The organism is Parafrigoribacterium humi, from assembly GCF_040227205.1.
In the GTDB taxonomy this organism is placed as follows: Bacteria; Actinomycetota; Actinomycetes; order Actinomycetales; family Microbacteriaceae; genus Parafrigoribacterium_A; species Parafrigoribacterium_A humi.
Genome location: NZ_JBELOA010000002.1, coordinates 108,661 through 165,301, shown reverse-complemented (window position 1 = coordinate 165,301; position 56,641 = coordinate 108,661). Strand labels below are relative to the sequence as shown.

54 protein-coding genes and 3 tRNA genes (2 of these 57 running past the window's edge) are annotated in these 56,641 nt (G+C 66.8%); 27 read left to right on the top strand and 30 right to left on the bottom strand.

The window, feature by feature from the left end; all coding sequences use genetic code 11:
* Both ABUA28_RS05100 and ABUA28_RS05095 read left to right on the top strand, forming a co-directional pair.
* Positions 1-1,335, top strand: the 3' portion of a protein-coding gene (locus ABUA28_RS05100) for an SDR family NAD(P)-dependent oxidoreductase (protein WP_349902868.1). 153 nt of this gene lie to the left of the window's left edge; the window shows 1,335 of its 1,488 coding nt (coding positions 154-1,488); its start codon lies beyond the left edge, outside the window; the stop codon is at positions 1,333-1,335.
* A 25-nt stretch (positions 1,336-1,360) separates the two neighbouring features.
* Positions 1,361-2,146, top strand: coding sequence for a class I SAM-dependent methyltransferase (locus tag ABUA28_RS05095; RefSeq protein WP_349902867.1), 786 nt, complete (start codon positions 1,361-1,363; stop codon positions 2,144-2,146).
* A 17-nt stretch (positions 2,147-2,163) separates the two neighbouring features.
* Here ABUA28_RS05095 and ABUA28_RS05090 read toward each other — a convergent pair whose 3' ends face one another.
* Entirely contained in the window at positions 2,164-4,449 is a 2,286-nt protein-coding gene (locus ABUA28_RS05090) for an LLM class flavin-dependent oxidoreductase (protein WP_349902866.1), read from the bottom strand.
* An 88-nt stretch (positions 4,450-4,537) separates the two neighbouring features.
* On the opposite strand from ABUA28_RS05090, the gene ABUA28_RS05085 reads away from it, so the two are divergent.
* Genes ABUA28_RS05085 through ABUA28_RS05075 form a run of 3 tightly spaced genes read left to right on the top strand, consistent with a single transcriptional unit; the run spans position 4,538 to position 6,742 of the window.
* A complete protein-coding gene (locus ABUA28_RS05085; protein ID WP_349902865.1) occupies positions 4,538-5,050 on the top strand; it encodes a MarR family winged helix-turn-helix transcriptional regulator in 513 nt (170 codons plus the stop codon).
* 12 nt (positions 5,051-5,062) lie between these two features.
* Positions 5,063-5,557, top strand: coding sequence for a cation:proton antiporter regulatory subunit (locus ABUA28_RS05080; RefSeq protein WP_349902864.1), 495 nt, complete (start codon positions 5,063-5,065; stop codon positions 5,555-5,557).
* A 12-nt stretch (positions 5,558-5,569) separates the two neighbouring features.
* A complete protein-coding gene (locus tag ABUA28_RS05075; RefSeq protein WP_349902863.1) occupies positions 5,570-6,742 on the top strand; it encodes a cation:proton antiporter in 1,173 nt (390 codons plus the stop codon).
* Here the strand turns inward: ABUA28_RS05075 and ABUA28_RS05070 are convergent.
* On the bottom strand, positions 6,708-7,661 hold the full coding sequence (locus ABUA28_RS05070; protein WP_349902862.1) for an EamA family transporter: 954 nt from the start codon (positions 7,659-7,661) through the stop codon (positions 6,708-6,710). The genes ABUA28_RS05075 and ABUA28_RS05070 overlap by 35 nt on opposite strands.
* A gap of 70 nt (positions 7,662-7,731) precedes the next feature.
* Here ABUA28_RS05070 and ABUA28_RS05065 point away from each other — a divergent pair, with 70 nt between their 5' ends.
* Both ABUA28_RS05065 and ABUA28_RS05060 read left to right on the top strand, forming a co-directional pair.
* Complete coding sequence (locus ABUA28_RS05065; RefSeq protein ID WP_349902861.1) at positions 7,732-8,352, top strand: CGNR zinc finger domain-containing protein; 621 nt, start codon at positions 7,732-7,734, stop codon at positions 8,350-8,352.
* Positions 8,312-9,100, top strand: coding sequence for a thioesterase family protein (locus ABUA28_RS05060; protein WP_349902860.1), 789 nt, complete (start codon positions 8,312-8,314; stop codon positions 9,098-9,100). Before ABUA28_RS05065 ends, ABUA28_RS05060 begins: the two co-directional genes overlap by 41 nt.
* A 44-nt stretch (positions 9,101-9,144) precedes the next feature.
* Here ABUA28_RS05060 and ABUA28_RS05055 read toward each other — a convergent pair.
* From ABUA28_RS05055 to ABUA28_RS05020, 8 genes are all read right to left on the bottom strand, one after another.
* Positions 9,145-9,221 (bottom strand) — tRNA-Ala (locus ABUA28_RS05055).
* An 85-nt stretch (positions 9,222-9,306) separates the two neighbouring features.
* A complete protein-coding gene (locus tag ABUA28_RS05050; RefSeq protein ID WP_349902859.1) occupies positions 9,307-9,846 on the bottom strand; it encodes a GNAT family N-acetyltransferase in 540 nt (179 codons plus the stop codon).
* The gene (locus ABUA28_RS05045) at positions 9,833-10,816 is read right to left on the bottom strand and encodes a hypothetical protein (protein ID WP_349902858.1); all 984 of its coding nucleotides are present in this window, start codon (positions 10,814-10,816) and stop codon (positions 9,833-9,835) included. Before ABUA28_RS05045 ends, ABUA28_RS05050 begins: the two co-directional genes overlap by 14 nt.
* Before the next feature lie 11 nt (positions 10,817-10,827).
* Complete coding sequence (rsfS, locus tag ABUA28_RS05040; RefSeq protein WP_349902857.1) at positions 10,828-11,205, bottom strand: ribosome silencing factor; 378 nt, start codon at positions 11,203-11,205, stop codon at positions 10,828-10,830.
* A gap of 54 nt (positions 11,206-11,259) precedes the next feature.
* Positions 11,260-12,936 carry a hypothetical protein gene (locus tag ABUA28_RS05035; protein ID WP_349902856.1) on the bottom strand — a complete coding sequence of 559 codons (1,677 nt, stop codon included), beginning with the start codon at positions 12,934-12,936 and terminating at the stop codon, positions 11,260-11,262.
* Complete coding sequence (gene nadD, locus ABUA28_RS05030) at positions 12,933-13,535, bottom strand: nicotinate-nucleotide adenylyltransferase (RefSeq protein WP_349902855.1); 603 nt, start codon at positions 13,533-13,535, stop codon at positions 12,933-12,935. Before nadD ends, ABUA28_RS05035 begins: the two co-directional genes overlap by 4 nt.
* Before the next feature lie 9 nt (positions 13,536-13,544).
* On the bottom strand, positions 13,545-13,718 hold the full coding sequence (locus ABUA28_RS05025; protein WP_349902854.1) for a hypothetical protein: 174 nt from the start codon (positions 13,716-13,718) through the stop codon (positions 13,545-13,547).
* A 58-nt stretch (positions 13,719-13,776) separates the two neighbouring features.
* A complete protein-coding gene (locus ABUA28_RS05020) occupies positions 13,777-15,045 on the bottom strand; it encodes a glutamate-5-semialdehyde dehydrogenase (RefSeq protein WP_349902853.1) in 1,269 nt (422 codons plus the stop codon).
* 57 nt (positions 15,046-15,102) lie between these two features.
* On the opposite strand from ABUA28_RS05020, the gene ABUA28_RS05015 reads away from it, so the two are divergent.
* Complete coding sequence (locus ABUA28_RS05015) at positions 15,103-16,428, top strand: MFS transporter (RefSeq protein WP_349902852.1); 1,326 nt, start codon at positions 15,103-15,105, stop codon at positions 16,426-16,428.
* 9 nt (positions 16,429-16,437) lie between these two features.
* Here the strand turns inward: ABUA28_RS05015 and proB are convergent, their stop codons facing one another.
* The 4 genes from proB to rplU all read right to left on the bottom strand — a co-directional run bounded on the left by proB (position 16,438) and on the right by rplU (position 19,564).
* Positions 16,438-17,265 (bottom strand): glutamate 5-kinase, encoded by an 828-nt coding sequence (gene proB, locus ABUA28_RS05010; RefSeq protein ID WP_349902851.1) that lies wholly within the window; start codon positions 17,263-17,265, stop codon positions 16,438-16,440.
* 28 nt (positions 17,266-17,293) lie between these two features.
* Positions 17,294-18,871, bottom strand: a complete 1,578-nt coding sequence (gene obgE / locus ABUA28_RS05005) for a GTPase ObgE (protein WP_349902850.1) — start codon at positions 18,869-18,871, stop codon at positions 17,294-17,296.
* Positions 18,872-18,967: 96 nt separating this feature from the next.
* Complete coding sequence (gene rpmA, locus ABUA28_RS05000) at positions 18,968-19,225, bottom strand: 50S ribosomal protein L27 (RefSeq protein WP_349902849.1); 258 nt, start codon at positions 19,223-19,225, stop codon at positions 18,968-18,970.
* A 30-nt stretch (positions 19,226-19,255) separates the two neighbouring features.
* Positions 19,256-19,564: a 50S ribosomal protein L21 gene (gene rplU / locus ABUA28_RS04995; RefSeq protein ID WP_349902848.1), complete on the bottom strand. Its 309-nt coding sequence runs from the start codon at positions 19,562-19,564 to the stop codon at positions 19,256-19,258.
* A 384-nt stretch (positions 19,565-19,948) separates the two neighbouring features.
* Between rplU and ABUA28_RS04990 the strand changes: the two genes are divergently transcribed.
* Entirely contained in the window at positions 19,949-20,245 is a 297-nt protein-coding gene (locus ABUA28_RS04990) for a DUF4031 domain-containing protein (RefSeq protein ID WP_349902847.1), read from the top strand.
* Here the strand turns inward: ABUA28_RS04990 and ABUA28_RS04985 are convergent.
* Entirely contained in the window at positions 20,242-22,821 is a 2,580-nt protein-coding gene (locus tag ABUA28_RS04985; RefSeq protein WP_349902846.1) for an Rne/Rng family ribonuclease, read from the bottom strand. The genes ABUA28_RS04990 and ABUA28_RS04985 overlap by 4 nt on opposite strands.
* Positions 22,822-23,215: 394 nt before the next feature.
* On the opposite strand from ABUA28_RS04985, the gene ABUA28_RS04980 reads away from it, so the two are divergent.
* The 3 genes from ABUA28_RS04980 (at position 23,216) to ABUA28_RS04970 (ending at position 26,050) form a co-directional block, all read left to right on the top strand.
* Positions 23,216-24,076 carry a vitamin K epoxide reductase family protein gene (locus tag ABUA28_RS04980; RefSeq protein WP_349902845.1) on the top strand — a complete coding sequence of 287 codons (861 nt, stop codon included), beginning with the start codon at positions 23,216-23,218 and terminating at the stop codon, positions 24,074-24,076.
* A gap of 118 nt (positions 24,077-24,194) precedes the next feature.
* Positions 24,195-25,079, top strand: coding sequence for a DsbA family protein (locus ABUA28_RS04975; protein WP_349902844.1), 885 nt, complete (start codon positions 24,195-24,197; stop codon positions 25,077-25,079).
* A 68-nt stretch (positions 25,080-25,147) separates the two neighbouring features.
* Positions 25,148-26,050 carry a DsbA family protein gene (locus ABUA28_RS04970; RefSeq protein WP_349902843.1) on the top strand — a complete coding sequence of 301 codons (903 nt, stop codon included), beginning with the start codon at positions 25,148-25,150 and terminating at the stop codon, positions 26,048-26,050.
* 54 nt (positions 26,051-26,104) lie between these two features.
* Here ABUA28_RS04970 and ndk read toward each other — a convergent pair whose 3' ends face one another.
* From ndk to ileS, 4 genes are read right to left on the bottom strand one after another with little or no spacing between them, the layout of a single operon-like run.
* A complete protein-coding gene (gene ndk / locus ABUA28_RS04965) occupies positions 26,105-26,527 on the bottom strand; it encodes a nucleoside-diphosphate kinase (protein ID WP_349902842.1) in 423 nt (140 codons plus the stop codon).
* Complete coding sequence (locus ABUA28_RS04960) at positions 26,524-26,949, bottom strand: DUF4233 domain-containing protein (protein ID WP_349902841.1); 426 nt, start codon at positions 26,947-26,949, stop codon at positions 26,524-26,526. Before ABUA28_RS04960 ends, ndk begins: the two co-directional genes overlap by 4 nt.
* On the bottom strand, positions 26,937-28,328 hold the full coding sequence (locus ABUA28_RS04955) for a bifunctional folylpolyglutamate synthase/dihydrofolate synthase (protein ID WP_349902840.1): 1,392 nt from the start codon (positions 28,326-28,328) through the stop codon (positions 26,937-26,939). Before ABUA28_RS04955 ends, ABUA28_RS04960 begins: the two co-directional genes overlap by 13 nt.
* Positions 28,321-31,662: an isoleucine--tRNA ligase gene (gene ileS / locus ABUA28_RS04950; RefSeq protein WP_349902839.1), complete on the bottom strand. Its 3,342-nt coding sequence runs from the start codon at positions 31,660-31,662 to the stop codon at positions 28,321-28,323. Before ileS ends, ABUA28_RS04955 begins: the two co-directional genes overlap by 8 nt.
* A gap of 340 nt (positions 31,663-32,002) precedes the next feature.
* Here ileS and ABUA28_RS04945 point away from each other — a divergent pair, with 340 nt between their 5' ends.
* Entirely contained in the window at positions 32,003-33,313 is a 1,311-nt protein-coding gene (locus tag ABUA28_RS04945) for a flavin monoamine oxidase family protein (RefSeq protein ID WP_349902838.1), read from the top strand.
* Between the two features lie 17 nt (positions 33,314-33,330).
* Here the strand turns inward: ABUA28_RS04945 and ABUA28_RS04940 are convergent, their stop codons facing one another.
* Complete coding sequence (locus ABUA28_RS04940) at positions 33,331-33,993, bottom strand: Pr6Pr family membrane protein (RefSeq protein WP_349902837.1); 663 nt, start codon at positions 33,991-33,993, stop codon at positions 33,331-33,333.
* 95 nt (positions 33,994-34,088) lie between these two features.
* Between ABUA28_RS04940 and ABUA28_RS04935 the strand changes: the two genes are divergently transcribed.
* Entirely contained in the window at positions 34,089-34,787 is a 699-nt protein-coding gene (locus ABUA28_RS04935; RefSeq protein WP_349902836.1) for a GntR family transcriptional regulator, read from the top strand.
* Here the strand turns inward: ABUA28_RS04935 and ABUA28_RS04930 are convergent.
* Positions 34,744-35,370 carry a TetR/AcrR family transcriptional regulator gene (locus ABUA28_RS04930; protein ID WP_349902835.1) on the bottom strand — a complete coding sequence of 209 codons (627 nt, stop codon included), beginning with the start codon at positions 35,368-35,370 and terminating at the stop codon, positions 34,744-34,746. The two genes, ABUA28_RS04935 and ABUA28_RS04930, sit on opposite strands and share 44 nt — an antisense overlap.
* Before the next feature lie 54 nt (positions 35,371-35,424).
* On the opposite strand from ABUA28_RS04930, the gene ABUA28_RS04925 reads away from it, so the two are divergent.
* The 8 genes from ABUA28_RS04925 to ABUA28_RS04890 all read left to right on the top strand — a co-directional run bounded on the left by ABUA28_RS04925 (position 35,425) and on the right by ABUA28_RS04890 (position 46,425).
* Positions 35,425-37,059 (top strand): ABC transporter substrate-binding protein, encoded by a 1,635-nt coding sequence (locus ABUA28_RS04925; protein WP_349902834.1) that lies wholly within the window; start codon positions 35,425-35,427, stop codon positions 37,057-37,059.
* Positions 37,044-38,027 carry an ABC transporter permease gene (locus ABUA28_RS04920; RefSeq protein ID WP_407075413.1) on the top strand — a complete coding sequence of 328 codons (984 nt, stop codon included), beginning with the start codon at positions 37,044-37,046 and terminating at the stop codon, positions 38,025-38,027. Before ABUA28_RS04925 ends, ABUA28_RS04920 begins: the two co-directional genes overlap by 16 nt.
* Complete coding sequence (locus ABUA28_RS04915; protein WP_349902833.1) at positions 38,024-38,827, top strand: ABC transporter permease; 804 nt, start codon at positions 38,024-38,026, stop codon at positions 38,825-38,827. The genes ABUA28_RS04920 and ABUA28_RS04915 overlap by 4 nt, the downstream gene beginning before the upstream one ends.
* Positions 38,824-40,404 (top strand): ABC transporter ATP-binding protein, encoded by a 1,581-nt coding sequence (locus ABUA28_RS04910; protein WP_349902832.1) that lies wholly within the window; start codon positions 38,824-38,826, stop codon positions 40,402-40,404. The genes ABUA28_RS04915 and ABUA28_RS04910 overlap by 4 nt, the downstream gene beginning before the upstream one ends.
* Positions 40,405-40,528: 124 nt before the next feature.
* Positions 40,529-43,144 (top strand): valine--tRNA ligase, encoded by a 2,616-nt coding sequence (gene valS, locus ABUA28_RS04905; RefSeq protein WP_349902831.1) that lies wholly within the window; start codon positions 40,529-40,531, stop codon positions 43,142-43,144.
* Positions 43,145-43,729, top strand: a complete 585-nt coding sequence (locus ABUA28_RS04900) for an RAD23 family protein (RefSeq protein WP_349902830.1) — start codon at positions 43,145-43,147, stop codon at positions 43,727-43,729.
* Positions 43,730-43,743: 14 nt separating this feature from the next.
* Entirely contained in the window at positions 43,744-44,013 is a 270-nt protein-coding gene (locus tag ABUA28_RS04895; protein ID WP_349902829.1) for a hypothetical protein, read from the top strand.
* 366 nt (positions 44,014-44,379) lie between these two features.
* Positions 44,380-46,425 carry a M3 family metallopeptidase gene (locus tag ABUA28_RS04890; RefSeq protein WP_349902828.1) on the top strand — a complete coding sequence of 682 codons (2,046 nt, stop codon included), beginning with the start codon at positions 44,380-44,382 and terminating at the stop codon, positions 46,423-46,425.
* On the opposite strand, the gene ABUA28_RS04885 is transcribed toward ABUA28_RS04890, so the two are convergent.
* Positions 46,399-47,181, bottom strand: coding sequence for a hypothetical protein (locus tag ABUA28_RS04885; RefSeq protein WP_349902827.1), 783 nt, complete (start codon positions 47,179-47,181; stop codon positions 46,399-46,401). The genes ABUA28_RS04890 and ABUA28_RS04885 overlap by 27 nt on opposite strands.
* A gap of 120 nt (positions 47,182-47,301) precedes the next feature.
* Entirely contained in the window at positions 47,302-48,579 is a 1,278-nt protein-coding gene (gene clpX / locus ABUA28_RS04880) for an ATP-dependent Clp protease ATP-binding subunit ClpX (RefSeq protein WP_349902826.1), read from the bottom strand.
* 232 nt (positions 48,580-48,811) lie between these two features.
* Here clpX and ABUA28_RS04875 point away from each other — a divergent pair, with 232 nt between their 5' ends.
* The 3 genes from ABUA28_RS04875 (at position 48,812) to ABUA28_RS04865 (ending at position 50,874) form a co-directional block, all read left to right on the top strand.
* Positions 48,812-49,414 (top strand): hypothetical protein, encoded by a 603-nt coding sequence (locus tag ABUA28_RS04875; RefSeq protein ID WP_349902825.1) that lies wholly within the window; start codon positions 48,812-48,814, stop codon positions 49,412-49,414.
* A 132-nt stretch (positions 49,415-49,546) separates the two neighbouring features.
* Positions 49,547-50,251, top strand: a complete 705-nt coding sequence (locus tag ABUA28_RS04870) for a YcnI family copper-binding membrane protein (RefSeq protein WP_349902824.1) — start codon at positions 49,547-49,549, stop codon at positions 50,249-50,251.
* On the top strand, positions 50,248-50,874 hold the full coding sequence (locus ABUA28_RS04865; protein ID WP_349902823.1) for a copper resistance CopC family protein: 627 nt from the start codon (positions 50,248-50,250) through the stop codon (positions 50,872-50,874). Before ABUA28_RS04870 ends, ABUA28_RS04865 begins: the two co-directional genes overlap by 4 nt.
* Positions 50,875-50,925: 51 nt before the next feature.
* On the opposite strand, the gene ABUA28_RS04860 is transcribed toward ABUA28_RS04865, so the two are convergent.
* From ABUA28_RS04860 to ABUA28_RS04840, 5 genes are all read right to left on the bottom strand, one after another.
* Positions 50,926-51,594: an ATP-dependent Clp protease proteolytic subunit gene (locus ABUA28_RS04860; RefSeq protein WP_349902822.1), complete on the bottom strand. Its 669-nt coding sequence runs from the start codon at positions 51,592-51,594 to the stop codon at positions 50,926-50,928.
* Positions 51,595-51,605: 11 nt separating this feature from the next.
* Positions 51,606-52,220: an ATP-dependent Clp protease proteolytic subunit gene (locus ABUA28_RS04855; RefSeq protein ID WP_349902821.1), complete on the bottom strand. Its 615-nt coding sequence runs from the start codon at positions 52,218-52,220 to the stop codon at positions 51,606-51,608.
* Positions 52,221-52,306: 86 nt separating this feature from the next.
* Entirely contained in the window at positions 52,307-53,509 is a 1,203-nt protein-coding gene (locus tag ABUA28_RS04850) for a trans-sulfuration enzyme family protein (protein WP_349902820.1), read from the bottom strand.
* Between the two features lie 36 nt (positions 53,510-53,545).
* Positions 53,546-54,901, bottom strand: coding sequence for a trigger factor (gene tig / locus ABUA28_RS04845; RefSeq protein ID WP_349902819.1), 1,356 nt, complete (start codon positions 54,899-54,901; stop codon positions 53,546-53,548).
* Between the two features lie 71 nt (positions 54,902-54,972).
* Positions 54,973-55,046 (bottom strand) — tRNA-Pro (locus tag ABUA28_RS04840).
* Positions 55,047-55,211: 165 nt separating this feature from the next.
* On the opposite strand from ABUA28_RS04840, the gene ABUA28_RS04835 reads away from it, so the two are divergent.
* A tRNA-Gly gene (locus ABUA28_RS04835) sits at positions 55,212-55,282 on the top strand.
* 168 nt (positions 55,283-55,450) lie between these two features.
* Positions 55,451-55,729 (top strand): DUF2510 domain-containing protein, encoded by a 279-nt coding sequence (locus ABUA28_RS04830; protein ID WP_349902818.1) that lies wholly within the window; start codon positions 55,451-55,453, stop codon positions 55,727-55,729.
* Positions 55,730-55,793: 64 nt separating this feature from the next.
* Here ABUA28_RS04830 and ABUA28_RS04825 read toward each other — a convergent pair whose 3' ends face one another.
* Positions 55,794-56,441, bottom strand: coding sequence for a response regulator transcription factor (locus ABUA28_RS04825; protein ID WP_349902817.1), 648 nt, complete (start codon positions 56,439-56,441; stop codon positions 55,794-55,796).
* Between the two features lie 31 nt (positions 56,442-56,472).
* A protein-coding gene (locus ABUA28_RS04820) for a sensor histidine kinase (RefSeq protein ID WP_349902816.1) crosses the window boundary here: on the bottom strand, positions 56,473-56,641 show its 3' end. The gene runs 1,232 nt beyond the window's last position; 169 of the gene's 1,401 nt are visible here — the last part of the coding sequence; its start codon lies off the right edge, out of view — the gene reads right to left on this strand; the stop codon is at positions 56,473-56,475.

Here is a 56,641-nt window from a genome sequence, read left to right as displayed (position 1 = left end):
GCCGTCAAGAAGACCCGTCGCCTCGAGAAGCGGGCCGAGATCGCCGAGGCGGACCGCGCGGTGGTCGCGGCAACCGCCACGGGAGCGCCGGATCGCATCGACGACGAGACCCGCGGCATCCCGCTCGCGATCACCGTCGCGGCCCCGACGGCGGGAACCCTGCTGAAGCCGCGCCCCTGTTACATCTGCAAGAAGCCGTACACGCAGGTGGACGCGTTTTACCACCAGCTCTGCCCGGACTGCGCCGCCATGAGCCACGCCAAGCGCGATGCCCGCACCGACCTCACCGGCAAGCGCGCGCTGCTCACCGGCGGTCGCGCGAAGATCGGCATGTACATCGCCCTCAGGCTGCTTCGGGATGGTGCGCACACGACGATCACGACCCGCTTTCCCCGGGACGCCGTGCGCCGCTTCTCTTCGCTGCCCGATGCCCCCGAGTGGCTGCACCGCTTGCGCGTGGTCGGCATCGACCTGCGGGACCCGGCCCAGGTGATCGGCCTCAGTGACGCGATGATCGAGGCCGGACCGCTCGACATCCTCATCAACAACGCCGCGCAGACCGTGCGACGCTCCCCCGGCGCGTACGCTCCGCTCACCGAGGGCGAGTCGCATCCGCTGCCGGACGGGCCGCTCCCGGAACTCCTGACCTTCGGACGCACGAACGACGCGCACCCGCAGGCACTCGCGGCCTCCGTAGCGGCGCATCCGCTGCTTTCCCAGAGCGTGCTCGCCGGCGGCAGAACAGCGGCCGAGCTCACCGCCCTCGCCATGGAGGCCGGGTCATCCTCGCTCGAACGACTGGCCGCGGGCACCGCAATCGATGCCGGTGGCCTCGTGCCAGACCGCCACGACGCGAACAGCTGGACCCAGCACGTGCAGGAGGTCAACCCGCTCGAGATGCTCGAGGTGCAGCTCGCCAACGTGACAGCGCCATTCCTGCTCGTGAGCAGACTGAGGCCCGCGATGGCCGCCTCGGAGGCGCGCCGCAAATACATCGTGAACGTCTCGGCGATGGAGGGGCAGTTCGGCCGTGGCTACAAGGGCCCGGGCCACCCGCACACCAACATGGCCAAGGCCTCGCTTAACATGCTCACGCGCACGAGCGCCAAGGAGATGCTCGAGACCGACGGCATCCTCATGACAAGCGTCGACACGGGCTGGATCACGGATGAGCGGCCCCACCCCACCAAGGTGCGACTCGCGGAAGAGGGCTTCCACGCCCCGCTCGACCTCGTGGACGGCGCGGCTCGCGTCTACGATCCGATCGTGCGCGGCGAGGCCGGCGAAGACGTCTGCGGTGTCTTCCTCAAGGACTACGTGACTGCCGCCTGGTAGCGGCCGAACTCCTAGACTTCCAGTCATGACGACTCCGCCCAGGAAGGCCGACGGAAGCGCCGGTGACGCGGACTACGGCACGATCGCGACCGACTACTCGCGCTATCGGCGCCCGGATGCGCGCATCGCCGCGCAGATTCACGGTGCCCTCGGTGATGCGCGCACGGTGCTCAATGTCGGTGCGGGCGCGGGCTCCTACGAGCCTCTCGACCGCGAGGTGACGGCGGTCGAGCCGAGCGCGTCGATGCGCGCGCAGCGCCCCGCATCGCTCTCGATCGCGATCGACGCGAGTGCAGAATCCCTCCCCTTCGCCGACGACAGCTTCGACGCGGCCATGGCGACCTTCACCGTGCACCAGTGGCAGAACCTGGAAGCGGGGCTGCACGAGGTGCGGCGCGTCACCAGGGGTCCGGTCGTGATCCTCAGTTGCGACCCGGCGGAGCTGAACCGATTCTGGCTCGTGGACTACGCGCCGGAGGTATTACAGACCGAGGCGCGCCGCTATCCGGCCCCGGCCGACATCGCGCGGGCGCTCGGCGGTGCCGTCGAGGTGCGTGCGCTGCCCGTACCACTCGACTGCACCGACGGATTCGGAGAGGCGTATTACGGCCGGCCCGAAGCGCTGCTCGACCCGGGCGCACGCCTGTCCAACTCTGCGTGGAGCTTCGTCGGCCCGGAGGTGGAGCCGCGGTTCGAGCGTGAGCTCCGCCGCGACCTCGACTCCGGGGCGTGGGATTCCCGCTACGGCGCGCTGCGCACCCAGCCGGAGTTCGACGGCTCGCTTCGCCTCATCGTCGGGCTCCCCGGCTGACACTCGACGCACCTCGTTCAGGACGCCTTGAGCTCCTCGGCCGGGGCGACGTTGAAGTTGTCGCGGAACACGTTCTCCGGGTCGTACCGCAGCTTCGCCCGGCGGAGTCGAGCGAGCGTCGCCGGTGGAAACGCCTCGTCGATTCGCTCCGGGCTCAGATCAGACTCGAAGCTCAGGTAGAGGCCGTTGAAGTGCGGCTTCAGCTTCTCCCACACCGCGTTCAGCCGCTCCCTGCTGGGCCCGAGCGCAATCACCGAGAAGTTCGCTGACCGCCCGGCGTAGGCCGTGGCGTCCGCCTCGATGTCCTGGACGGCGCCACCGACGGAGCGGATCTGGAAGAAGTAGCTTGTGCCGCTTTGCAGCATCTCCGCGACTCCGTCGGCGAACTCAGGTGTGATGTGCTCGACGAGGGCCGAGCGCGAGACCGGCTCGCCCTGCCCGTTGTGGCTGCCATCCTGGGCGTTGTCGAGAATGGCGCTGTACGGGGTGAGACTCACGGACTGGTCGAGAAGCGGCGCAACCTCGGCGAAGGGCTGAAGCATCTCGATGATCGTGTCCGGCTCGCTCGAGTCGACCACGACCATCACCTGCGCGACGGTCTGCTGGCCACGGCGAGACGCGCCCATGATCAGGAAGCTCGTGACCTCGCGCGGAGCGGCCTCGACCGTGGTGCCCCAGCGCTCGAGGAATCCCGCGGTGTCTGACGCGTCGAATACGAGCTGGGCGAAGCCGACCTCTCCCACCTCATCGACCTCGAACTCGAAGGCCGTCACGATTCCGACGTTCGCGCCCGCGCCACGCACCGCCCAGAACAGCTCTGGGTTCTCGTTTGCGTCTGCCCGCACGACAGAGCCGTCCGCGAGCACGAGCTCAACGGCGCGCAGGTGGTCGATCGTGAGGCCGTGCTCGCGCACGAGGTACCCCACCCCGCCCGCTGTCGCGAGGCCGCCGACCCCGACCCCGCCGTAGTCGCCCGAGCTCAGCGCCCAGCCGTGGGGAGCGAGCGCGTGCGCGACATCCTTCCAGCGCGCACCCGGCTCGACTCGCACCAGTCGCGCCGACTCATCCAGCACGTCGATCGCCTTCATCGGAGACAGGTCGATGATGATGCCGCCGTCGTTCGTCGACCGGCCGCTGATGCCGTGTCCGCCGCTGCGCACGCCGAGTGGAACGTCGGGGTTTGCCCGCGCAAACGCCACCGCATCGACGACCTCCGCCGCGGTGTGCACCTGGAGCACGAGACCGGGGGCACCGCCCCGCATATAGGTCGAGCGCACGCGCGAGTAGCTCGCGTCGCCCGGCTCGATCGCGCTTCCGGCAATGGACCCGGGGATGCCGTCATAGTCGATGCCGTCCCGCCGCTTGCCGAGAGCGATCGCATTGCGCACGATGCCACCCGACTGCGGAACGCCGCGCGAGATCTTCTCCCGCTCGACGGCCGCACGAAGAGCGGGCGCAACCTCCTCGGCGAAGCGTTCCAGGGTGCCGGGGTCATCGGCGGCCACGATGAAGGTGCCGACGCCGTCGTCCATGACCATGGGCAACAGTTCCTCCACCCACTGCTCGCTCGGCCCCTGCAGGAAGCCACCGTTCGCCGCCGAGAATCGGCCACCGATGTTGAGCAGTCGACGGATCTCACGCGGATCGCGGCCAGCGCCGACGGCCGCCTCGTCGATGACCGTGTTCGAGTTCGCGAGTTCCCCAGGCTTCATGTACCCGAGGGATGGCAGCCAGCCGTCCGCCTTGCGGCCGATCAGGCGCAGCATCCTGGGTTTGTACGCGCCGAGCCAGATGGGGATGTTGTGGGCGGGCGACGGGCCTCGTTTCGCGCCCGCAAGGCTGTAGTAGTCACCGTCAATGCGAAGAGACGAGCGCTCGCCCGCATCCCAGATGCCGCGGATGACGTCGATTGCCTCGCTCAGAGCGTCCACCGACTGTCCAGGGGTCAGGCGTCGCCCGCCCATGGCTTCGATCGCGTCCCAGAATCCACCCGCGCCGAGGGCGAGGCTCATGCGGCCGCCGGAGAGCAGGTCGAGGCTTGCCGCGGCCCGAGCCGTGACGGCGGGCGGCCGAAGCGGGAGGTTGAGAACGTTCGGGGAGAGGTGCACCCGCTCCGTGCGCGAGGCCACCCAGCTCAGCAGGGTCCAGGTGTCGAGAAACGCTGGCTGGTACGGGTGATCCTGGAAGGTGACCAGGTCGTAGCCGAGTTGCTCGCTGAGCAGCGCCAGCGACACCGCGGCCTGCGGCGGGTTGTTCGCTGGCGTGATGAAGGTGCCGAACTGTAGCTCGTGCCCGTAGTACATGGTGCTCCGTCTCGCTGTCTGCTATGCGTTTTGTTGACGCGTCAACCAGCATAGCGCGTTTTGTTGATGTATCAACTACACTGGTCGCATGACTGGTTCGGCGGCTGCATCCTCGGAGCTCACCGGCCCGCTCACCGAGCACCAGGCCTCCGCGTGGGCGAGCTACCAACGGATGCGCGCGCGGCTCAGCGGCAGGCTCGGCCGCGAGCTCATGCGTGAAACCGGGCTCTCGGAGGCCGACTACGAGATCCTCACCGCCGTCGTCGATTCGCCCGACGGTTCCCTGCGCTCCCTCGCACTGCGCTGCGGTCTCGAGTGGGAGAAGAGCCGACTCTCGCACCAGCTACGCCGCATGACCGAACGCGGCCTCATCGTGCGCGAAGAATGCCCCGAAGACAGTCGCGGATTCATCGTCCGGGCCTCCGAGGAGGGCCGCGCAGCAGCCGAGGCCGCCAGGCTCCACCACGAGACGGCCGTGCGCCGCTACGTCACGGACGTGCTCAGCGCCGAGCAGCTCGACCTGCTCGCCTCGATCGCAGACACGGTGCTGCACGAGATCGACGACGACGATCCGCGCGAATCTCGCCGAAATGACGCCTGATACCCTCGTTTCATGGGAGCCCGAGTTCAGCGAGTAGACCTTCCCGGCATTGGGATGCGCCACGATCTGCTGACGAGCGGCGGGCGCAAGATCAGCGTCGTGTCGCACCGTTCAGGCGAGCGCGACCTCGCGATCTTCGACCAAGACGATCCAGACTCCAGCAGCGACTCGATCGCGCTGACCGATGACGAGGCGGCCGCTCTCGCCGACGTGCTCGGCGCATCCCTCATGCTCGGGCAGCTCGCCGGCCTCGGCGACCAGACCGCCGGGGTGTTCACGGAGCAGATCTCCCTACCGTTCGACTCGCCATACATCGGCCGCCCGATGGGCGATACCAAGGCGAGAACGCGCACGAGTGTGTCGATCGTCGCCATCGTGCGCGGGTCGCACGTCGTGGCATCGCCGACACCGGATGTGCCGTTCGAGCCGGGCGACATCATTGTCGCGGTCGGCACACGCAAAGGCCTCGACGCGCTGAGCAGCCTCATCGCCCTCGGTCCGCAATAGCCGCGGATCCGTATGCATAACACGACCGTGCTGCTCACCGAGGTGGGCGCGCTGCTCCTGGGTCTGAGCATCCTTGGCCGTCTCGCGATCCGCATCCGAGTCTCTCCGATCCCGCTCTACCTGCTCGCTGGCCTGGTCTTCGGCAAGGGCGGCTTCGCACCGCTCGACGCGAGCGAACAGTTCTTCGCCGTCGGGTCGGAGATCGGTGTGATCCTGCTGCTTGCGATGCTCGGCCTGGAGTACTCCGCAGGAGAGCTCATGCAGAACCTCAAGGAATCCCGCGTGGCCGGGCTGCTCGACGGGCTGTTCAATGCGATCCCGGGCGCGGCATTCGCCTTGATCCTCGGATGGGGGCCGGTCGCGGCCGTCGCACTGGCCGGCATCACCTGGGTGTCGTCGAGCGGTGTCATCGCGAAGGTGATGCGGGACCTCGGCCGACTCGGTAACCGCGAGACGCCCGTCGTGCTCTCGATCCTCGTCATCGAGGATCTCGCCATGGCGTTCTACCTGCCCGTGCTGTCCGCGCTCGTGATCGGAGCAGGGCTGCTCGAGGGTGCGACAACCGTGGTCATCGCCGTCGCGGTCGTCTTCGTGATTCTCGTTGTCGCGCTCAGGCACGGCCGCTTCGTCGGCAGACTGTTCGCGGTGCAGAGCCCCGAGCCGCTGCTCCTCGGCGTCTTCGGGCTCACGCTGCTCGTGGCTGGAGCCGCGGAACAGGTCGGCGTCTCCGCCGCGGTCGGAGCCTTCCTGGTCGGCATCGCGATCTCCGGGCCCGCCGCAGAGCGCGCCGCGCGAGTGCTGAGCCCGCTGCGCGACCTGTTCGCCGCGGTCTTCTTCGTCTTCTTCGGTCTCGCCACCGATCCGAACGACATCCCTCCGGTGCTCCTGCCTGCCCTCGGGCTCGCGATCGTGACGATCGGCACCAAGGTGCTGAGCGGCTACCTCGCCGCGAGGCGTACGGGGCTCGGTGCCCCGGGGCGCTGGCGCACGGGCCTCACCCTCACCCCGCGCGGAGAGTTCTCGATCGTGATCGCCGGCCTTGCCGTCACCGCGGGCGTCCAGCCCCAGCTCGCACCGCTGGCAACCGCCTACGTGCTCATCACCATCATCGTCGGGCCCGCGCTCGCCCGCATCCCCGACACCGCGCGGTTCAAGGCACGAATGCGTCGTAAGGCTGTGGCCTGAGCTTCGCCGGTTCGTCCGCCTTCTCCGAGCGCACGAACGCGATCCCGGCGAGGATGAGCGCTCCCCCGAGGAACTGCAGGAGCGTGAGCTCCTCACCAAGCAGCAGCCAGGCATAGAAGGTCGCGAAGATCACCTCGAGCAGGCCCGCGAAGGATGCCAGCCGCGATCCGAGCATCGAGGTGGCCGCGATGCTCGTGGCGTAGGCCATCGCCGTGGCGGCGACGCAGACCACGAGCATCGGCACCCACCAGGCCACCGACTCACCGAACAGATGCACCCGGCCGAAGGTCACCGCGAACGGGATGAGGCCCACGACGCTCGCGAGGCCGAGCGCGAGCCCGCCGATGAGCAGGCCAAAGGACGCGAGGGCAACGGTCGGCAGGCCATCCGCGGGCCGGGCCGCAACGACGTAGTAGACCGCGCAGCCGACCATGGCGCCGAGTGCGAACACGAGTCCGAGCAGGTCAAGACTCGTCGCCCCCGAGGGTGAGATCACGAACACGAGGCCGAGCAGTGCCGCAACCGAACCGACGAGCACCGCGGTCTTCGGCAGCCGACGGGTGCGCGCCCAGGCCACGGCCACGAGAAGGAGCGGCGCCATGAACTCGAGCAGGATGGCCGTGCCGACGGGAATGCGCTCGATCGCGGCGAAATATAGCAGTTGGCAGGCCGCGACGCCGAGAAGCGCCATCCCGAGCACACGCCAGCGACCCCGCCACAGGGAAACCCATTTCCCGCGCAGTGAATACACGGCGATCGGTGCCAGCAACAGCCCACCCGTGAGCGCGCGAACCGTCACGGCCGCACCCGGACTCCACCCCGCTTCGAGCAGGGGCTTGGCGAACGCTCCGGACAGGCCGAAACACGCCGCGGCGAGCACCGCGACGGCGAGTCCGACGGAGGTCGGCGAACGTTTCATGGGTCTCCCTGCTGGCGCACTGGCTGCGGCGCGATTCTGACGCTAGTCTCAGATTGAGTAAGGAGTCAATTTGCATTTTGCCCCTGACACTGACGAAGCATTGGTCTTCGCCGCAGCGCTCGGCAACACGGTCTCCACGGCATCCCGGAGCGGGGCGGACGAGCTCTCCACTCCGGCACAGCTCACGGCACTGCTGGTCGAGAATCGCTACTCCGGTCGCTTCGACCGCAACGAGACAGAACTGCGCGAGGTGCGCGATGCACGTGGACGCATCCGCCATCTCTGGACGCTCGGCCGGGATGCCGCGGCGTTCGAAGTGAATCGGATGCTGCGCGACGCCCGCGCGCTCCCCCACCTCATGCGCCACGATGGTTTCGACTGGCACCTCCACGCCACGGACCTCGGCGCGCCGCTCGCGGAGCGCATCCTCGTGGAGTTCTCCCTTGCCCTCGTGGACGTCATCCGCACGGACGAGATGGGCAGGCTCCGCTCCTGCGAGGCCGAGGACTGCGACGGCGTGCTCCTCGACCTCTCTCGCAACGGATCGAAGCGATTCTGCAGTATCCGCTGCGGCAACCGGATGAACATGATCGCCTTCAGACAACGCGCAGCGGGCGAGGCTGGCTGGCGGCCAGGATTAGGCTGGGCTCGTGACCACGCCAGCGGAGCCGTACTATCGGGCACTCGGTGATGGCCGCTACGCGTCGACGGTGCACGCGCAGGGGGCCTGGAATCCGCACGAGCAGCACATGGCTCCCGTGTCGGGAATCCTCGCCCACTGCCTCGAGCGCTTCCAGCCCAGGGACGACATGCGGATGGCGCGCATCAGCTTTGACATTCTCGGCCTGATCCCGGACGGCGAGTTCGAGATCGTGACGGCGATGCTGCGCCCCGGCCGCACTATCGAACTCGTGCGGGCGGAGCTCGTCGCGGGCGGCCGCACGGCCGTGCGCGCGACGGCCTGGCGCATGCAGCTCTCCGACACGAGCGCGGTCGCCGCGGTCGAGGACGAGCGGCTGCCGGGGCTGGATGCCGCGCTCCCCCCGACGACGCTGGACGACTGGCCGGGCGGCTACATCCGGTCGATCGAGGCGCGACCGCTGGCCGACCACAGGGCGGGCAAGGGGCGCGTGTGGATCAGGGCGAAGCATCCGCTCATCGACACGGAGCCGTTTTCGGAGTTCGCGGCGCTCGTCGGGCTCGTGGACACGACCAACGGCGTTGCGACCCGGGTGAAGCCCGGCCCTGGTAGCTACCTGTTCCCGAACCTCGACCTGCAGCTGCACCTCTACCGCGAGCCCGGCGGGCCGTGGCTCGGCCTGCAGAACTCGGTGACCTTCGGCCGGGATGGCATCGGGCTCACCTCGACCGTGCTGCACGACGGCACAGGCCCATTCGGCCACGCCGAGCAGATCCTGACCCTGCGCAAATCGGACTGACCGGCTCGCGGGTGCTCGTGCGAGCGTCCGCTGTGATGAAACTGTGGTGGATCCAAGGGGATTCGAACCCCTGACCCCCTGCATGCCATGCAGGTGCGCTACCAGGCTGCGCCATGGACCCATGTTCCCGGCAAACCGGACAACTCGACAAGATTACTACACAACGGAGCACCGCCAGAACCGCCCGCGCTGAGAGCCGCCCGGAATCAGTCGCGACGCCAGTCGATGCGCCCGCCCGGGAAGTCGCGCATCACCAGATCCATCAGCAGCGCGTCATTCAACTCACCGCTCGGCATACGCTGGTAGTCGCGTGCCAGCCCAACCTTCACGAAACCGAGACGCTCGTAGCTGCGGATAGCGGGAGCGTTGTTCGCGTTAGGGTCCAGCGTGAAGCGGTGATGCCCCTGCTCCACCAGGAAGTTGATCGCGGTGGCCAGCGCCTCGGCGCCGTAGCGATTGCGGTACCAATGTGCGCCGAGAAAGATGTGCAGCGCCGCGGCCCGATACTCCGGCTCGTTGTTCTCGTAGATGGCGACTGCGCCGGCCACCTGTCCGTCGATCTCGATCACCAGGTGCCGATCGGACTCGACCATCTCGCTCTGCACGATCTCCGGCGTATAGCCCGTCCACCACGTGGAGACCTCGGGCTCGAGCAGGATTGCGAGCAGCGGCGCGGCATCCGCCACCCCCGGCGGACGCAGTCGCAGTCGATCGCCCCGTAACACCGGGTACCTACTCTGCGCCACCCTGGTCTCCCGTCGTGAGTCTGCCCCTCAGGCTACGCAGTGCACGGATGGCCGAGCGGATCTCCTGTAGGTGATTCTGCGCAGAGTACCGCTGGCTGTGCTCCCCCAGGTCGCTCGCGGACTCACTCGCCCCGATGGTCTCTACGGAGAGCGCGTGCTCGAGCCCGAGAATCTCCACGGCACCAGCACCCTGGTACGGCACGTAGATGGGCGTCGTGACCACGAGCACGGAACGATGCCCCCGCTGCCGAACCCTGTCTGCCCAGAATCGGTAGGTATCCGCCGTGTTCGCACGCCTGTGCTCCGGATCGGATGACGGGGCCGCGACCACCCGCAGCTCCAGTCCGTCGATTCTCCAGCTGCACACCCGCCAGTCGGAGTTACCCCGCCCTGCACCGCTCCCCGTGACCTCGGGTTCGCCGAGCGGCCCGAACGCCAGCTCCATTCCGTGGACCATCGCATCGAACTCATTGTCGCCGCGTACGCCGAAGACGGGCGCGAGGTCGAGCTCATCACCCGCGAACGCGCGGAACCCGCCCAGGAACACCACGCACGTCGCCTTCAGGCCACCAGCAAGTAACTCCCGCGCAAACCGCGGCTTGACGATCTCCGCGCGAATCATCCCGCCGGTCATGAGCACGCTGTCGTATTCGGCCAGGCGTGGAGAATAGGGGCCGGCGAGTCCCAGCTCAGGCGCGGCCTCGAACACGAGACGCTCCACGCCGTCCGGAAGCGTCGCGACGGGCGCGAGGTTGCGCTCCGCTCCCCTGCGGAAGTCCCAGTGGACCGCAGAGAATCCGTCAAGCCAGTCGAGGAGCTCGGCACCACGGCGATCCGCGGTCTCACCACCGAAGACCCTCACGATGCGCGCGAGGGCCGCGCTGCCCGCCCAGGCGTCGATGCCCGCAAGGGTGCGCGCACGGTCATCCGCGGCGCCCGTCCAGCACGGCAGCGCGAGTCGGGCGGGCATTACGGCGAGGCTTACTCGGCCGACTCGCGCACCGGAAGATCGATCGGGATGACCGGGCAATCCTTCCAGAGCCTCTCGAGCGAGTAGTACGCGCGGTCCTCCTCGTGGAAGACGTGCACGACGAGGTCACCGAAGTCGAGCAGGATCCACCGGCCCTCGGTGCGACCCTCGCGGCGGAGCGGCTTCGTCCCTGCCTCGATGAGCTTGTCTTCGATCTCGCTCGCAATCGCGATCACGTTGCGCTCGTTGCGCCCCGTGGCGAGCAGGAAGATGTCGGCCAGGGGCAGCGGGCCGGACACGTCGAGGGCGACGAGATCCTCTGCCTGCTTGGAGTCCGCGGCAATGGCGGCCAGGTGCAGAAGTTCGCGGGCGTACTCTGTCGCGGTCACGGAGTCCTCACAGGGGTAGAGAAAGGGGAAGAAAGGGAGAAATCGGCCACGGGACTAGAACAGGTGCAGCACGAAGCCGGCCACGAACAGCACGACGACGGCAGCCGCAACCGCGGCGGTCGAAATGGCCAGCACCATGGGCAGGCGGCTGCTGCGCGGCGGTTTCACCGTTCCGATGAGCCCGCGGCTGGAGGTGTGGGTGCTCACCGCGCGGATCGCCCTGACGGGAGCGGAGTCGACGTTGCTGTCTTCGCGGTCGCTCGCCTCGAGCAGCGCGTCGACGTCCGAATGGTCGTAGCGGGCGGGATGCGCGCCCGTCGTCCCGAGACTGCGCGGCAGGTCAATCGTGCCGGTGACCATGATCTCGCCTGTCGCACTGAACGGCAGCAGAAGGTCATTCGCCGTGGGGATCGAAGAGATCACCAGGTGACTCGCGGTGACCGGACTCCCGGCCGCGGCAACGTTGCGGCTGAGCACGACACCCCCGGGCTGCGTCTCGTCGTCGATGGCTCCCTGCGTGGACCAGTGCCCGGTGGGCACCGTGTACACCTTGTCGGCGGCAGGATCCTCCTCGATGACGCGACCGTTCGGCTGGCCATCTTCGGGTCGGTCGCTGCGGGGTCGGTCGTTGCCGGGCTGGTCGTTCCCGGGCTGGTCGGCGTCCTGCGACTCGTGGTCCTGCTGCTCGTGGTCCTGCTGCTCGTTGCTCGACTGGTCGTCCGCGGTGGGATGCACGGGACCGGGCGTGAAGACGGAGGGCCGCTTCGCGGCAACAGCAGCAGGCGCGTCCGGAATGTCGCGCGAGATGAGCGTGTCGAACTCTGCCATCGCCCGAGAGAGCTCCTGCGACGACTGCGGAGCCGGAGCAGCCGGGGCCTGGAGCGGCGGCGGCGTCAGGAGGGGCGGAGGTATCTGGGCGGTCTGGGTCTCGGGGCGGCGGCCCAACTCCTGGCCCTGGGGTTCCTGTTGCTGGGGTTCCTGTTGCTGGGGCCCGGTCTGCGTGGTCGCCGGGTCTGGCGCGGCGGTGGGCTGCGCGGGGGCCGCCGCGCCCTGCTCTGCCGCTCTCTCTGACGCCTCGCGCATGGCTCGCAGCTCACGACGGGTGAGAGTGTGCTCCGAACTCGGCTGCGGGCGCTCGGGCACGACGCTCACTGCGGGTGTCTGCGCGGGCTCGGGCCGCAGGCTCGGACGCTGCTGCGTGCGATAGTCGAGGTCGACCGGTTCTCCTGCCGCACCGGGTTTGCTCCAGTCCGAGGCAGAGAGCTCGGAGGTCGCAGAGTACATGGAGCGACGCGACTCCGGGTTGAACTCCCGCACGCGATAGGCGGGAGGAGTGTCGTCGACGCGCGGGGCACGCGCGTCGAAGCCATCCGCGCGGTGGGGATGACGCGCATCCGGGGTTTGCAGCTCGGGTGTGCGTTCCTCCGGAGCGATGGGCTGCGCTGGCAGGCCAGCGGCACCGGAACCAAACGACGGCCCACCGTAGCTGGGAATCTGGGAGGGGCGCTCCGCTCCATCCTGGGCCTGTGAGTATGCGTGCTGCGACCTGCGACGGGGTGAGGAAGCCCACTCGGGGCGTGCCACGTTCGCGGTGTCTGCTTCGGCATCCCGCGCCCGCTGCTCGGCGAGTTCGTCCTCACTGGGCGCGTTGTTGTTGCCGTCGGCTCCACGCTGCTCGCTCAGGCGCAGCTCTCGCCGACTCTGAGGAGGCTGGTCTTGCCACGCTGTCATGTCTGACTCCGATACAGGTGGTGTTTGAAGATGTACTGAACAACACCGTCGGGAACTAAATACCACACCGGGAATCCCCGGCTTACCCGCTCGCGACAGTCGGTTGACGAGATCGCCAAGGCGGGCACTTCCAACAAGCTTACGTCTGACTCAGGTAAACCGGAAACAGACAGCGGATGTCCCGGCCTAGTCACAGCTACGAAGTGCGCGAGCGACCAGAGCTCGGCCACGTCCTTCCAGTCGAGGATCTGCGCGATCGCGTCTGCCCCGGAGATGAAGAACAGCTCCGCGTCCGGGCGCTCGGCGCGCAGGTCGCGGAGGGTGTCGATCGTGTATGTCGGACCGTCGCGATCGATGTCGACGCGGCTGACCGTGAACTGGGGATTCGCCGCCGTCGCGATGACCGTCATGAGATACCGATGCTCCGCGGAGGTCGCGCCCTCCTTCTGGTACGGGAGACCGGTCGGAACAAAGACGACCTCGTCAAGGTGCAGCTGTTGTGCGACCTCGCTGGCCGCGACGAGGTGGCCATTGTGGATGGGATCGAAGGTTCCACCCATCACGCCGATGCGCGGGTGCCGAACCTCAGTCTCGACCACCGGGTCTGCCTAGTGCTGGTCGCCGCCAAGCTTGTTGGTGTGCCGGTTCGCAACGTCACGGAAGCTCCACACGATGAACCCGAGCGCGATGAAGAGCGTCGCAGCGACGGCCGGGAAGATCCAGGCAGGCGCGGTGAGATGGGTCTCGGTTGCTGCCGCAACCACCGAGTTCAGCAACGACATTTACGTTTCTCCGTTCACAGATCCCTGCGTGCCGACGCGTGAGCCGGCAAGTACTAATCTAGCCGCGAATCTGGCCCGAACCGCGCACAATCCACTTGGTACTCGTCAATTCGGGCAGACCCATCGGGCCGCGCGCGTGCAGTTTCTGGGTCGAGATGCCCACCTCGGCGCCGAATCCGAACTCCCCGCCGTCCGTGAACCGTGTCGAGGCGTTGACCATGACAACCGCGGAGTCCACCTCGGCGAGGAAGCGTTCGGCGTTCGCGAGGTCGTTGGTGATGATCGACTCGGTGTGGTGAGTGGAGTACCTGCGGATGTGCTCGATGGCCGAGTCCAGGTCGTCGACGACCGCAACCGAGATGTCGAGCGACATGTGCTCTGTCGACCAGTCCTCCTCCGTCACGGGGACGGCATCGGGGAAGATGGCACGGCTGCGGGCATCCGCGTGGATAGTGACGCCCGCCTCGCGCAGCGTGCGCAGGACGGGCGGGAGCAGACGCTCAGCGGCCGCGGCGTGCACGAGCAGGGTCTCGAGCGCATTGCACACGCTCGGGCGCTGCACCTTGGCGTTGTGCACGAGACGCGCGGAGAGCTGTTCTCCCGCGGACTCGTCGAGGAACACGTGCACGACTCCCGCACCCGTCTCGATCACGGGAACCTTCGACTCCATGACCACGGTGTTGATGAGGTTTGCACTGCCGCGCGGGATCAGAACGTCCACGTAGCCGCGGGCCTGCATGAGCTCTTTTGCGCCGTCTCGGCCGAACTCATCGATCGTCTGCACGGCATCCGCGGGAAGGCCGGCGGAACGAAGCGCGTCCTGGATCGTGCGCACGAGCACCCGGTTGCTGTTCTCTGCGGCACTGCCTCCGCGCAACACGACGGCGTTGCCGCTCTTGAGTGCGAGCGCCGCGATGTCGACGGTGACGTTGGGGCGAGCCTCATAGATGGCGCCGACCACACCGAAGGGAACGCGCACCTGGCTGATCTTGAGACCGTTGGGCAGCGTCTGGCCACGCACGGAGACGCCGACGGGGTCAGTGAGGGCGATGATCTGCCGCACGGAGTCCGCGAGGCCGGTCAGGCGTGCGGAATCCAGGCGCAGTCGGTCCTGCAGGGCCGCACTCAGGCCATTTTCCCGGCCGTTGGCCAGGTCGAGGTCGTTCGCTTCGACGATGGCGTCCGCGTTGTCGAGGATGCCCTGGGCGATGGCCGCGAGCGCCCGGTTCTTGACGTCCGTGGTCGCGGTGGCCAGCGGGATCGACGCAACGCGCGCAGCACCCAGCCGCTCGAGCAGAGACGGCGTTGAGACAAGGATGTCAGGCATGCCTTCAGTCTAGAACCCCAGTTGGTATACCAGTTTGGAATACCGTAGGCTTCATGGATGACGACCACCACGACGAGGGCAGACGCCAGCCCCTGGCTCATGCTCGGCATCGGAGTCGCGGCGCAGGCCTCAGGCACCCTCGTGGTCACGACCCCCGCACTGCTCATCCCTCTGCTACACGCGCACCTCGGGCTCAATCTCGCCCAGGCGGGCACTCTCGCGGCCGTGCCGACGCTCGGCATGGTGCTCACCCTGGTCGCCTGGGGCGCCGTCACCGATCGCTACGGCGAGCGCTGGGTGCTCTCCGGCGGCCTCGCCCTCACTGCAATCGCCGCCATCGGCGCGGCCGCTGCGAGCACCGGGCTGCACCCGGGCCAGCGCCCGACCACCGGGACACTGCTGATCCTCGGCGGATTCCTGCTCGGCGCGGGGATGGCCGCGGCGTCGACCAACGCGGCGAGCGGCAGGGTGGTCATCGGCTGGTTCCCGGCGAAGCGTCGGGGTCTCGCCATGGGCATCCGCCAGACCTGCCAGCCCCTCGGCGTCGCGGTCGCAGCCGTCACCGTTCCGACCCTCTCCTCGTCCATCGGCGCGGGCGCCGCCTTCGCGTTCGGCGCGCTGCTCACGGCACTCTGCGCAGCGGCGTGCGCACTGTGGATCGTGAACCCTCTTCGCAGCATCACACCCACTTCGCGGCGGGAGCAGCCGGCCCGCGGAGGGAGTCGCTCATCCCGCCACGAGCCTGCTTCCCTCGCCACACATGCGTCAGGGGTGAACCCCTATCGGGCCAACGGAGTGCTGTGGCGTATCCACCTGGCATCGGCACTGCTCGTCGTGCCACAGTTCGCCCTCTCCACCTTCGGACTGGTCTGGCTGGTGAGCGAGCAGCGCTGGGCGCCACTCGCCGCTGGCGCCCTGATCGGCGTCAGCCAGTTCGTCGGCGCGCTCGGACGCATCGGGGTCGGGGTGCTCAGCGACCGCGTGGGTAGCCGACTGTCGCCCCTTAGGTGGGTTGCGGTCACCGCGGCGCTGACGATGGTCGCCACGGCGTTCGTCGGCTCCCCCGGCGTGCCGTTCGTCGTCGCCGCTGCGTACCTGCTGGCGAGTTGCGCGAGCGTCGCGGACAACGGCCTGGCCTACACGGCCGTGGCCGAGCTCGCCGGGAGTGACTGGGCTGGGCGCGCACTCGGTGCCCAGAACACCGGGCAGTTTCTCGCGGCATCCGCGGTGGGACCTGCGCTCGGCGCTCTCATCGCGGTCGTCGGCTACCCGCTCGCCCTCCTCGCGACCGCGGCCGCACCCCTACTCGCTCTCCCCCTCGTGCCGCCGCACCGCGTGGAACACCTCGCCCTGGCCGAGCGGGAGACGGCGAGGGCGCTCTAGCGACGCGCGTCAGTCGCGGACTGCCGCGTCGAACCAGGTGCCGACGGGAGCCCCGGACAGCGCCGCAGCCACGTTCGCCGTCGAGGTGAGGAGCACGGCGGTCCCGGAGTTCGAGGCCAGCTTCGCTGCCGCGACCTTCGTGGACGCACCGCCCGTCCCGACGCCCGTGTCGCCGATGCCGCCATACTCGATGCCCGAGAGATCGTCGCCGACGGCCACCCGATCGATCCGCACGGCACCGGGCTCCTTCGGTGGACGGGTGTAGAGCGCGTCGACGTCGGAGAGCAGCACGAGCAGTTCTGCGTTGACGAGCTGCGAGACGAGGGCCGCGAGCCTGTCATTGTCGCCGAAGCGAATCTCGTGTGTCGCCACGGTGTCGTTCTCGTTGACGATCGGGAGGATGCGCAGACCGAGCAGCCGTTCCATCGCGCGACGGGCGTTGCTGCGGTGCTTCTTGTCCTGCAGGTCCCCCGCGGTGAGAAGCACCTGCCCCGCGACGATCTGAAAGCGGTCCAGGCTCTCCTGGTAGCGATAGACGAGCACGTTCTGCCCCACGGCCGCTGCCGCCTGCTGGGTGGCCAGGTCAGTGGGGCGCGAATCGAGCCTCAGGTACGGGATGCCCGTGGCTATGGCCCCGGACGACACCAGCACGATCTCCACGCCGCGCCCGTGCGCCTCCGCCAATGCCTCGATGAGTGGCGCGATCTGCGCGGTGTTCAACCCGCTCACCGACGACGACCCGACCTTGACCACGACGCGCCGCGCCTGCGGCACCTCCTCGCGAGAGGCAATCCGGCGCAGAACGGTCAGGGGGCCGGTGTCGGTCGTTTCAGGCATGGGTGTTGTCAGCGTTCTTCAAGCAGTGTCAGGAACGCGAGGGCTCGTCATCCTCGCGCTGCGCCTCGGCGTGTTCGCCCGCGGTCCGGTCGATCGCGAAGCCCTCATCATCATTCCAGATGCCGGCCTCCCTCTCGCGGAGCAACTCGGCACGCGCCTCGGCCTTCGCATCCATCCGCTCGCGATAGTTCTGCCTGCGCGCCTTGTTCGTCGGACGATCGGTCTGTGCGAGCCTCGGATCCGTGCCGCGCGGAGCGGTCAGCAGCTCGGCGGTCGAGGTGAGCGTGGGTTCCCAGTCGAAGACGACACCACGTCCTGGACCGATGATGACCGTCGAGCCTGCGACGGCACCCGCCTTGAACAGCGCGTCCTCGACGCCACCCTTGGCCAGGCGGTCCGCGAGGAAGCCGATTGCCTCCTCGTTCGTGAAGTTGGTCTGGGCCACCCAGCGCTCGGGTTTGCCTCCGACGACCCGGTAGACATTGCCGCCAGAGCCGCCCTCGACGTGCACAGTGAAGCCCGCGTCGCCGACGGCCTTCGGCCTGAGCACGATGCGTGGGCTATCCGCAGTTGCCGCTGCCGCCGCGGCTCGATCTGCCTGGACGAGGTCGCCGAGCGCATAGGAGAGCTCGCGCAACCCGTCGCGGCTCACCGCGGACACCTCGAAGACCCGGTAGCCGCGCGCCTCGAGCTCCGGACGCACGAGATCGGCGAGATCACGCCCCTCCGGCACGTCGACCTTGTTGAGTGCGATGAATTGGGGCCGCTCGATGAGCGGGCGCTGGCCCTCTGGCACCGGATACGCCGCGAGCTCAGCGAGAATCACGTCGAGGTCGCTGATCGGATCGCGGCCCGGGTCGAGCGTGGCGCAGTCCAGCACATGGAGGAGCGCACTGCAGCGCTCGACGTGGCGCAGGAACTCGAGGCCGAGGCCCTTGCCGTCGCTGGCTCCCTCGATGAGGCCGGGGACATCCGCGACCGTGTAGCGGTTATCGCCCGCCTGCACGACGCCGAGGTTGGGATGCAGGGTCGTGAATGGATAGTCGGCGATCTTCGGCTTCGCGGCAGAGATCGCGGCAACCAGGCTGGACTTGCCGGCGGACGGATATCCCACGAAGGCCACGTCGGCGACGACCTTGAGCTCGAGGAGGACGTCGCCCTCCCAGCCGGGTGTTCCGAGCAGCGCGAATCCGGGAGCCTTGCGCTTGGTGGACGCGAGGGCCGCATTGCCGAGACCGCCCTGGCCGCCCTGTGCCACGACGAACCGCATGCCCGTCTCGCTCAGGTCGATGAGCTGCTCGCCGTCGGCGTTCTTGACGACGGTGCCGACCGGCACAGGAAGCACGAGCTCGCCGCCATCGAAGCCGTTGCGGTGGTCGCCCATACCGGGCCCGCCCTTGTCGGACCTGCGGTGCGGTGCACGGTGATAGCCGAGCAGGGTCGTGGTCTGGGTGTCGCTCAGCAGCACGATGTCGCCGCCGTCGCCGCCGTTACCGCCGTCCGGGCCCGCCAGTGGCTTGAACTTCTCGCGCTTGACCGAGACGCAGCCGTCCCCGCCATCCCCCGCGCTGAGGTGGAGCGTTACCTGGTCGACGAAGGTGGCCATATTCGCGTCCCTTCTGCCGATAGCGGCGTTAAACAGTTCAGGCGAGCCGAAGCCCGCCGGAACTGGTACAGCTCAAAACTAAAGCAACATCGGGAACTACGCGGAGGCTTCCACGATGTTGACAACCTTGCGGCCGCCCTTGGCACCGAACTCGACGGCACCCGCGGCAAGCGCGAACAGGGTGTCGTCTCCACCACGGCCGACGTTGACGCCGGGGTGGAAGTGCGTGCCGCGCTGGCGGACGATGATCTCGCCAGCACCGACGACCTGGCCGCCGAAGCGCTTCACGCCGAGGCGCTGCGCGTTGGAGTCGCGACCGTTACGAGTGGAGCTTGCGCCCTTTTTATGTGCCATTTCGACGTCCCTAAGAGAATGAGGTGAAAACTACTTGATGCTGGTGATCTTGACGCGGGTGAGTTCCTGGCGGTGGCCCTGGCGCTTCTTGTAACCGGTCTTGTTCTTGAACTTCTGGATGACGATCTTCGGTCCGCGCTCATCGCCGACGACCTCTGCCGTCACCGTGACCCTCGCAAGCGCCTTCGCATCATGCGTGATGCTGCTGCCGTCAACGAGCAGCACCGGTGCCAGCTCGATCTTTCCATCCTTGTCGGCCTTGATGCGGTCGAGCACGACAATCGTGCCAACCTCAACCTTTTCCTGCCGACCGCCGGCGCGCACAACTGCGTAAACCACTTGGTAACCCTAACTATGTGAGAGAAGTCTCTTGGCGCAGAACAGCGGGCTTAGCCCAGCACACACCGAGAGTCAATACTACTCGAAGATTCTCGAACCGGTCAAACCTCGACCGCGTCGGCTCGTTCCGCCTGATAAGCGGGATGCCGTACGAGCCAACTCCACGTCAACACTACGGCCAGAACGGTCAGCGGAAGTACATTCACGGCCTGTCCGAGTGTCGATGAGATGGCGACGAGAAACGCGGCGCCGCAAAAGTGAACAGCAGGATGCTCGCGCCGACGACGACCGGCGGCAGCACACGGCTGCGTTCCGACAGACCTTCGAATCGTGACATGGTTTCGCTCCCGTCTCGACGGTGTGGCCATGTCTAGGCTTTTCATCATGACCGTGTTGATTGACCAGCCCATCTGGCCCGCTCACGGCACACTATGGTCACACCTCGTGAGCGACAACTCGCTCGAGGAGTTGCACGCCTTCGCCGACGCCGCAGGCCTACCCTCCCGCAGCTTCGATCTGGACCACTACGACGTGCCAGCCGAGCGCTACGACACGCTCGTCGCGGCGGGTGCTGAGCCCGTCAGCATCCGCGGACTCGTGACGCGGCTGCAGGCGAGCGGACTGCGGGTCTCCCAGCGTGAGCGCCGAAGCATCCGGCCGGAGGACCCGCAGGAACGCTAAACCGCGGTGTCGTCGCTGTGGGTCGTGACGGTGCCCTGGCTCGATGCGCGGCGCGAGGTGCGCGAACGCCCCTGGCCGGGCTGCTTCGGCTCGGGGAGGGCATCCAGCACCGAGTCGAGGATCTGCTCGGCGTCGTGGGTGCTCAGCTTGCGCGGCGCCCTCGCGTTCTTCTTCACCGGGATGTCGAGGATCTCGAGGAGGGAGTTGTCCGGTGTCGAGGGCGTGGCCTCAGGGTGCGCAGGAGCGCGCTCGCCCGTGTCCGCCGCAGCGGGCGTGTCGCTGGATGCGGCCAGCCCGGACGCGAGGACTGCCGCGGCATCCGCGCCCTTCTGCCTGTCGTCCTGCGCACCGTCCTGTGCGCCAATCTGTGCGCCATCTTCTGTACCGCCGGCGTGGACGATGGTGCTCGCGGCGATCTGCGCGAGCGCGCTCTTCACGTCCTCGGTGATGGCGTGGGTTCCACCGGTGCTGCTCTTGGCCTGGTTCGAACCGCCCGAACCGCCACGACCGGAGTCCCCCCCGTTGCCACCCTTGCGTCCACGACGCGGCTCCGGCTGCGCGCTCTGGCGATGCTTGGTGACCGGGTCGTGGCGCACGATGACACCGCGACCGGCGCAGACCTCACAGGGCTCGCTGAACGACTCCAGCAGGCCGAGGCCGAGCTTCTTGCGGGTCATCTGGATGAGACCGAGAGAGGTGACCTCGGCGACCTGGTGCTTCGTGCGGTCGCGGCTGAGACATTCGACCAGCCTGCGCAGCACGAGATCGCGGTTGGACTCGAGCACCATATCGATGAAGTCGACGACGATGATTCCGCCGATGTCGCGCAGCCGAAGCTGGCGCACGATCTCCTCAGCCGCCTCAAGGTTGTTCTTGGTGACCGTCTCCTCGAGGTTTCCACCCGAGCCGACGAACTTGCCGGTGTTGACGTCGACGACCGTCATGGCCTCGGTGCGGTCGATCACGAGCGACCCACCGGACGGCAGCCAGACCTTGCGGTCGAGCGCCTTCTCGATCTGCTCCGAGATGCGGTACTCGTCGAAGGAGTCTGCGGTGCCCTCGTACTTCTCGACGCGGTCGATCAGATCCGGGGCGACCTGCCGAAGGTAGCCGGAGATGGTGCCCTCGGCATCCTCACCGTCGATGACGAGCTTGTGGAAGTCCTCGTTGAACACGTCGCGCACGATCTTGACCAGGAGGTCCGGCTCGCTGTGCAGAAGCGCCGGAGCCTGCACGGTCTCGAGCGCAGCGCTGATCTCGGCCCACTGTGCGGTCAGGCGGCTCACGTCGAGGGTGAGCTGTTCCTCTGTGGCTCCCTCTGCAGCCGTGCGCACGATGACGCCGGCGTGCTCGGGGATGACCTCCTTGAGAATCTTCTTGAGGCGGGCACGCTCGGTGTCAGGCAGTTTTCGGGAGATGCCGTTCATCGATCCGCCGGGCACGTACACGAGGTAGCGCCCCGGGAGCGAGACCTGGCTCGTGAGCCTGGCCCCCTTGTGGCCGACCGGATCCTTGGTGACCTGCACGAGCACCTTGTCGCCTGGCTTGAGCGCGAGCTCGATGCGGCGCGCCTGGCTCTTGCCGTCTGCGGAGTTCTCGGCTGCGGCATCCCAGTCGACCTCGCCGGAGTAGAGCACGGCGTTTCGGCCGCGCCCGATGTCGACGAAGGCCGCCTCCATGCTCGGCAGCACGTTCTGCACGCGACCGTAGTAGACGTTGCCGATGAGGGATGCGTCCTGGGACTTGGCGACGTAGTGCTCAACGAGCACGCCATCCTCCAGCACACCGATCTGGATGCGGTCGTGCTTGGAACGCACGACCATCACGCGGTCGACGCTCTCGCGACGGGCGAGGAACTCGGCCTCGCTGATCACGGGACGACGACGACCGGCATCCCGACCGTCGCGACGACGCTGCTTCTTGGCTTCGAGCCTCGTGGACCCGCGGACCTTCTGGGGCTCGTTGCTCGGCTCGGCCTGCTTGCGCGGGCTGCGCACCTTGACGACGGTGTTCGGTGGGGTGCCCTCTGAGTCGTCTTCTTCGCCGCTGCGACGCCGCGCCCTGCGGCGCACCGTCGGCGAGTCGCCGTCGTCGTGGCCGTCGTGCGGGTCGTTGCCGCGCGAATGCTGCGGCAGCTCGGGCAGATCGGGCGCCTGGAACAGGAGCGAGGTGGTCGACGGAACCTGCTTCGCCGTGTCGACGGATGCCGCCTTCCTGCCGCGGGATCCCGCAGTCTTCTCCACGGGGTTGACAGCGGGTTCGTTGCCGATGGCGGGTTCGTCGCTCAACAGCGTGACCGACGCGGATGCTGTGGCCTTCTTCGCGGGTGCCTTGCTCGCCGCTGACTTGGCTGCTGCGGCCTTGCTCGCCGGTGTCCTGCTCGCCGCCTTCGTCGTCGGCTCGGCCTGCGCGGACGCCGACTGCGTCGGCCCGGGCTGGGCCGACTCGGGCACTGGCGCCTGCTCTACCGGGGTGGCCGCCGGAGCATCCACCGCCTTCTTGCGAGAGCCGAAGAGTCGACCCCGCTTCTTGACTGGCTCGTTATTACCTGAGTTGTCTTCGTTCTTCTCCACCATCGCTGGTGCGCTCCTAGCCCGGTGCGGGAATCCGCGCCACCCCGCCGGGTACTCTCTCGTGCGGCTTTTCGCCTGGGCGAATCCCCGCTAATCCTTGACGTTCCAGAACCGGCTCTGCACCCTTGTGCACTGTCTCTGGTTCCGCTCGTCTTCTTCGTTTCTCCTCGGAACTGGCCATCCGACGCATTCTGCTCGTGACACCTGTTCTCCAGCGCGCCTTGCGCCCACGGTGCCCTCAATAAGGCGCCATGTCTGAACTCGATCACGTGCATGCGGCCCGGTTTCATACCCGGTAAGCATTCTTGGTGTCGCTCCGAGCGCGGCTCGGGCAACTGAGTTGATTATCGCATGCATTCCCAGCATCACGGCATTGACACCATGCAATAATCCGAGTGTGCCTCCGATTCACGCGACCCGAAGTCGAACCGCGCTTTCTGTCATTCTGACCGTCGTCGGTGGCGTCGGGGTTCTCGTCTCTCTCCTGGCGATCATCGCGGCCTTCCGTGCCTTGGAGGCTGCCGGGGACACAGCCGCACTGCACGGAGTCGATGCGGCCCTGGGTTTCCCACCGTCGCTTCTCGGCGTGTCGGTCTTCGCCGCCGTCACGGCGTGGGGCGTCGGCCGGCTCGCATCGCGCGGGGCGACCCCGGATGCTGCGGCCCAGGAGGAGACACCCCGCCGTCCGGTCGGACTCGGGATCTTCCTCATCGTCGCCGGCGTCATCGGTCTTCTCGCTGCGTGGGAGCTCTCGATCGACAAGATCGTCGCGTTCGTCTCCCCCGCGACTGCGCTGAACTGCGACGTCAACCCGACGGTGCAGTGCACGGCGAACCTTCTCTCCTGGCAGGGCTCGATATTCGGTTTCCCGAATCCGCTCATCGGTGTCGGATGCTGGGTTGCCCCGATCGCAGTCGGCATCGCGCTTCTGAGTGGCGTGCGGTTCCGTCGCTGGTACTGGATCGCGTTCAACGCGGGTGTGCTCGGTGCAGCGGTGCTGGTCTTCTGGCTGATCGGCCAGAGCATCCTCATCATCGGCACGCTGTGCATCTGGTGCATGGTCACCTGGTCGGTGACGATTCCGCTGTTCTGGGCCGTGACGCTCTATAACCTCAAGGCCGGCACCATCCCCGTTCCACCAGCAGCACGGCGGTTCTTCGCCGCCGCATACGGCTGGGTGCCGCTGCTGACCTTCGTCTGCTACGTGATCATCGTGATGATGGCGCAGCTTCGGCTCGACGTGATCAACACGCTGTGAGCCACAGGGCCCTTAAGCTGATTCACGGGCGTTCGTCAGCCTTGGCCTGACACTATTTCAGTACCACCAGACTTCTGAGCTCCCAGAATCACTCGAGAGAAAGCGATGGAACTGCCAGATGGCGACACCGGGCAACAGCACCCCTGGCAAGAAGGATCGCCGCGAAGCAGCGCGTGAGAAGGCCCGCCTGGACCGCGAGGCCGAACGCAAGAGGGTTCGCCGCAACAGGCTCTTCCTGCAGGGCGGCGTCGGCATCGCCGTCATCGCGATCGCGGCCATCGTCATGCTCGTCATCGTCAACCAGCCGAAACCCGTTGAACTCTCCACGAACACCGGCGGGCCGCTCAACATGGCCAGCGACGGCATCCTCCTCAGCGGAAACACCACGCAGGTCGTGAACACGCCCGCGCTCAAGGCCGGCGAGGACCCCGTGCCAACCGACCCCTCGAAGCACGCGAAGACCGTCAATATCGTCAGCTACGTCGACTTCCAGTGCCCCATCTGCCAGGCGTTCGAGGCGGCGAACGGCGAGCAGATCAAGTCGTGGGTTGACAGCGGAGTGGCCACGATCGAGATCCACCCGATCTCGTTCCTCGACCGAGCCTCGCAGGGCAACATGTACTCGACCCGCGCGGCCAACGCCGCCGCCTGTGTCGCGAACGACCAGCCCGAGGCCTTCTACAGCGTCATGCAGGCGCTCTTCACCCACCAGCCCGCAGAGTCGACTCCGGGCAAGACCGATGCCCAGATCCTCAGCGTGCTGAAGGATGCGGGTGCCAGCGGGAGTGCGATCACCAACTGCGTGAAGACCCAGAAGTTCGCCAATTGGGTCGGAGCGGAATCCGACAGGGTGTTGAACGGCACGTTCCCCAATACGGTGACGCCGACGAAATTCCGTGGAACTCCCACGGTCTTCGTTGACGGACAGCAGTACCCGGGCCAGCCACAGGACGGCGCAGCGTTCGTGTCCTTCGTGGAGAGCATCGCCAAGACCAAGAACTGAGATCACTCTGAGGGCGACCTTCTTCCGAGCCGCGTGAACCACTCGAGAGAAAGCGATGGACGGGCCAGATGGCGACACCGGGAAACAGCACCCCTGGCGGTAAGAATCCAGGCAAGAAGGATCGCCGCGAAGCAGCGCGTGAGAAGGCCCGCCTGGACCGCGAGGCCGAACGCAAGAGGGTTCGCCGCAACAGGCTCTTCCTGCAGGGCGGCGTCGGCATCGCCGTCATCGCGATCGCGGCCATCGTCATGCTCGTCATCGTCAACCAGCCGAAACCCGTTGAACTCTCCACGAACGCCGGCGGGCCGCTCAACATGGCCAGCGACGGCATCCTCCTCAGCGGACCGGATCTTGCCGCGGTTCCCACACCGGCGATCGCAGCGGGCGGCAAGCCAACGCCCACGAAGCAGGATCGCAGCAAGCTCAACATCGTCACCTACATCGATTACCAGTGCCCGTTCTGTCAGCAGTTCGAGACGACGAACAACGCGCAGCTCAAGGAACTGGTCTCCAGCGGGGCGGCGACCCTCGAGATCCATCCGATCGCCAACCTCGACCGAAGTTCGCAGCGCACGATGTACTCGACCCGCGCGGCGAATGCCGCCGCGTGCGTCGCGAATTATGACCCAGACAACTTCTTCGCGGTGAACGCGGCGCTGTTTGCCAACCAGCCGCCCGAAAACACCCCCGGCCTCAGCGACGACGAGCTCATCTCCATCCTGAGTAAGGCGGGACCGAGCAGCAACAAGATCAGCGCCTGCGTGAAAACACAGGAGTTCTCCACCTGGGTCGGTCAGGAGACCCAGCGCACCCGAGGCACGACCATTCCCAACTCAAACCTGACGACGCCGCCGAACGGCCTTGCCACGCCGACCGTGATCGTCAACGGTGTGGTGTGGAAGCCGAAGGGTAACGACCTCACCGACACGACCGCCTTCACCAGGTTCCTGGCCACGGTTCCCACCGAGTAGAACATCGCACGGGCCGTGGCGGGGGTCCCGACCCGCGCTCGGGTATAGCTGCGCTCAGGCGAACCAGAGTGCGAGTTCGCGCGCAGCAGACTCCGGTGAGTCCGACCCGTGCACGAGGTTCTGCTGCACCTTGAGTCCCCAGTCACGCCCCAGGTCACCGCGAATGGTGCCCGGCGCCGCCGTGGTCGGATCGGTCGTGCCTGCAAGCGAACGGAACCCCTCGATCACGCGAACTCCCGCAACGCGGAATGCCACGATCGGGCCGGACTCCATGAACTCGATGAGTGGCTCGTAGAACGGTTTGCCCTCGTGCTCCGCGTAGTGCGCACCGAGCAGGTCACGGTCGGCCTGCACGAGCCGCACATCCACGAGCTGGTAGCCCTTGGCCTCGATACGGCGCAGGATCTCGCCGGTCAGGTTGCGTGCGACGCCATCCGGCTTCACGAGAACCAGGGTCTCTTCAACAGCAGTGGTCATTTTTGCTCCTCAGTGTGAGTCGGCGATGGGGGTGGTACGAGGGCGGCATTCCTGCGGTCGAGGCGCGTGCCGGTGATGTAGCAGTAGATCCAGATGGCCGCGAAGCCCGCTCCGATGAAGAACATCAGCGGCAGCAGGAATCCGGTGGCGATGAGGCCAACCTGAAGCGCCCAGCCGAGCCAGACACCGAACCCGAAGCGCACCAACCGCCCTACGACCAGGAGAAGCACGATCACCGCGGCTCCCCCGCCGAGAGCGACCACGGGCGGCAGCACGTCGAAGCGGAACACCGCGAGCGAGACGAAGAACATGAGCGCTGCCTCGAGGCCGAGCGCAATCGACAGGAGCGACTCCGCGGCCGAGCGGCGCCTGCGCTTCCTGGACGCGCCGGAAGCCTGCACCGGAGCGCTCATCGCTTCCATCCCCGCTCCTCGGCGAGCACGAGGGTGTCGCCGATCATCGTGATCGAGCCGGTCACGAGCACGGCACGGCGAGGTGCGGCAGCGGCCCACTCCCTGGCGTCGTCGAGTGCGGACTCGAGGTCGTCGAACTCGTGGCTCACACCGCTCTCGGTGAGCTCGGCCACGAGCTCCTCCAGCCGCTCCGCGGGGATCGCGCGCTCGGAACTCGACTGGGTGACCTGGAACCTCGTGGCGATCGGTGCGAGCGCGCGCACGATGCCGCGGGCATCCTTGTCGGCCAACACGCCGAGCACGACCGTCACGTCGTCGAAGGTGAAGTAGCTGCCGACGGCCTTGGCGAGGGCTTCCGCGCCGTGCGGGTTGTGCGCTGCGTCAATGATCACGGTCGGCTCGATGCCGATGACCTGCAGGCGGCCCGGCGAGGTCGCCGTCGCGAGGCCCTCCTCGACCACATCGTGCGCGAGCGGCTGCGTGCCCCCGCCGATGAACGCTTCGACAGCGGCGATCGCCACGGCAGCGTTCTGTGCCTGGTGATCGCCGAACAGCGGAAGGAACAGCTCGGCATAGGTGTCGGCGAGTCCCTTGACCGAGATGACCTGACCGCCGACCGCAACGGTGTTGCCCAGCAACGAGAACGCCGTGCCCTGCACCGCGATCGAGGACTCGGTGAGCTCTGCGGCGCGCTCGAGCTCTGCCAGCCCCTCCGGCGTCTGGGCAGCAGAGACGACCGCGGCAGCGGGCTTGACGATGCCCGCCTTGGTGCGTGCGATCTCCGCGATCGTGCTGCCGAGACGCTTGGTGTGGTCGAGCGCGATCGGGGTGAACACGGCCACCTGTCCGTCGCCGACGTTGGTGGAGTCCCACTCGCCGCCCATCCCGACCTCGATGACCGCGACATCCACCGGTGCATCCGCGAAGCTCGCGAAGGCGAGAGCGGTGAAGGCCTCAAAGAAGGTCAGGTGCGGCTCTCCTGCGATGTCGAGTTCGGCATCCACCATCGCCACGTAGGGCTGGATGTCCTGCCAATTGGTCACGAGGCCCTCGTTGGAGATCGGCTCTCCGTCGATCATGATGCGTTCGTTCAGGCGCACGAGGTGCGGGCTCGTGAGCAGGCCCGTGCGCAGGCCCGACGCGCGCAGGATGCTCTCGATCATGCGACTCGTGCTCGTCTTGCCGTTCGTGCCGGTGATGTGCACGATCGGGTAGGCGCGCTGCGGGTCGCCGAGCAGCTCCACGACGCGCCTGGTCGGCGCGAGCCGCGGCTGCAGCCCGAGCTCCCCCACCCGTCCGAGCAGGTCCTGGTAGACGCGATCGGCGTCGCGCTGGAACAGCGAGTCCTCGCTGAGTTCCGGGTCCTGCTCGCCGTTCTTCTTAGACATCAATGACCGATCCAATGACCTTCAGCTCGACGACGACATCTGCCGTGTTTGCGTATTTCTGAGACTGCACCAGTGAACGATACGCGTCCACCGTGCCGTGAAGTGCGGCGAGTTCCTCCGCGCTGCCGCCCTGAGCATCCGAGGCGACCACCGTGAAGCGCTCGGCGAGGGTCTCCTGCGCGATCATCCCGCCGAACGGCTCGACCGCCGCGGCCTCAGCCGAGGAGCCGAAGAACAGCGAGAGTGCGATCCGGTCGCTCACCTCAAGCCCCGCGCCCTTACGAGCATCCTGGATGGCACGCACGAGGTCGCGCGCGAGCCCCTCGGCCTCGAGCTCTGGCGTCGTCACGGTGTCGAGCAGCACGAACCCGCCATCCGCGAGGAAGCTGATGGCGCGAGCCTCATCCGCGGACTGCGGTTCGAGCTCGTATTCCTCCGGCAGCAGCTCGAAACCACCAACCGTCACGGAACCCCCACGCTCGAACCAGTCGCCCGCCCTGGCCGCAGCGATGACCTTCTGCACATCCCTGCCGATGCGGGGGCCGAGAGCACGCGCATTGACCGTGAGCCTGTGCGTGATGCCATACTCTGCGAGGCTCTCGACCGTGAATGGGCGCAGGGACACCGCCTTGACGTTCAACTCGTCTTTCAGGATGTCGACAAAGCTCTCGAGAGACGCCGTGTTCTCCCCCACGACCGTGAGCGAGCCGAGCGGCAACCGCACCCGCAGCCCCCTGGCCTTGCGCAGCGCGAGACCGGAGGAGGCGATGTGGCGTACGCGGTCCATGGCCTCGACCAGCTCGTCGTCCTCGGGGAAAAGCGCCGCGTCGGGCCAGTCGGTCAGGTGCACGCTGCGACCGCCGGTGAGCCCCTTCCAGACCTGCTCCGTGATGAGCGGCAGGAGCGGCGCGGCCACCCGTGTGAGGGTTTCGAGCACCGTGTACAGGGTGTCGAAGGCCTCGGGCGCGTTGCCCGCCCAGAAGCGGTCACGGCTGCGCCTGACGTACCAGTTGGTGAGCACGTCACCGAAATCGCGCAGCGCGACGGCCGCGAGCGGGGAGTCCAGCGCGTCGAGATCAGCCGTCACCTCTTCGATCAGCCTGCGGGTCTTCGCCAGCAGGTAGCGATCGAGCGGATCGGTGGAGTCGGTACGCCAGCTCGCCTCGTAATTGTCGGCGTTGGCGTACAGGGTGAAGAAGTAGTTGCTGTTCCACAGCGGGAGGATGAGCTGCCGTACACCCTCGCGAATGCCCTCCTCCGTGACGACGAGGTTGCCTCCCCGGATGACCGAGGACGACATGAGGAACCAGCGCATGGCATCCGCACCGTCCCGGTCGAACACCTCCGAGACATCCGGATAGTTGCGCAGCGACTTCGACATCTTCTGGCCGTCGCTGCCGAGCACGATGCCGTGACTGATCACGTTGGTGAAGGCCGGACGATCGAACAGGGCGGTCGACAACACGTGCATCACGTAGAACCAGCCGCGGGTCTGGCCGATGTACTCCACGATGAAGTCGGCTGGACTGTGTGTGTCGAACCAGTCCTGGTTCTCGAACGGATAGTGCACCTGCGCGAACGGCATGGAGCCGGAGTCGAACCACACGTCGAAGACATCCTCGATGCGGCGCATGGTCGATGCGCCGCTCGGGTCGTCGGGGTTCGGCCTCGTGAGGTCGTCGATGAACGGGCGGTGCAGGTCTGGCTCGCCGTTCGCGTTGGTCGGCAGGGCGCCGAAGTCGCGCTCGAGTTCCTCGAGCGACCCGTAGACGTCGACCCGGGGGTACCGGGGGTCGTCGCTCTTCCAGATCGGGATGGGCGAGCCCCAGTAGCGGTTGCGCGAGATCGACCAGTCGCGAGCGCCGCCGACCCACTTGCCGAACTGTCCGTCCTTGACGTTCTCCGGCACCCAGCTGATGTCCTGGTTGAGTTCGCCCATGCGGTCGCGGAACTCGGTGACGCGGATGAACCAGCTCGAGACCGCCTTGTAGATGAGCGGGTTGCGGCAGCGCCAGCAGTGCGGGTAGCTGTGCTCGTAGCTCGCAACCCGCAGCAGCCGACCGTCTGTGCGCAGTCGCTGCGTGATCGGCTTGTTCGCGTCGAACACCTGGAGCCCTGCGATCTCGTCGAACATGGGCAGGAACTTTCCACCGTCGTCGACGGAGACGATGACGGGGATGTCCGCCTCAGCACAGGTGAGCTGGTCGTCCTCGCCGTAGGCGGGCGCCTGGTGCACAATGCCGGTGCCCTCGCCCGTGGCAACGTAGTCTGCGACCAGGATCTGCCAGGCGTTCTGCGTGCCCCAGGTTTCGACATCCGTGTAGTAGTCCCACAGCGGTTCGTAGCGGATTCCGCCGAGCTCGCTCCCCGTGAACGTCGACGTCACCGCGGCGAGCGCCTCCTCAGCGGAGGCGTAGCCAAGGTCTTTCGCATGGGCGGCGATGGTGTCGCCCGCGAGCAGGTAGCGGGCTGCGCCGACGGCCGCGCCGTCAGCACCGCCCTGGGGGCCCGCGGGCACCACCGAATAGCGGATGTCCGGCCCGACCGCGAGCGCGAGGTTCGTTGGCAGGGTCCACGGCGTCGTCGTCCACGCGAGCGCGCGCACCCCGGCCAGGCCGAGCTCGTCCGCTCTGGACCCCGTGAGCGGGAAGGTCACCGTGACCGTCTGGTCCTGGCGCATCGTGTAGACGTCGTCGTCCATGCGAAGCTCGTGGTTCGACAGCGGCGTCTCGTCGTGCCAGCAGTACGGAAGCACACGGAAGCCCTCATAGGCGAGGCCCTTGTCGTAGAGCGCCTTGAATGCCCACAGCACGGACTCCATGAAGGTCGCATCGAGGGTCTTGTAGTCGTTCTCGAAGTCCACCCAGCGGGCCATCCGGGTGACGTACTCCTGCCACTCCTTGGTGTACTCGAGAACGGAGCTGCGCGCGGCGGAGTTGAACGCCTCGATGCCCATCTCTTCGATCTGCGACTTCTCGGTGATGCCGAGCTGGCGCATCGCCTCGAGCTCGGCGGGGAGTCCGTGGGTGTCCCAGCCGAAACGGCGATGCACCTGCTTGCCACGCATCGTCTGGTAGCGCGGGAAGAGATCTTTCGCGTACCCGGTGAGCAGGTGGCCGTAGTGCGGCAGGCCGTTGGCAAAGGGCGGGCCGTCGTAGAAGACCCATTCCTCGCATCCCTCGCGCCGGTCGACGGAGGCCCGGAAGGTGTCGTCGCCCTTCCAGAAGGCAAGGATGCCCTGCTCGATCGCGGGGAAGCTCGGCGAGGGGCTCAGCGGCCCGGCGCTCAGTGGTTCAGCCGCGGTGCCATCGGCGGATCCCCGTGGGTAGTTCATGTCGCTCCTTGTGAGGTCTGCTTCTCACGAGGACGGCAGGCGTTCGTTCGTCCCTGCCGCGGTACCACCCCGCTTGTCGGCCCGGTGCTCTCGCTCCCGCGCCAACCGCTTGTTCTTTGGCTGTGACGGGCCAGACCCGTTCGGTTCTACCAGCGCCCACCGCGCCCGCGTACCCGCAGACGACGACAAGGACTTTTCTTCCGAAGGCTCCCCGGTGATTGCCGGATCAAAGCCGCTTCGTCGATTCTAGTAGTCTGGCGCAGAGATGTCCTTCACTCGTCGCAGCTTCCTTCTCGGGGCAGGTTCAGGCTTGTCCCTCCTGATGCTGTCGGCTTGCGGTGTGGACACTCCGACGCCGAGCCCACGCCCGAGCGTGACCCCGACCAGGCCCGGACTCCCCCAGCCCACTGCCTTTGCGCGCAGCTCCTGGACCACGGATCCGTACTCGCTCGGCTCCCACAGTTACATGGCCGTCGGGTCTACGCCCGCACACAGAGACGCACTGCGCCAGCCCGTTCTCGATCGCGTCTTCTTCGCGGGAGAGGCAACCTCGGCAGACAAGGCTGGAACGGTCGCCGGAGCGCTGGACTCCGGCGCACGTGCGGCAGCGGATCTCGCAATCGTTGCGGATCGCAAGGACAAGATCGCGGTGATCGGCGCCGGCATCGCGGGAGCCGAGGCCGCGAGAATCCTGAAACAGAACGGCTACGACGTCGTCGTCATCGAGGCGCGCGACCGAATCGGCGGCCGCATCCACTCGATCACCTCCAAGAGCTGGCCGACTCCCGTCGAACTCGGAGCCTGGCGCACCTCGGCGGATGACCCGACGCACTCGAGACTCGAGCAACTCTCCATCGCCACCGCGCCACTCCAGACGAAGACCTTCGTCTCCCCCACCTCTACAGCGAGCAGTTATCCGGCCGGGCCCGCCGCCGTCACGGCGAGTATCGCCTGGGCCGAGCAGCAGGCACAGGATGTCTCGCTGCACGCCGCACTCGACGGCTCCGGCGCAGCACAGAGCGCCGAAGGCAAGGCAGCCAAGGGCTTCGATGGCGCCGCGATGCTGCAGCAGTACCTCGGCTCGCTCTCGACGCTTTACGGCGCAGACCCCACCGAGCTCTCCAGCTGGTACGGCATCGACCAGGATGTTCCAGACGAGGTCGTCACCGGAGGGTACTCCGACCTCGTGAAGGACGCTCTGGAGGATATCAAGACCTCGCTCTCGACAGTGGTCGCGGAGGTCGCGTACACCGACTCCGGGGTGAGTCTGCGCCTCGGCTCCGGCGAATCCCTTCGAGTGGATCGCGTCATCGTGACCGTTCCGCTCGGCGTGCTGAAGAAACGCAGTATGAAGTTCGCTCCCCTGCTCCCCCTGCCGCACCGCACGGCGATCTCTTCGCTCGGAGTCGGCAGTGTCGAAACAGTCTGGCTTCGATTCGACGAGAAGTTCTGGAGGACGGATGCCGCGATCTGGAATCTTGTCGGCACGGACGACGACATCACAAGCTGGGTCAATCTCGAGCCCCTGACCTCCGAGCCGCTCGTGGTCGGGCTCGTTGGCGGTGAGGCCGCGCGCCGGGTCGCCAAGCTCAATGACCAACAGCTCACGGCAGGCGCCGTGCGCGCACTTCAGCCGTTCGCTGACGCCTGAGCCTGTTCAGAGCCGGCTCAGAGCCGTTCGAGCGGTGGCCGCAGGCGTGACAGCAGCACGACGCCGGACGAGATCGCAGCGAACGAGCCGAGCGCGACACAGGAGAGCAGCAGGAACTCTCCGATTCCACTGATCTGCGCGGGGTCGAGAAAGAAGTACGGATACCACCCGACCACGGACCCGCGAATGAGCGTGACGACCCCCCACACGACCGTGTACACCTGCACGAAGACGACGCTCCGCCACAGCGCACGCCCGCGGCCGGGTGAAATCGTCCAGTCGATGAGCGCGAGCGCCGGCAGCCAGAAATGCAGCACCTGATCCGACCATGGCACGCTGAGCGGCAGTCCGCGCACGCCCGCCTGTTCGACGAGCAGGGCGAAGACCGCACCGGCGGAGACCGTACAACTGAGCACGGCCGCACGCGCCGTCGTGAGCCAGCGCGGGTCCCTGGGCGAGCGCAGCGCAATGATTCCCGCGACCACCATCACGACCACGAAGGCCAGGTTGCTCTGGATGGTGAGATAGGCGAAGAAGTTCGACGCCGTGAAGGTGACGGAACCGAGTCCCCAGATGAACCGTGCCACGAGGGCGACGGCACACACGACCGCGCCGACCATGCGAACGATGCCCACGACCGTGCGCACGGTCGCCTGGTCGACGGACGTCGTGCGGTTCACCACCGTTCAGTCCACCTCCGCGTACGACGCGCGGGTCTTCGCATCGCCACTGGCAGTCTACGAAGCCCGGGTCATCACTCCCGTATCCTTGGGCTGTGCCGGATGCCTCCCAGACCACACTGCTCTACCAGAGCCTGCGTGTGGCTATTCTCGATCTCGACCTCGCGCCGGGGCAGCGCCTCACCGAGCGCGGCCTCGAGGCGGAGTGGGGCGCCTCCCGCACTCCCGTGCGCGCGGCACTGGCGAGGCTCGAGGGCGAGGGCCTGGCGCAGCGCGTCGGCCGAGGATGGATCGTCTCCCCCATCGATCTCGACGAGCTCGAGGCACTCGCGGAGTTCCGCGAGACGATCGAGAGCGCCGTCGTGCGCCTCGCGGTTCAGCGGGCAACGGATGCCGAGCTCGGTGCCCTCGAGGCACAGTTGCGTACTCCCCACTCGGCCGAGGTGCCGAACGAGGCTCACATCGGACCGGACTTTCACGTCGAACTCGCGAAGCTCAGCGGAAACCACTTCCTGGTGAGCGCGGTCGAGGGGATCATGACGAGACTCGCCCGCACACGCTGGCTCGAGGTGCGGGTGACTTCCGGCGGCGAGGTCGCGGGCAACGAGCACGAAGACATCCTGCGCGCGCTCATTGCGCGCGATGCCGCTGCTGCAGCGGAACTCGCGGTCGCTCACATCCGTCACACGATGGAGCGCGTCACGGACTCGCTGCGCACGAACCGCAGGGGATTCACCGCACGAGGCATGGCTATCGTCGGGAAGCAGACTCCACCGCAGCAGCAACGCCGCTGACGACGAGGTCGAAGGCCTCCGCGACGTAATCGGCGAGCGGTCCGCGCGCGATTCCGTCGCGCGCCCAGCTCTCCCACGCCGCCGAGATGGCACCGGCGAGCGCGTTCGAGCTGGCGACGATGACGAGTTCGGTTCTCGCGACACCGACGCGGGGAGCCAGGAAGCCGGCCAGGACATCCGCTCGCCTGGCGAACCTCGCGAGTCCAGAGCCCGCGGCCTCGCCCTGGCTGCCCATGACCTCGCCCTGGGTGAGCGCGAGCGGCACCCGGTCCGCTCCGACCTCGCGAGCGACCCCGAGGATGACCTCGCGCAGTGTCGGCAGGGGCGGCGCGTCTGCCGAAACCGCGTTCAGCTCTTCCACGAGGCGATCGATGCCTGCATCCACCTCGAGCCAGAGCAGGTCGCTCTTGGACTCGAAGTAGTTGAAGAAGGTGTTGCGGCTCACGCCTGCACGCTGCGTGATGTCGCCGATGGTCGTGGCTGCGTAGCCCTGCTCGAGGAAGAGTTCGAGCGCCGCGTCTTCGAGCGTGTCACGGGAAGACGAGCGCGGACGACCGACGGACTCGTGTCTCATGGCAACCATCGCCTCGTTTCTGGGTAATAATGTACTCGGCCCAATAATAGAAGAAAGCTGATCGTGAAACGCCTCATCCCCACCATTGTCGGTATCGCATCCATAGCCATCCTCATTGCAGGATGCAGCACGACGACACCCGCGAGTTCGAGCGACACCCCCCAGTCCGGCGGAACCCTCGTTTACGCGAGCGGCGACGCGGAACCCACCTGCCTCGACCCGCACGTCGGCGGCAACTACCCGCAGGCGCTCGTGGCGACCCAGTACCTCGAGTCCCTTGTGTCCAAGAACGCCAAGGGCGACATCATTCCGTGGCTCGCCAGCAGCTGGAAAGAAGCACCGGATGGTCTGAGCTGGGACTTCACGCTGCGCAAGAACGTGAAGTTCACCGACGGCACCCCGCTGACCTCCGAGGCCATTATCGCAAACGTCGCGCACCTGCAGGATCCGAAGACCGGCTCCTCCACGGGCTACCTCGCGCTGGCCAAGGTCGCCAAAGTCACCGCGGTGAACACCCTGACCGCGCGCATCACTCTCAGCAAACCCGACAGCGCGCTGCTCGACTCGCTGTCGCAGCCCTGGCTCGCCATAGAGTCCCCCACCGCACTCAAGCGCAGCCAGGAGGTGAACTGCGAATCGCCCGTCGGCACCGGCCCGTTCATGGTGAAGAAGTGGGATCGGCAGCAGTCGATAACCCTCGTGCGAAACAACGACTACAACTCGCCTCCCGCGGATGCCGCCCACACCGGCCCGGCCTACCTCAAGCAGATCGACTGGCGCTTCCTGCCCGACTCCGCGTCTCGCTACGCCGCGCTGCAGGCCGGGACGGTCGACGTGATCGACAACGCTCAGCCGGACACGATCGTCTCCGCCGAGAAGACGAAGACGCTGGGGCACGTCGACGCACCGAGGCCCGGCGCATCCAACCGGCTCGAACTGAACTCGAGCATCGCGCCGTTCAATGACGAGCGGGTGCGCGAGGCCTTCATCCGCGCCGCGGACGTCAACGACGGTATAAAGAGCCTGTTCTTCGGAACGGCGAAGCGCTCGTACTCCGCACTGTCGAGCGTTGAGAAGGCCGGTTACTCCGAGCCGTCACTGTTCGGCTACGACCAGAAGGCCGCGGCACAGCTGCTCGATCAGGCCGGATGGACGCAGAAGAACGCAGACGGCTACCGCGTGAAGGACGGCAAGGTTCTCGAACTGAACTTCCCGGTGAGCACCAACCAGTCGATCCCGGCAGAGCAGTCACTGTTCGAACAGCTCCAGGCGAGCGCCAAGAAGGCCGGCTTCAAGGTCGACCTCCACCCGCTCGACCTGGCGAGCTGGTACGCCGCGCTCGGCAAGAACGACTACAACCTCGTGAGCGCGCCGTATACGAAGGTCGGGCCTGACGTGCTGCGCATCCTGTTCGACTCCGACGGCACGGTTCCCGCGCCGAGTGGATACTTCGCGAACCACGCCCAGGTCAAGGACCCAGCGCTCGACGCACTGCTTGTCGAGGCGAGCCAGTCATCGGATAAGGCGCAGCGCCTCGACCTGTACACGAAGGCACAGAAGATCGTGCTCGAGGGCTACTACATCCTGCCGCTCTACGACCAGCAGAACCACTACCTGCTGTCTGAGAAGGTGGAGGGCTTCCGGGCGCTGCCGTCCGTGTCCACCCCCGTGCTCTACGACGCGTGGTTGCGCCGCTGATCGATGCGGCACCGCCAGCGGTCCGGCATCCGGGCCGCTGGCTTCCGTGGCTCCTCGCGAGGCTCGGGGGTGTCGTCTTCGTGCTGTGGGCCGTGGCCACCGTCACCTTCTTCGCGATCCGCCTGATCCCCGGCGACCCGGCGCAGGCCATTCTCGGCGGACCGGGATCCCAGGCGAGCGCGGAGGCGTTGGCGCACGCTCGCGCTGAGTACGGGCTCAACAAGCCGCTCGGCATCCAATACCTCGTGTACATCGGCAAACTCGCCACCGGGGACTTCGGCCAGTCCTATTCGCTGCACAAGCCGGTCGTCTCCGTCATAGGGGAGAACATCGGGGGAACTCTTCTGCTCGCCCTGTTCTCTCTCATCCTCGGTTCCCTCATCGCTCTCGGGCTCGCCGCCTGGTCCATGCGCACGGGGCGCATGGCCGCGGGGGTCGGCTCGCTGCTGGAGATCGTGGCCGCCGCGGTTCCCCACTTCTGGCTCGCCATCTCCCTCATCCTGCTGTTCAGCACGACACTCGGATGGCTACCTCCCGTGAGCGTCCCCGGCGTCCTCGGCTATGTGCTCCCGGTGGTCACGCTCGGGGTTCCGCTGGCCGGCTTCCTCGCCCAGGTCATGCGCGACTCCATGCTCGATGCCCTCGCATCGCCCTTCGTGCTGGCTGCGCGGGCCCGCGGAGAGAGCGAGAGCGGTGTGTTCTGGCGGCACGTTCTGCGACACGCGGCGCTTCCCGCAATCGGGCTCGCCGGCTGGGCCTTCGGATCGCTCATCAGCGGCGCGGTCATCGTCGAGACGATCTTCGCGCGGGCCGGGCTCGGTCGCAGCCTGCTCTCCGCCGTGCAACTTCGCGACGTTCCCCTCGTGGTGGGTGTCGTGCTCGTCGTCGCCACCGGGTACATCCTCATGACGACGCTCACCGACCTCGCCGATCGTCTCGTCGATCCCCGCCGCAGGAGAGCCCGATGACCCGCCTCCGCCCCGCAGAGATCGTCTCGATCGCGGTCCTCGCCTTCCTCGTCGTCGCAGCCGTCGCGCCCGCGGTGCTCGCCCCCGCCGACCCGCTCGCCGTGCACCCCTCTGCGGGCTTCCTGCCGCCCTCGTTCTCACACATCTTCGGCACGGACGAGTCCGGGCGCGACATCTTCACCCGGGTCGTGCACGGCACAGGCCCGTCGCTGCTCATCGGCCTGGCCGCGACCGCGATCGGTATCGGTCTCGCCCTCGTGCTCGGCCTGCTCGCCGGGCTCGGGCCACGCTGGCTCGACTTCGGCACCACCCGGTTCATCGAGGTGCTGTTCGCCTTCCCCGGGCTTCTGCTCGCACTATTGTTCATCGTCATCTATGGGCCGGGAGCCGTGACCTCCACGGTGGCCGTCGGGCTCGCCACGGCGCCGGGCTACGCGCGCATCATCCGCAGCCAGGTGCTTGTCGTGAAGAACGCCCCGTACATCGAGGCGGCGGTCGTGCTCGGCCGAAGCCGCGCCTACCGCGTGACGCACCACCTCCTGCCGAACGTCGCCGGCGCGCTGTTCGTGCTCGTGACCCTCGGCATCGGCCAGTCGATCGTCTGGGCGTCGTCGCTCAGCTACCTCGGCCTCGGAGCGGTGCCTCCGACGGCGGAGTGGGGCGCCATGCTCTCCGCCGGGCGCACCTACATCACCTCGTTCTGGTGGATGACGTTCTTCCCCGGAGCATTCATCGTGCTGAGTGCCGCCGCGACCACGATCCTCGGGCGAAGCCTGCAGCAGAGGGTGAGGTCGTCGTGAACCCGCTCCTGGAGGTCGACGATCTCTCGATCGCCTTCGGCACGCACACCGTGGTCTCCGGCGTCTCGTTCGCGATCGAGGCGGGCGAATGCCTCGCCATCGTGGGCGAGTCGGGCTCGGGCAAGAGCGTGACCGCCCGGTCTCTGCTCGGCCTCGCGGGCGTCGGTGCGCGAGTGGAGGCTCGCATCGCACGCTTCGACGACACCGCGATCCTGGATGCCTCCCCCCGACGACTGCGCTCCCTGCGCGGGCGGGACATCGGCCTCGTGTCGCAGGGCGCCCTGGTCGCCCTCGACCCGCTGCGCCCGATCGGACGGGAGGTCGCCGATGCCCTGCGGCTGCATACTCAGCTGACGGCATCGCAGCGTGCCGAGCGCGCGATCGAACTGCTGGCGGAGGCCGGCCTTCCGGAACCCGAACTGCGCGCGGCACAGCGCCCAGATGAACTCTCCGGCGGGATGCGGCAGCGCGCGGTGATCGCGTCCGCCGTCGCCCTGAGACCTCGGCTGCTCATCGCGGACGAGCCCACGACCGCCCTCGACACGACAGTCCAGGCGCGCATCCTCGAATTGCTCGAAAGCCTGCGAGCGCAGGGCACCGCCATCCTGCTGATCAGCCACGATCTCGCCGTCGTGAGCAGGATTGCCTCGCGCATCGCGGTCATGCAGGGTGGGAAGATCGTGGAGGCGGGAACGACCGAAGACGTGCTCGGTTCTCCCCGGCATCCGTACACGCGCAGTCTCATCGCCGCGATCCCCGCGCACCAGCCGCGCGGCAGCCTGCTCGGCTCCGTACGAGCGGCAGCGACGCCCACCCCGCAGCCCGCAGCGGGCGAACCCGTGCTGATCGCCCAGGATCTGAGCCTGCGCTTCGGTTCCAGGCTCGCCGTGGACGAGGTGAGCTTCCGCCTGGCGCGAGGCACGACACTCGGCGTCGTCGGGGAATCCGGTTCGGGCAAGACCACGCTCGCGAGACTCGCTCTCGCTCTCGCGCACCCAGACTCCGGCGAGGTCGAACTCCTCGGCTCCCCCTGGTCTGCGCTTTCAGAGCGCGAGCGCCGCCCACGCAGGAGCCGAATCGGCGCCATCTACCAGGATGCACTCAGCTCCTTCGACCCACGCCTCACCGTCGGGCAGATCCTCGCCGACGCGCTCAGCGTCGGGAGGACCAGGCGAGCGGGTACCGAGGTGGAGGAGCTCCTCGACCAGGTCGGCCTCGCTCCCGGCCTCGCCCGCCGTCGCCCCAGACTGCTCTCCGGGGGGCAGCAGCAGCGCGTCGCGATCGCGAGGGCGATAGCGCCGCGCCCGGACATCCTCGTCTGCGACGAACCGGTGTCGAGCCTCGACGTGCTCGTGCAGGCCCAGGTGCTCGACCTTCTCGACGAACTCCAACGTGCGCACGGCCTCAGCTACCTCTTCATCAGCCACGATCTCGGTGTCGTGCGGCACATGAGCGACTCGGTGCTCGTGATGCGGCGCGGCCGGGTGGTCGAGTCAGGAGCGACCGAGGAGGTGTTCTCGGATCCCCACCATGACTACACGCGCGAACTCATCGCCGCGGCGCCGAGGCTCGTGTAATGGGCGGCACTCGCCTCGGCGACGGGAGTGCGCCACCAATGCTCGGGTACCATGGGGACCACACACCCCACACTCAGGCACCTCTTCATCGACTCGGTGTCGCACATATCGAACCGGAGAAACAATGGCTTCAGCCACCCCTGCCGAAACGACACCGACCGGCAGCATCCCTGACAAGCCAGCACTCGAAGGACTCGAGGCCAAGTGGGGCGGTGTCTGGGCGTCCGACGGCACGTACCGGTTCGATCGCGAGGCCGCGATTGCCGCGCGCAGGGACGACGCCGATGCCGTGTTCTCCATCGACACTCCGCCGCCGACGGCATCCGGCTCGCTGCACATCGGCCACGTCTTCAGCTACACCCACATGGACCTCATCGCCCGCTACCAGCGCATGCGCGGCAGGCACATCTTCTACCCGATGGGCTGGGACGACAACGGCCTGCCCACCGAGCGCCGGGTGCAGAACTACTACGGCGTGCGCTGCGACCCAAGCCTTCCCTACGTCGAGGGTTACACTCCCCCGCTCGAGGGCGGTTCGAACGCGAGCAGCAAGGCCGCCGACCAGGTTCCGATCTCCCGCCGCAACTTCATCGAACTGTGCGAGAGGCTCACCGCAGAAGACGAGAAGCAGTTCGAAGACGTCTGGCGGATGCTCGGCCTCTCCGTCGACTGGAGCCAGAGCTATCGCACGATCGGCCCCGAGGCGCAGACTGCGGCCCAGCGCGCCTTCCTGCGCAACCTCGCGCGCGGCGAGGCCTATCAGGCCGATGCGCCGACCCTGTGGGACGTGACCTTCCGCACCGCAGTCGCCCAGGCCGAACTCGAAGACAAGGAGATGCCGGGCGCGTACCACCGGGTGGCCTTCCACGGACCGGAGTCCGAGGTGTACATCGAGACCACGCGGCCCGAACTATTGCCAGCCTGCGTGGCGCTCGTCGCGCATCCTGATGACGAGCGCTACCAGCACCTCTTCGGCACGACCGTGCGCACGCCGCTGTTCGACGTCGAGGTTCCCGTGCTCTCCCACCATCTGGCGCAGAAGGACAAGGGATCGGGCATCGCCATGATCTGCACCTTCGGCGACGTGACCGACGTGATCTGGTGGCGCGAGCTGGACCTGCCGAACCGCAGCATCATCGGACGCGACGGGCGCATCCTCGCCGACGCACCAGAGGCGCTCCAGGGCGAGACCGCACTGGCCGCGTACGCAGAACTCGCGGGAAAGACCGTGTTCTCGGCCAAAAAGGCCGTCGTGGAGCTGCTCGCAGCCAGCGGCGAGCTGGTCGGCGAGCCGAAGCCGATCACCCACCCCGTGAAGTTCTTCGAGAAGGGCGACAAACCGCTCGAGATCGTCTCGACGCTGCAGTGGTACATCTCCAATGGTGCGCGCGACGAAAAGCTCCAGGCGACCATGCTCGAACGCGGCCGCGAGGTCAACTTCACGCCGGAGTTCATGCGGGTGCGCTACGACAACTGGGTCGGCGGGCTCACGGGCGACTGGCTCGTCTCGCGGCAGCGCTTCTTCGGCGTGCCGCTGCCGGTCTGGTACGAGCTCGACGCGAACGGCGAACGCGGTGCGGTGATCGTGCCATCCGAGCAGGCGCTTCCGGTCGACCCGTCGTCGGATGCCGCCCCGGGCTACGACGAGAGCCAGCGCGGGGTGCCCGGCGGCTTCGAGGGCGAGGTGGACATCATGGACACCTGGGCCACCTCGAGCCTCACCCCGCAGATCGCGGGCGGCTGGGAGAGCGATCCAGAGCTGTTCGACCTCGTCTTCCCGTACTCTCTGCGCTCCCAGGGGCAGGACATCATCCGCACCTGGCTGTTCTCGACGATGCTGCGCGCACAGCTCGAGAGCGACACCATCCCGTGGAAGAACGCGGGTATCAGCGGCTTCATCGTGGATCCCGACCGCAAGAAGATGTCGAAGTCGAAGGGCAACGTGGTCACCCCGGCCGCGATGCTCGAGCAGCACGGGTCGGATGCCGTGCGCTACTGGGCGGCGTCCTCGCGGCTCGGCACCGACGCGGCCTTCGACCCGCAGAACCCCACCCAGATCAAGATCGGTCGCAGGCTCGCGATCAAGGTGCTGAACGCGGCCAAGTTCGTCTATTCCTTTCCCCACACACACGATGCGAGCGCCACGAGCAGCACGGAGCCGCTCGACGTGGATCTCCTCGCCGAGCTCGGTGCCGTCGTGCGCACCGCGACGAAGGCGTTCGACGAGTTCGACCATGCGCGTGCCCTCGAGGTGACGGAGCAGTTCTTCTGGACCTTCTGCGACGACTATCTCGAACTCGTCAAGGAGCGCGCGTACGGCGCATCCACCCCGGCCGGCCAGGCATCCGCGGTCAACACGCTGCGCACCGCGGTCGACGTGATGCTGAGACTCCTCGCGCCGTTCCTGCCCTTCGCGACGGAGGAGGTGTGGTCGTGGACGCACGACGACTCCGTGCATCGGGCGGCCTGGCCGATCCCGCCGAGCGAAGCCGAACCGAGCGGACTTCTGGGCGCCGTCGGTGCGGCGCTCATCGGCATCCGCAGGGCGAAGACCGACGCGAAGGCCTCGCAGAAGACCGAGGTCACCTCCGCGGTGCTTCACGCACCCGCCGCCCAGCGAGAGCTGATAGAAAAGGCCGAGACCGACCTGAAAGCCGTCGGCAGGATCGCAACGCTCACGTTCGCAGACGGCGAGGAGATCGGCGTCTCCGAGGTGGTATTCACGGAACAGGTGGAATAGATGCGCAAACCGTTCGCGTACCTTGCGATTGCCATTCTTGGCCTGTCGCTCACCGCGTGCGGTTCGGCGAAGCCCACCCAGGGCCCGACGACGACGCCCGGCCACACGCCCTCGGCATTGTCGACACCGAGCACCGCACCCGCCGCAAAGCAGGCCACGCCGACGCGAACCACGCCGCTCGCCGCGCTCACCGATCCGGACATCCTGGGTTACTGTCCCGACACCCCTGCCGTCCACTTTGACGGCGCAGCGAACGAGGTGACGAAGATCAGGGTGTGTACCTCCGTGACCTCCGCAGACGGGATCGCCGAAACCGCGTACGACGTGAACTACGGCCAGGAAGCGCTGCTCTCCGCCTACGGGGCACCGAACGCGCTGTTGACCAAGGACAGCTGCGTTCGCGTCGCGAAGGACCCCCTCATCATCTGGCTGACGCTGAAAGACGGGACGATCCAGCCGGTGTATGCGCCCGTGGATCATTGCGGATACCCCAGTGCCAACGCTGAAGCCGCGTACCAGGCAGCCGGTCTGCAGATCCTGTGGGAAGCCGACTTCGACTTGAACGGCAATCCGATCACACCGTAGAGCGAGGAGCTCCCATGCAATTGGGCACGAGATGGCGCGTCAGCGCCGAGCCGCCCCGTCTGCCGGATGCGGTGGTCGTCGCCGTGCGCGAGGTCGAGTCCGCGCGCCTCGACTCCACCCCCGGCAGTGACGAGTGGCGCTGGACACTGACCTGGCTGGAGAACAAGCCCGTGGTCGAACTCGACGACGGCACGGTCATCCGCTACGATCCCGCGAGCGACACCGCGCGCGTGATCACGTATTTGGAAGACGACGCAGCCTCGGACGACGCCGAAGACGAGTGATGTAACGGCCCCGATGAGGGACCCGAAGAGTGAATGCTTTACACAGGAGGTGGCGCTAGGACGCCGCGTGTTCAATATTCGATTGATTCGGGTAGCTGCCTCACCGGGGCCGAACCTGTGCGCGAACGGAACGATCGCGAAGTCTCGGCGACCGAACCTCACCGGAACGAAAGAGCCCGTGAGGTCGACCGGGTGCTGATCCTGGGCCGTGTTGCCACAGTTCACTGCGGTGTGCCGGAGGGGTATCGGCACTCGCACGCCCTTGCTGCGCGCTTCACGGGATCTGCGAAACGCGACGGAGGTTCTCAGGCAGTATGGCATGCGACGGTGACATTGTGCCAGCGCGACCGACCGTAGGCTGGACGCGTGGACACCGCAGAGACCGAATCGTCGTCGAACCCCTTCTTCACCCGCAGCACGCTCCCCTACGAACTGCCGCCGTTCGCGGAGATCCGGGACGAGCACTACCGGCCGGCGTTCGAGCGAGGCATGGCGGAGCAACTCACCGAGATCGCAGAGATCACCGGACAGGATGCGCAACCTACCTTCGAGAACACGCTCGTTCCCCTGGAGCGCTCCGGCCGGCTTCTCGACCGGGTCGCCGAGGTGTTCTTCAACAAGAGCTCGTCGGACAGCAGCGATTTCACCAACGACCTCGAAGAGGAGCTCGCGCCGGTGCTGGCTGCCCACTCCGACGCGATCAGACTCGACTCCGCGCTGTTCGAGCGCATCCGCGCCGTTCACGAAGCCAGAGAGGGCCTCGATGCGGAGTCCCGCTATCTCGTCGAGCGCTACTTCACCGAGTTCAGCCTCGCCGGGGCGGCACTGAGCGACAACGACAAGCAGGTCCTGCGCGACTACAACCAGCGACTCTCCGCGCTCACCACGCGATTCGAGAAGAACCTGCTCGCAGACACCAACGAACTGGCCGTCGTGATCGACGACATCGCGGAACTCGACGGGCTGGGTGCCGGGGAGATCTCTGCAGCGGCCGAGGCCGCACGAGAGCGTGGTCTCGTCGACAAATACCTGATCAACCTCGTGTTGCCGACCGGTCATCCGTATCTCGCCTCGCTCACCAACCGCGCGGTGCGGGAACGCATCATGGCGGCATCCCTGGCGCGTGGTTCGTGGGGCGGAGACCACGACAATCGCGAGCTCGTTCTCGAGATCACCCGGCTGCGCGCCCGGCGTGCTCGGCTGCTCGGCTTCGCCTCCCACGCTGCCGCCGTCACCGCGGATGAGACGGCCGGCACCCCGGAGGCCGTCGCCTCCATGCTGGGCAGGCTTGCCCCGATCGCGGCGAGAAACGCCCGCGAGGAGCAGAAGGCGTTGCTGGCCGTCGATGGCGCCCCGCAGAGCATCGAACCCTGGGACTGGGCGTTCCTCAGCGAGAAGGTGCGACTCGCGCGCTACGACGTCGACACGACCACGATGCGACCGTACTTCGAGGCTGAGCGGGTCATCCGTGATGGCGTGTTCTTCGCGGCCCACGCACTGTACGGCGTGAGCTTCGCGGAGCGGCCCGACTTCGTCGCATACCACCCGGACGCGCGCATATTCGAGGTGACCGATGACGACGGCTCGCCCGTGGGACTCTACGTGCTCGATCTCTACACCCGCGACTCCAAGCGCGGCGGTGCCTGGATGAACCCACTCGTCTCGCAGAACACACTCACGGACTCGCCCGTGGTCGTCGTGAACAACCTCAACGTTCCGAAGCCCCCGGTGGGAGAGCCGACGCTGCTCAGCTACGACGAGGTGAACACGCTCTTCCACGAGTTCGGACACGCCCTGCACGGCCTGTTTGCGCGTGTTCGATACCCGAAGTTCGCCGGAACGAACGTGTTCCGAGACTTCGTTGAGTTCCCGAGCCAGGTCAACGAGATGTGGATGCTGTGGCCGGAGGTGCTGCAGAACTTCGCCGTGCACCACGAGACCGGCGAGGCACTCCCCCAGGACACGATCGACAAGCTGCTCGCGTCGACCACCTTCAACGAGGGATTTGCGACGAGCGAATACCTCGGCGCCGCCCTTCTCGACCAGGCCTGGCACACCATCACGGCCGAAGACGACGTGACGGATGTCGCTGCCTTCGAGGCGGCGGCCCTCGCCGCCGTCGGCCTCGACAATCCGGCCGTGCCTCCCCGCTACTCCAGCGCATACTTCGCGCACACCTTCTCCGGTGGCTACGACGCCGGTTACTACTCCTATATCTGGAGCGAGGTGCTCGACGCAGACACCGTCGAATGGTTCAAGGAGAACGGCGGGCTCAGCCGCGAGAACGGCGATCGCTTCCGCACTCGGCTGCTGGGCGTCGGCGGTTCGAAGGACCCGCTGGAGGCGTACCGCGATTTCCGCGGCCGGGATGCCGTGATCGAGCCGCTACTGCGTCGGCGAGGACTCGACTGAATCGGGTGCCTCGAAGCGTCGTGTGATCGCCTCGATGGCGAACTGTTCGGGGGACATTCCCGAGGCCTGCGCTGCCCCACCGAGGCGCGCCGCCAGCGCGGGCGGGACGGTCACGGTCAGTGAGGCGCCCGCGGCATTGTCCCGCAGGAACAGGCTGACCACCGGCACCACGATCGTGCCGAGAACATCCAGGATCGCCACGGTGCCGACGAGCTTCGTGTATCCGCCGCTCCACACCTCACCGTCACTGAGAATTGCCACGTAGAGCAGCGCAAGCAGAAGCGCGATCAGCGCCACAGTGATCCACAGGCCGATCCGAACCGCCGGGCGGCGCCGCTCAGACAGCAGCAGGAGCAGGCTGGCGTGGGCGATGCTGACCGCGGCTATTCCGGCGAGGGCGAAGGTCTTGACCACGAGCTCCGAAGAACTGTCACCCCAGACGAGAAGCAGCGCCGTGATCAGAGACAGAACGGCCGCGATCAGGCCAGCGATACCAACGGCGCGCACGCGGCGTCCGAGCACGGCAAGATCGCACAACGCGACGACGCTGCTTGCCCCGATGATCAGCGTTGTCAGCATGATCTTGCCCTGCACGTCACCGAGGGATCCGGTGACGAGCGTGACGATTCCGATCAGCGCAGTGAGCGACAGCGACACGATGATCACAATGATCGCGATACGGCGGAATGCGCGAAGACCAGAAGTCGGAGCTGGAGGAATCGGCGAAGCACCGGGGACACTCGGCTGCTGCGTCACGAATGTGCTCCTTCCGGATCACCGTGTGGAGATATCGACCGCGAGTCGCGTCGATGGCCCCGGCCTATCCAGAGCATGAACGCCGCGCCTGAGATCTGGAAGATGTGCTGGCTTTCGGAGCTACGCGGACTTCTCGTGGCGCACGGCGCGGCGCGGCACGATGGTGGGGGCGGCGTTATCGATCACGGCCTGCTTCGTCACGATCACGCGCGCGACATCCTCGCTGGAGGGCACCTCGAACATGATCGGTCCGAGCACCTCTTCCATGATGGCGCGGAGGCCACGGGCACCGGTCTGCCGCAGCACGGCGAGATCGGCGATCGCCTCGAGCGCATCCTTCTCGAACTCGAGCTCGACGTTGTCGATCTCGAACATGCGTTGGTACTGGCGTACGAGGGCGTTCTTCGGCGTCGTGAGGATCTCCATGAGCGCGACCTGGTCGAGCGGGGTCACCGTGGCGACCACGGGAAGTCGGCCAATGAACTCCGGGATGAGACCGAACTTGTGCAGGTCTTCCGGGAGCACCTCACCGAAGAGGTTGATGTCGTCGCCTTTGCTGTGCAGCGGTGCGCCGAAGCCGATGCCTTTCTTGCCCGCGCGCTGCGAGATGATCTCCTCGAGGCCGGCGAACGCACCGGCGACGATGAACAGCACGTTCGTCGTGTCCACCTGGATGAACTCCTGGTGCGGATGCTTGCGGCCGCCCTGCGGCGGGACGGAGGCGACGGTGCCCTCAAGGATCTTGAGCAGTGCCTGCTGCACGCCCTCGCCAGACACGTCGCGGGTGATCGACGGGTTCTCGGCCTTACGCGCGATCTTGTCGATCTCATCGATGTAGATGATCCCGGTCTCGGCGCGCTTGACGTCGTAGTCCGCGGCCTGGATGAGCTTGAGCAGGATGTTCTCGACATCTTCGCCGACGTATCCCGCCTCGGTGAGCGCCGTGGCATCCGCGACCGCGAACGGCACGTTCAGGCGCTTGGCGAGGGTCTGCGCCAGGTAGGTCTTGCCGCAGCCGGTGGGGCCAATCAGCAGGATGTTGGACTTGGCGATCTCCACGTCGTCGATCACCGCGTCTGCAGCACCGATCGTGTTGCGGGCACGGATGCGCTTGTAGTGGTTGTACACGGCAACGGAAAGCGCCTTCTTGGCGGTCTCCTGGCCGATCACGTACTCCTCGAGGAAGCTGTAGATCTCTTTCGGCTTGGGAAGCTCGAATTCGCTCGAGGCCTCTTCGCCGGCCTCGGCCAGGCGCTCCTCGATGATCTCGTTGCACAACTCGACGCACTCGTCACAGATGTAGACGCCGGGGCCCGCGATGAGCTGTTGCACCTGCTTCTGGCTCTTTCCGCAGAAGGAGCATTTGAGCAGATCGGCGCTCTCGCCTATACGGGCCATACTCGGCCTCCTCCTGGTCGGGATCCTCTTCTTTGCGGATCGTTAAAACTTTACGAGGTGCTCACGCACCGTAGTGCTGTTGTACGAGCCTAACCCGACACGGCGACACGGGTGTGCATCATGAGGAAAAGCTACGCGGCGTGCCGCATCCGCGGGCTCGCACCGATTAAACCCGGGTGGCCGCCTAGACTCGGTTCTGGACACAGCGCGCACAGCACGAGCAGGAGCCGTCATGACAACACGCTGGGCACGCGTTGCCCGGGGGCTCGTCGCTGCCTCGATCTCACTGTTCACCGCCGTCGCGTTCCACATCATCGCGGGCGGCGCGGTTCCGACACCGGTCGCGACTGTCAGTTGCTTCGTGGTGTCGTCGTTCGTCTGCGTCGCATTCTCCGGCAAGAAACTCTCTCTGCCGAGGCTCAGCGTCGCCGTGGGTCTCAGCCAATTCCTCTTTCACGGCGTGTTCAGCCTCTGGACGACCCAGCCCGCACTCGCGCTCGGTGCTGGCCACGCGCACGACCACATGGTGATGTTCCTTCCGAACACGACGCCTGCCGGCGCAGACGCCGACATGTGGCTCGCGCACCTCATCGCCGCCGCCGCGACCATCGCCGCGCTGCGTCGCGGCGAGGCCGCGTTCTGGGGCCTGCTGGCCACGGCGCGCCTCTGGCTCGGCTCCATCCTCGCGAAGCTCGCGGCCGTAGTGCCCGCAAGAACACCGCGGCCCGCGATGCCCGTACAGCGCATCGCGTCGCCGCCCGAACTCGTGCTTCTGTTCTCCTCGCGTCACCATCGCGGTCCGCCATCGATGCACTCCACACTCGCGGCGGGCTGAGGCCATCGCCGCGACGGCACTCGATCTTCGGATCGCACCCATTCATCCAGTCGTCAGCGACGACTCCGCGGTCACGTTCACGTGGCGTGCCGCGCGCACAGACATCATCGACTATCCAAAGGAATCACAGTAATGAAGAAGAAGTACCTGACCACGGCAGCGATCGCCGCCGGCGCCATCCTCGCCGTGGCGGTCCCGCTCTCGGCGAGCGCACATGTCACGGTCTCCCCCAACACCGCGGCGGCAGGCTCCTACGCCCTCGTCACCTTCAAGGTACCGACTGAGTCCGCGACGGCAGTGACCAACAGGCTCGAGGTCGATCTCCCGACCGACACGCCGTTCACGAGCGTCAGCTACGTTCCCGTAGCCGGCTGGAGCACCGAGCTCTTCACCGAAACACTGCCAAAACCGGTGAAGATCGGGGGCAACGAGCTCAAAGAAGCGGTCACCAAGGTGATCTGGACAGCGGAATCCGGTCACGAGATCGAGGCCGGCCAGCTGCAGCTGTTCCCGCTCTCCGTCGGCGCCGTGCCGGACACGGGCAAGCTCGTGTTCACTGCACTGCAGGGCTACAGCGACGGAAGCACCGTGAGCTGGAGCCAGACGACGGAGAACGCAGAGCATCCGGCTCCTGTTCTCTACGTCAACGACACTCCGCCTGCCGCACACGGTGCCGCGACGACACCCAGCGTGAGCGCCACCGAGGTCCCCGCGCCGACAACTTCGGCATCCTCCAGCGATGCTGTGGCACGCGGGCTCGGGATCGGCGGTCTCGTTCTCGGCGCGATCGGCGCGGTGCTCGGCATTCTCGCCTTCCGTCGCGAGGCCTCCCGGTGAGGCGCGCGCTCACGGCGAAGCGCGCACTCATGGGGGGTCTCGCGCTGCTCGTCGCCTGTGGTGCGCTGCTCACCGTGAGCGCGCCCGCGCAGGCACACAACTACCTCGTGCAGTCCACGCCGAAGGCAGGCGAGACCCTGACGGTGCTTCCGCAGAAGTTCTCGGTCATCACCAATGACCTGCTGCTCAACCTCGGCAAGGGCGCGGGCTTCGCACTGCAGGTGAGGGATGCGAACGGCCTGTACTACGGGGACGGCTGCGTGACCGTCGACGGCCCTGGCATCTCCACGGATGCCGCGCTCGGCAAACCCGGGAAATACGAGGTGATCTGGCAGGTGATCTCGACCGACGGGCATCCCGTGTCGGACGACTTCACGTTCACCTGGGCCCCGTCGTCTCCGGATGCCGTGGTCAGCACGGGCTCGAAGACCGCGCCGGACTGCCACGGCACCCTCAAGCCCAATGGCGACGCGGACGAGACGCCAGCGCCGGATCCGCGCGCGCAGGCGGCAGACAGCGACGACACCGCTGCCGTGCTGTGGATCGGTGGCGCGGTGATCGCGGTCGGCCTCGCGGTCGGTGTGACGCTGCTGCTCGCGGGGCGCAAAAGGAAGCCAGAGTAAACACAGCACTGGCCGAGTAGCTTGCGCTACTCGGCCAGTGGGTGCCTCGGCCTACTTGGTGATGGCCGGCAGGTTCTTGCGGCTGGTCAGCACCTGGTCGATCAGGCCGTATTCGAGCGCCTGCTCGCCACTCAGGATGTTGTCGCGGTCGATGTCCTTGTTGACCTGCTCGATCGTGCGGTTCGAGTGACGCGACAGGGTCTCTTCGAGCCAGGTGCGCATCCGCTGGATCTCGCGTGCCTGGATCTCGATGTCTGAGGCCTGGCTCGAACCCTCTGAGCCCGCAGCGGGCTGGTGGATCAGGATGCGCGCGTTCGGCAGAGCGAGGCGCTTGCCCGGCGTGCCCGCGGCGAGGATCACCGCGGCAGCCGATGCCGCCTGCCCGAGCACCACGGTCTGGATCTGCGGACGCACGTACTGCATCGTGTCGTAGATCGCCGTCATCGCGGTGAACGAGCCACCGGGCGAGTTGATGTACATGACGATGTCGCGGTCGGGGTCCTGGCTCTCGAGCACGAGGAGCTGGGCCATCACGTCATCCGCCGAGGCGTCGTCGATCTGCACACCGAGGAAGATGATGCGATCCTCGAACAGCTTGGCGTACGGGTCCTGGCGCTTGTAGCCGTAGGCCGTGCGCTCTTCGAAGCTCGGGAGGATGTAGCGCGCCTCAGCGGCGGCAGCCCGACCGCCGACGGGCTGGTTGAAGCCAGTGAATTCCATGGTCGTCGTCCCTACTTCTTGGCCGCGTCGGCCGCGGAGATGTTGTCGTCCGTGCCGCCGCCACCGACCACGTCGGAAGCGAACTCGCGCAGGTGGTCCACGAAACCGTATTCGAGCGCCTCGTGGGCGTTGAACCAGTTGTCGCGGTCGTTGTCGACGAGGATCTGCTCCACCGTCTTGCCGGTCTGCTCGGCCGTCAGTTCGGCCATCCGCTTCTTCATGTCGAGGATCACTCCGGCCTGGGTCTGGATGTCCGCGGCCGTTCCACCGAACCCACCGGACGGCTGGTGCAGGAGCACACGCGCGTTCGGCGTGATGTAGCGCTTGCCCTTCGTGCCGGAGGACAGCAGGAACTGCCCCATCGACGCAGCGAGGCCTATACCGACGGTGACGATGTCATTCGGCACGAACTTCATCGTGTCGTAGATCGCCATGCCTGCGGTGATGGAGCCTCCGGGTGAGTTGATGTACAGGAAGATGTCTCGCTTCGGGTCCTCTGCGGCCAGCAGAAGGATCTTCGCGCAGATCTCATTGGCGTTCTCGTCACGCACCTCTGAGCCAAGCCAGATGATGCGATCCTTGAGGAGTTGGTCAAAGATGCTGCTGACCAATGCCGGTTGGGCCATTATCGCGCTCCGTTTCAGTTATCGCTTGCTTCGAATCTATCGGAGCGGGTGCCACCGTTCTGGCGTGTTCGCCCTCGGCAGATTAGCTAGTTGAAGGTGGCGTCGAGGCCGGCGGACAGGTCGGCGATGAGGTCGTCCGGATCCTCGAGGCCGACGGAGAAACGCAGGTGGCCGAGCGTGCGGAATCCCTCGGGGTAATAGGCCACTCGCGGCCCGCTCGTGCCGACGTGCACGATGAGTGATTCGTCATGGCCGAGCGAGACCGCGGAGGTGATCACCCTGAGGTTCGAGACGAAGCGGTTCTGCGCATCCGAATCCCCGTTGACGGCGAAGGCCATCATTCCGCCGAAGCCGTTCGGCAGGATTCGCTTCGCGAGCTCGTGCTGCGGATGCGATGCGACACCCGGGTAGTACAGGTACGCCACCCGCGGGTCGGCGTCGAGGAACTCCGCCACCCGCTGCGCGTTCTCGAGGTGCTGGCGCAGGCGCAGCGGCAGCGTGACGGAGCCACGCATGATGAGCCAGGCATTGAACGGGCTGATGACGCCGCCGACGTCGACCATGGCATCTGCCTTGATCTTCCCGATGAGCTCTGCCGAGCCGACGACCGAGCCGCCCATCGCGTCGCCGTGACCGTTGATGTACTTGGTGAGCGAGTGGATGACGAGGTCGGCTCCGTCGTCGAGCGGCCTCGCGATCGGCGGCGGAGTGAACGTGGAGTCGATGCTGAGAAGCGCACCGACCGAATGCGCGATCTCTGCAAGGGCCGCGACATCCGCGAGTCTCGTCGTCGGGTTCGCGATGACCTCCGTGTGCACGAGCACGGTGTTCGGACGGATGGCCGCCCGCACAGCATCGAGATCGGACGTGTCGACGAAGGTCGCTTCGATGCCATAGCGCTCCGGCAGGAGTTCCGTGAACAGGCGAAAGCTCGCCTCGTAGGTCTGGTCGGCGATGACGACGTGGTCGCCGCTCTTGAGCAGGGTGAAGAACACGGCATGCAGCGCGGCGACGCCGCTCGCGAGCGCAACCGCATCCTCACCGCCGTCGAGAAGCGCGAGCTTCTCCTGCAGGTGCTTCTGGTTGGTGCCGCCGTTGCGAGTGTAGATCGTGTGTTCCGACGACGACCAGCTGATCGAGCTCGGGTCCTCGGGCAGCGCGTAGGAGTTCGCGAGGATGAGCGGGGTGCGCACTGCACCGCTTCCGGGGTCGATCTCATTGCCCGCGTGCACCGCCTGGCTCAGCGGTCGGAGGGTGATCGGTTGGTGCTTGTCGGGTCTCTCGCTCATGCTTCAACGGTAGGCCCTGCACCGGCCGCGTTACGACTAACTGTGGCTGTGGCCCTCGTGGTCGTGGCCCTCGTGATCGCCTGCGTCTGCCTCGACGAAGTTCTCATCGTCTTCGAGCACGCCCGCGGTGAACGTCGTCAGGTCGACATCCTTGCCCTTGCTGTCGACGACCTTCGCCTTGCTGAGCACGACGGCGAGCGCCTTGCCTCGGGCGATCTCGCCGATCATGCCGGGGATCTGACCGTTCTGGTCGAGCACCTTGATGAACTCGCCCGGCTCCATACCGTACTGGGCCGCACCCTGCACGAGGTACTGGGTGAGCTCGTCCTGGCTGACCTTGATGTCTTCCTGCTCCGCAATGACGTCGAGCAGGATCTGGCTGCGGAAGGTCTTCTCGCTCGACTCGGTGACCTCCGCGCGGTGCACGTCGTCGTCGAGGCGGTTCTCGTTCTCGAGGTGACGATGCACCTCGTCGAGCACGAGTTGCTCGGGAACCGGGATGTCGAGAGATTCGAGCAGCGTGTCGACGACCTGGTCACGGGCCTGGGTGCCCTGCTCGAAGACCTTGGACTTGCCGAGCTGCTCGCGAAGGTCGGCCTTCAGCTCGTCGATGGTGTCGAACTGGCTGGCGATCTGGGCGAACTCGTCGTCGGCTGCGGGGAGCTCGCGCTCCTTCACCGCGGTGAGGCTGACCGTGATCTGGGCCTTCTCGCCCTCGTGGTCACCGCCGAGGAGAGCGGACTCGAAGGTCGTGGTCTCGCCGGCGCTCAGTGAATCGAGTGCCTCGTCGATGCCCTCGATCAGCTCGCCGGAACCGATCTCGTAGGAGACGGCGTTGGCGGTGTCGACCTCTTCTCCCGCGATCTCCGCGACGAGGTCCAGCTGGGCGAAGTCGCCCTTCTTGGCGGGGCGATCGACGGTGATGAGCGTGCCGAAGCGCGCGAGCAGGTTCTGCAGCTCGGTCTCGACCTCGTCATCCTTCACCTCCACGGCGTCCACAGTGAGTTTGAGGCCATCGAGCTTCGGCAGGGTGAACTCGGGGCGCACGTCCACCTCGACGGTCACCTCGAGGTCTCCGCTGAAGTCCTTGACGTTCGGAAGGCCGGTGACGTTCGCCTCCGGGCGGCCGAGCGGGCGCAGCTTCTGCTCGTCCATGGCCTGGCGGTAGAACTTGTCGAGTCCGTCGCTGACCGCGTGGTTCAGCACCTCTTCGCGGCCGATGCGCTGGTCGATGATCGGCGCGGGCACGCGCCCCTTGCGGAAGCCGGGAATGGTCACCTGCTCCGCAATGTGGCTGTAGGCGTGATCAACGCTGGGCTTCAGCTCCTCCGGTGTCACCGCGATGCTCAGTTTCACGCGGGTGGGGCTCAGCTTTTCGACCGTGGTCTTCACGTTGTGCTTCTCCTGTTTATCGTCTTGCCGTGCTACTCGGCACTGCAGTTGTTCTGTGCACTGTTGTTCTGTCGGGGCGACAGGATTCGAACCTGCGGCCTCTCGGTCCCAAACCGAGCGCTCTACCAAGCTGAGCTACGCCCCGGGATTGTGTCGAACTGCCGTCCCACACGCAGCCGGGGAACGGATCTAAACCTGCTGCCCAGAAATCGGCCTCCGCAAGTCTAGCCGAGTTGCACAGCCCGGATAACGACGTACCCAGCTTCTGTATTAGGCTGTCTACCGCACGAATCGCCCAGGCGTTCGCTGCGGGGATGTAGCTCAATGGTAGAGCCTCAGTTTTCCAAACTGATGGCGCGGGTTCGATTCCCGTCATCCCCTCCCGCCCGCTGGTGAAGGCGCACCCAGCACATGCGACTACCCCCCAATTGGGGACAGCAGACCGGATAGTTTGTCCTCTATTCTGAGGACACCGCACCCGAAGCGGCCTCCGCGGTAGGCCAATTGCCGAACCCGATTGCCCAGCGGCAGGGCACTTGCAGGATAAACATGTCCATTGCTTTCGCCCCCGAAGCAAAAAACACATTTGTCACCGAAATCGCTCCCGAGATTGATTTCGACGCCGATGCAGTCTTTGAGCGTGACCTCACGGTCGCGCCGGAGCCGCAGCCGGTCGTCGTAGCCCCCTTTGGCTGGTACCCCGACCCCGCAGGCAGCCCGATGCTTCGCTGGTGGAATGGATCTGCCTGGACCAATCGTCTCGAGCCAGCGCGCCCGGAACTGCAACCTGCCGCTGGGTATTCGACTCGGAACCTGCTGAACCGCTAGGTACAGAAGGTGTCAGCACCTGACTGCGGCCTCCGTGCCGTAGTCAGGTGCTGTTCAAGTCAAGTCAGTGCTGCAGCCAGGCGAGCACGGCGAGTACCCGGCGGTGATCGTTCCCGGAGTCATCGAGTCCGAGCTTCTGGAAGATCGACGTCACGTTCTTCTCCACGGCACCGACACCGATGAACAGGCCGGATGCAATCGCCGCATTTGTGCGTCCCTCGGCCATCCAGGTGAGAACCTCGCGCTCGCGCGGAGTCAGCGTCTCGAGCGGATCGTGCCGACGGCCGATCAACTGTGCGACGACCTCGGGGTCGAGCACCGTGCCGCCCGCCGCGATGCGCTCGATGGCATCGGCGAGTTCCGCGAGGGACGCAACCCGATCCTTGAGCAGGTAGCCGACCCCGCCGCGACCGGACGCCAGCAGTTCGTGCGCGTAGGCGACCTCCACGTACTGGGAGAGCAGCAGGATGCCCACCTCCGGCAGGAGCTCCCGGGCCCGGATTGCGGCACGCACCCCCTCGTCGCGAAACGTGGGCGGCATCCGCACGTCGAGGACGACGAGATTCGGAGCCCGCTCGACGAGCTCGCTGAGCAACTGCTCCGCGTCCGGATACGCCCCGACGACGTCGACGCCGGCCTCCGCCAGAACGCGAACCAGCCCTTCGCGCAGTAACACCGAGTCATCGGCGACGACCACGCGAAGGGCTTCCATTCCCCCAGACTATTGGGTCACAACACGAGGGTCATTCCCGGCCAGGGGTGATGGGCAGCTGCGCGGTGACCACCGTCGGGCCGCCAATCGGGCTCTGCACCTCGAGAACACCACCGAGACCCCTCAGTCGCTCATCGAGACCCGCGAGACCGTGGCCGTCGACCGCGGTTGCCCCGCCCGCGCCGTCATCGGTGATGCTC

Coding starts and splice junctions, on each gene's coding strand:
- ABUA28_RS05095 (WP_349902867.1), top strand. CDS start 1,361: ATGACGACTCCGCCCAGGAAGGCCGACGGAAGCGCCGGTGACGCGGAC.
- ABUA28_RS05090 (WP_349902866.1), bottom strand. CDS start 4,449: ATGTACTACGGGCACGAGCTACAGTTCGGCACCTTCATCACGCCAGCG.
- ABUA28_RS05085 (WP_349902865.1), top strand. CDS start 4,538: ATGACTGGTTCGGCGGCTGCATCCTCGGAGCTCACCGGCCCGCTCACC.
- ABUA28_RS05080 (WP_349902864.1), top strand. CDS start 5,063: ATGGGAGCCCGAGTTCAGCGAGTAGACCTTCCCGGCATTGGGATGCGC.
- ABUA28_RS05075 (WP_349902863.1), top strand. CDS start 5,570: ATGCATAACACGACCGTGCTGCTCACCGAGGTGGGCGCGCTGCTCCTG.
- ABUA28_RS05070 (WP_349902862.1), bottom strand. CDS start 7,661: ATGAAACGTTCGCCGACCTCCGTCGGACTCGCCGTCGCGGTGCTCGCC.
- ABUA28_RS05045 (WP_349902858.1), bottom strand. CDS start 10,816: ATGCCCGCCCGACTCGCGCTGCCGTGCTGGACGGGCGCCGCGGATGAC.
- ABUA28_RS05035 (WP_349902856.1), bottom strand. CDS start 12,936: ATGACAGCGTGGCAAGACCAGCCTCCTCAGAGTCGGCGAGAGCTGCGC.
- ABUA28_RS05025 (WP_349902854.1), bottom strand. CDS start 13,718: ATGTCGTTGCTGAACTCGGTGGTTGCGGCAGCAACCGAGACCCATCTC.
- ABUA28_RS05020 (WP_349902853.1), bottom strand. CDS start 15,045: ATGCCTGACATCCTTGTCTCAACGCCGTCTCTGCTCGAGCGGCTGGGT.
- ABUA28_RS05015 (WP_349902852.1), top strand. CDS start 15,103: ATGACGACCACCACGACGAGGGCAGACGCCAGCCCCTGGCTCATGCTC.
- proB (WP_349902851.1), bottom strand. CDS start 17,265: ATGCCTGAAACGACCGACACCGGCCCCCTGACCGTTCTGCGCCGGATT.
- obgE (WP_349902850.1), bottom strand. CDS start 18,871: ATGGCCACCTTCGTCGACCAGGTAACGCTCCACCTCAGCGCGGGGGAT.
- rpmA (WP_349902849.1), bottom strand. CDS start 19,225: ATGGCACATAAAAAGGGCGCAAGCTCCACTCGTAACGGTCGCGACTCC.
- ABUA28_RS04990 (WP_349902847.1), top strand. CDS start 19,949: ATGACCGTGTTGATTGACCAGCCCATCTGGCCCGCTCACGGCACACTA.
- ABUA28_RS04985 (WP_349902846.1), bottom strand. CDS start 22,821: ATGGTGGAGAAGAACGAAGACAACTCAGGTAATAACGAGCCAGTCAAG.
- ABUA28_RS04975 (WP_349902844.1), top strand. CDS start 24,195: ATGGCGACACCGGGCAACAGCACCCCTGGCAAGAAGGATCGCCGCGAA.
- ABUA28_RS04970 (WP_349902843.1), top strand. CDS start 25,148: ATGGCGACACCGGGAAACAGCACCCCTGGCGGTAAGAATCCAGGCAAG.
- ndk (WP_349902842.1), bottom strand. CDS start 26,527: ATGACCACTGCTGTTGAAGAGACCCTGGTTCTCGTGAAGCCGGATGGC.
- ABUA28_RS04960 (WP_349902841.1), bottom strand. CDS start 26,949: ATGGAAGCGATGAGCGCTCCGGTGCAGGCTTCCGGCGCGTCCAGGAAG.
- ABUA28_RS04955 (WP_349902840.1), bottom strand. CDS start 28,328: ATGTCTAAGAAGAACGGCGAGCAGGACCCGGAACTCAGCGAGGACTCG.
- ileS (WP_349902839.1), bottom strand. CDS start 31,662: ATGAACTACCCACGGGGATCCGCCGATGGCACCGCGGCTGAACCACTG.
- ABUA28_RS04930 (WP_349902835.1), bottom strand. CDS start 35,370: ATGGTTGCCATGAGACACGAGTCCGTCGGTCGTCCGCGCTCGTCTTCC.
- ABUA28_RS04915 (WP_349902833.1), top strand. CDS start 38,024: ATGACCCGCCTCCGCCCCGCAGAGATCGTCTCGATCGCGGTCCTCGCC.
- valS (WP_349902831.1), top strand. CDS start 40,529: ATGGCTTCAGCCACCCCTGCCGAAACGACACCGACCGGCAGCATCCCT.
- ABUA28_RS04900 (WP_349902830.1), top strand. CDS start 43,145: ATGCGCAAACCGTTCGCGTACCTTGCGATTGCCATTCTTGGCCTGTCG.
- ABUA28_RS04895 (WP_349902829.1), top strand. CDS start 43,744: ATGCAATTGGGCACGAGATGGCGCGTCAGCGCCGAGCCGCCCCGTCTG.
- clpX (WP_349902826.1), bottom strand. CDS start 48,579: ATGGCCCGTATAGGCGAGAGCGCCGATCTGCTCAAATGCTCCTTCTGC.
- ABUA28_RS04875 (WP_349902825.1), top strand. CDS start 48,812: ATGACAACACGCTGGGCACGCGTTGCCCGGGGGCTCGTCGCTGCCTCG.
- ABUA28_RS04870 (WP_349902824.1), top strand. CDS start 49,547: ATGAAGAAGAAGTACCTGACCACGGCAGCGATCGCCGCCGGCGCCATC.
- ABUA28_RS04860 (WP_349902822.1), bottom strand. CDS start 51,594: ATGGAATTCACTGGCTTCAACCAGCCCGTCGGCGGTCGGGCTGCCGCC.
- ABUA28_RS04855 (WP_349902821.1), bottom strand. CDS start 52,220: ATGGCCCAACCGGCATTGGTCAGCAGCATCTTTGACCAACTCCTCAAG.
- ABUA28_RS04850 (WP_349902820.1), bottom strand. CDS start 53,509: ATGAGCGAGAGACCCGACAAGCACCAACCGATCACCCTCCGACCGCTG.
- ABUA28_RS04830 (WP_349902818.1), top strand. CDS start 55,451: ATGTCCATTGCTTTCGCCCCCGAAGCAAAAAACACATTTGTCACCGAA.
- ABUA28_RS04825 (WP_349902817.1), bottom strand. CDS start 56,441: ATGGAAGCCCTTCGCGTGGTCGTCGCCGATGACTCGGTGTTACTGCGC.